48 protein-coding genes (1 of these 48 cut by a window edge) are annotated in these 57,671 nt (G+C 49.4%); 17 read left to right on the forward strand and 31 right to left on the reverse strand.

Features of this window, described 5'->3' with window-relative positions:
• The first annotated feature begins 665 nt into the window (after nucleotides 1–665).
• Both METBU_RS0102515 and METBU_RS0102520 read left to right on the forward strand, forming a co-directional pair.
• Nucleotides 666–911, forward strand: a complete 246-nt coding sequence (locus METBU_RS0102515; RefSeq protein ID WP_017839130.1) for a hypothetical protein — start codon at nucleotides 666–668, stop codon at nucleotides 909–911.
• Between the two features lie 421 nt (nucleotides 912–1,332).
• Nucleotides 1,333–1,539: a hypothetical protein gene (locus tag METBU_RS0102520; RefSeq protein ID WP_017839131.1), complete on the forward strand. Its 207-nt coding sequence runs from the start codon at nucleotides 1,333–1,335 to the stop codon at nucleotides 1,537–1,539.
• A 400-nt stretch (nucleotides 1,540–1,939) separates the two neighbouring features.
• Here the strand turns inward: METBU_RS0102520 and METBU_RS28605 are convergent, their stop codons facing one another.
• The 5 genes from METBU_RS28605 to METBU_RS0102550 form a co-directional block, all read right to left on the reverse strand.
• On the reverse strand, nucleotides 1,940–2,176 hold the full coding sequence (locus METBU_RS28605) for an MlaA family lipoprotein (protein ID WP_235726444.1): 237 nt from the start codon (nucleotides 2,174–2,176) through the stop codon (nucleotides 1,940–1,942).
• Nucleotides 2,157–2,390 carry an MlaA family lipoprotein gene (locus METBU_RS28610; protein ID WP_328285771.1) on the reverse strand — a complete coding sequence of 78 codons (234 nt, stop codon included), beginning with the start codon at nucleotides 2,388–2,390 and terminating at the stop codon, nucleotides 2,157–2,159. The genes METBU_RS28605 and METBU_RS28610 overlap by 20 nt, the downstream gene beginning before the upstream one ends.
• Nucleotides 2,391–2,572: 182 nt before the next feature.
• Nucleotides 2,573–2,677: a hypothetical protein gene (locus METBU_RS29175; RefSeq protein ID WP_412768459.1), complete on the reverse strand. Its 105-nt coding sequence runs from the start codon at nucleotides 2,675–2,677 to the stop codon at nucleotides 2,573–2,575.
• Nucleotides 2,678–3,890: 1,213 nt separating this feature from the next.
• A complete protein-coding gene (locus tag METBU_RS0102545; RefSeq protein WP_017839133.1) occupies nucleotides 3,891–4,631 on the reverse strand; it encodes a ParA family protein in 741 nt (246 codons plus the stop codon).
• A 39-nt stretch (nucleotides 4,632–4,670) separates the two neighbouring features.
• Entirely contained in the window at nucleotides 4,671–6,194 is a 1,524-nt protein-coding gene (locus tag METBU_RS0102550) for a CHAD domain-containing protein (RefSeq protein ID WP_017839134.1), read from the reverse strand.
• Between the two features lie 255 nt (nucleotides 6,195–6,449).
• On the opposite strand from METBU_RS0102550, the gene METBU_RS0102555 reads away from it, so the two are divergent.
• The 6 genes from METBU_RS0102555 to phoU all read left to right on the forward strand — a co-directional run bounded on the left by METBU_RS0102555 (nucleotide 6,450) and on the right by phoU (nucleotide 14,571).
• On the forward strand, nucleotides 6,450–6,956 hold the full coding sequence (locus tag METBU_RS0102555; RefSeq protein ID WP_026129989.1) for a SixA phosphatase family protein: 507 nt from the start codon (nucleotides 6,450–6,452) through the stop codon (nucleotides 6,954–6,956).
• A gap of 473 nt (nucleotides 6,957–7,429) precedes the next feature.
• Nucleotides 7,430–8,422 (forward strand): PstS family phosphate ABC transporter substrate-binding protein, encoded by a 993-nt coding sequence (locus METBU_RS0102565; protein WP_017839137.1) that lies wholly within the window; start codon nucleotides 7,430–7,432, stop codon nucleotides 8,420–8,422.
• A 259-nt stretch (nucleotides 8,423–8,681) separates the two neighbouring features.
• On the forward strand, nucleotides 8,682–10,952 hold the full coding sequence (locus tag METBU_RS0102570; protein WP_017839138.1) for an ABC transporter permease subunit: 2,271 nt from the start codon (nucleotides 8,682–8,684) through the stop codon (nucleotides 10,950–10,952).
• Entirely contained in the window at nucleotides 10,949–12,601 is a 1,653-nt protein-coding gene (gene pstA / locus METBU_RS0102575; RefSeq protein WP_017839139.1) for a phosphate ABC transporter permease PstA, read from the forward strand. Before METBU_RS0102570 ends, pstA begins: the two co-directional genes overlap by 4 nt.
• Before the next feature lie 140 nt (nucleotides 12,602–12,741).
• Nucleotides 12,742–13,551, forward strand: a complete 810-nt coding sequence (gene pstB, locus METBU_RS0102580; protein WP_017839140.1) for a phosphate ABC transporter ATP-binding protein PstB — start codon at nucleotides 12,742–12,744, stop codon at nucleotides 13,549–13,551.
• 300 nt (nucleotides 13,552–13,851) lie between these two features.
• Entirely contained in the window at nucleotides 13,852–14,571 is a 720-nt protein-coding gene (gene phoU, locus METBU_RS0102585) for a phosphate signaling complex protein PhoU (protein WP_017839141.1), read from the forward strand.
• A 294-nt stretch (nucleotides 14,572–14,865) separates the two neighbouring features.
• On the opposite strand, the gene METBU_RS0102590 is transcribed toward phoU, so the two are convergent.
• The 16 genes from METBU_RS0102590 to cutA form a co-directional block, all read right to left on the reverse strand.
• A complete protein-coding gene (locus METBU_RS0102590) occupies nucleotides 14,866–15,423 on the reverse strand; it encodes a Uma2 family endonuclease (RefSeq protein WP_017839142.1) in 558 nt (185 codons plus the stop codon).
• A gap of 228 nt (nucleotides 15,424–15,651) precedes the next feature.
• On the reverse strand, nucleotides 15,652–16,926 hold the full coding sequence (gene purD, locus METBU_RS0102595; RefSeq protein WP_017839143.1) for a phosphoribosylamine--glycine ligase: 1,275 nt from the start codon (nucleotides 16,924–16,926) through the stop codon (nucleotides 15,652–15,654).
• Nucleotides 16,927–17,373: 447 nt separating this feature from the next.
• A complete protein-coding gene (gene purH / locus METBU_RS0102600) occupies nucleotides 17,374–18,933 on the reverse strand; it encodes a bifunctional phosphoribosylaminoimidazolecarboxamide formyltransferase/IMP cyclohydrolase (protein ID WP_017839144.1) in 1,560 nt (519 codons plus the stop codon).
• Nucleotides 18,934–19,152: 219 nt separating this feature from the next.
• Nucleotides 19,153–19,437, reverse strand: coding sequence for a helix-turn-helix domain-containing protein (locus METBU_RS0102605; protein ID WP_017839145.1), 285 nt, complete (start codon nucleotides 19,435–19,437; stop codon nucleotides 19,153–19,155).
• A gap of 1 nt (nucleotide 19,438) precedes the next feature.
• Entirely contained in the window at nucleotides 19,439–20,422 is a 984-nt protein-coding gene (gene dusB, locus METBU_RS0102610) for a tRNA dihydrouridine synthase DusB (protein ID WP_040575269.1), read from the reverse strand.
• 753 nt (nucleotides 20,423–21,175) lie between these two features.
• Entirely contained in the window at nucleotides 21,176–21,715 is a 540-nt protein-coding gene (locus METBU_RS0102615) for a hypothetical protein (protein ID WP_017839147.1), read from the reverse strand.
• 2 nt (nucleotides 21,716–21,717) lie between these two features.
• Entirely contained in the window at nucleotides 21,718–21,924 is a 207-nt protein-coding gene (locus tag METBU_RS25745) for a hypothetical protein (RefSeq protein WP_083877600.1), read from the reverse strand.
• Between the two features lie 12 nt (nucleotides 21,925–21,936).
• Nucleotides 21,937–23,133, reverse strand: a complete 1,197-nt coding sequence (locus tag METBU_RS0102620) for a class I SAM-dependent rRNA methyltransferase (RefSeq protein ID WP_017839148.1) — start codon at nucleotides 23,131–23,133, stop codon at nucleotides 21,937–21,939.
• Nucleotides 23,134–23,136: 3 nt separating this feature from the next.
• Nucleotides 23,137–23,781: a zinc-ribbon and DUF3426 domain-containing protein gene (locus tag METBU_RS0102625; RefSeq protein ID WP_017839149.1), complete on the reverse strand. Its 645-nt coding sequence runs from the start codon at nucleotides 23,779–23,781 to the stop codon at nucleotides 23,137–23,139.
• A 3-nt stretch (nucleotides 23,782–23,784) separates the two neighbouring features.
• Complete coding sequence (gene prmA / locus METBU_RS0102630; protein ID WP_017839150.1) at nucleotides 23,785–24,672, reverse strand: 50S ribosomal protein L11 methyltransferase; 888 nt, start codon at nucleotides 24,670–24,672, stop codon at nucleotides 23,785–23,787.
• A gap of 105 nt (nucleotides 24,673–24,777) precedes the next feature.
• Complete coding sequence (gene accC / locus METBU_RS0102635; RefSeq protein WP_017839151.1) at nucleotides 24,778–26,121, reverse strand: acetyl-CoA carboxylase biotin carboxylase subunit; 1,344 nt, start codon at nucleotides 26,119–26,121, stop codon at nucleotides 24,778–24,780.
• A gap of 20 nt (nucleotides 26,122–26,141) precedes the next feature.
• The gene (accB, locus tag METBU_RS0102640) at nucleotides 26,142–26,591 is read right to left on the reverse strand and encodes an acetyl-CoA carboxylase biotin carboxyl carrier protein (RefSeq protein WP_017839152.1); all 450 of its coding nucleotides are present in this window, start codon (nucleotides 26,589–26,591) and stop codon (nucleotides 26,142–26,144) included.
• Between the two features lie 4 nt (nucleotides 26,592–26,595).
• Nucleotides 26,596–27,042 carry a type II 3-dehydroquinate dehydratase gene (aroQ, locus tag METBU_RS0102645; protein WP_017839153.1) on the reverse strand — a complete coding sequence of 149 codons (447 nt, stop codon included), beginning with the start codon at nucleotides 27,040–27,042 and terminating at the stop codon, nucleotides 26,596–26,598.
• A 149-nt stretch (nucleotides 27,043–27,191) separates the two neighbouring features.
• Entirely contained in the window at nucleotides 27,192–27,707 is a 516-nt protein-coding gene (locus METBU_RS0102650; RefSeq protein ID WP_017839154.1) for a TlpA family protein disulfide reductase, read from the reverse strand.
• On the reverse strand, nucleotides 27,704–29,944 hold the full coding sequence (gene dsbD, locus METBU_RS0102655; protein ID WP_017839155.1) for a protein-disulfide reductase DsbD: 2,241 nt from the start codon (nucleotides 29,942–29,944) through the stop codon (nucleotides 27,704–27,706). The genes METBU_RS0102650 and dsbD overlap by 4 nt, the downstream gene beginning before the upstream one ends.
• The gene (cutA, locus tag METBU_RS0102660; RefSeq protein ID WP_014148755.1) at nucleotides 29,929–30,249 is read right to left on the reverse strand and encodes a divalent-cation tolerance protein CutA; all 321 of its coding nucleotides are present in this window, start codon (nucleotides 30,247–30,249) and stop codon (nucleotides 29,929–29,931) included. The genes dsbD and cutA overlap by 16 nt, the downstream gene beginning before the upstream one ends.
• Nucleotides 30,250–30,528: 279 nt before the next feature.
• On the opposite strand from cutA, the gene METBU_RS0102665 reads away from it, so the two are divergent.
• Nucleotides 30,529–30,966, forward strand: a complete 438-nt coding sequence (locus METBU_RS0102665) for an FxsA family protein (RefSeq protein ID WP_014148754.1) — start codon at nucleotides 30,529–30,531, stop codon at nucleotides 30,964–30,966.
• A 53-nt stretch (nucleotides 30,967–31,019) separates the two neighbouring features.
• Here METBU_RS0102665 and METBU_RS0102670 read toward each other — a convergent pair whose 3' ends face one another.
• Nucleotides 31,020–31,256, reverse strand: coding sequence for a YgaP family membrane protein (locus METBU_RS0102670; protein ID WP_014148753.1), 237 nt, complete (start codon nucleotides 31,254–31,256; stop codon nucleotides 31,020–31,022).
• Between the two features lie 107 nt (nucleotides 31,257–31,363).
• Here METBU_RS0102670 and uvrD point away from each other — a divergent pair, with 107 nt between their 5' ends.
• The gene (uvrD, locus tag METBU_RS0102675; RefSeq protein ID WP_014148752.1) at nucleotides 31,364–33,529 is read left to right on the forward strand and encodes a DNA helicase II; all 2,166 of its coding nucleotides are present in this window, start codon (nucleotides 31,364–31,366) and stop codon (nucleotides 33,527–33,529) included.
• A gap of 532 nt (nucleotides 33,530–34,061) precedes the next feature.
• On the opposite strand, the gene METBU_RS23130 is transcribed toward uvrD, so the two are convergent.
• The 9 genes from METBU_RS23130 to METBU_RS0102720 form a co-directional block, all read right to left on the reverse strand.
• Nucleotides 34,062–34,427, reverse strand: coding sequence for a barstar family protein (locus METBU_RS23130; protein WP_014148751.1), 366 nt, complete (start codon nucleotides 34,425–34,427; stop codon nucleotides 34,062–34,064).
• On the reverse strand, nucleotides 34,424–34,837 hold the full coding sequence (locus tag METBU_RS0102685; RefSeq protein WP_014148750.1) for a guanyl-specific ribonuclease: 414 nt from the start codon (nucleotides 34,835–34,837) through the stop codon (nucleotides 34,424–34,426). The genes METBU_RS23130 and METBU_RS0102685 overlap by 4 nt, the downstream gene beginning before the upstream one ends.
• Nucleotides 34,838–34,951: 114 nt before the next feature.
• The gene (locus tag METBU_RS0102690; protein WP_040575432.1) at nucleotides 34,952–37,621 is read right to left on the reverse strand and encodes a nitrate reductase; all 2,670 of its coding nucleotides are present in this window, start codon (nucleotides 37,619–37,621) and stop codon (nucleotides 34,952–34,954) included.
• An 8-nt stretch (nucleotides 37,622–37,629) separates the two neighbouring features.
• Nucleotides 37,630–38,853 carry an NAD(P)/FAD-dependent oxidoreductase gene (locus METBU_RS23135; protein WP_017839158.1) on the reverse strand — a complete coding sequence of 408 codons (1,224 nt, stop codon included), beginning with the start codon at nucleotides 38,851–38,853 and terminating at the stop codon, nucleotides 37,630–37,632.
• Nucleotides 38,854–38,931: 78 nt separating this feature from the next.
• Nucleotides 38,932–40,203, reverse strand: a complete 1,272-nt coding sequence (locus METBU_RS0102700; protein ID WP_017839159.1) for an alginate export family protein — start codon at nucleotides 40,201–40,203, stop codon at nucleotides 38,932–38,934.
• Nucleotides 40,204–40,317: 114 nt separating this feature from the next.
• Nucleotides 40,318–42,078: an ABC transporter ATP-binding protein gene (locus METBU_RS0102705; RefSeq protein ID WP_017839160.1), complete on the reverse strand. Its 1,761-nt coding sequence runs from the start codon at nucleotides 42,076–42,078 to the stop codon at nucleotides 40,318–40,320.
• Between the two features lie 13 nt (nucleotides 42,079–42,091).
• Complete coding sequence (locus tag METBU_RS0102710) at nucleotides 42,092–43,108, reverse strand: ABC transporter permease (protein WP_017839161.1); 1,017 nt, start codon at nucleotides 43,106–43,108, stop codon at nucleotides 42,092–42,094.
• Between the two features lie 144 nt (nucleotides 43,109–43,252).
• Entirely contained in the window at nucleotides 43,253–44,650 is a 1,398-nt protein-coding gene (locus METBU_RS0102715; RefSeq protein WP_014148744.1) for a CmpA/NrtA family ABC transporter substrate-binding protein, read from the reverse strand.
• Nucleotides 44,651–45,490: 840 nt separating this feature from the next.
• Nucleotides 45,491–46,543 carry a GGDEF domain-containing protein gene (locus METBU_RS0102720; RefSeq protein ID WP_017839162.1) on the reverse strand — a complete coding sequence of 351 codons (1,053 nt, stop codon included), beginning with the start codon at nucleotides 46,541–46,543 and terminating at the stop codon, nucleotides 45,491–45,493.
• Between the two features lie 601 nt (nucleotides 46,544–47,144).
• Here METBU_RS0102720 and METBU_RS0102725 point away from each other — a divergent pair.
• From METBU_RS0102725 to METBU_RS0102755, 7 genes are all read left to right on the forward strand, one after another.
• Entirely contained in the window at nucleotides 47,145–49,613 is a 2,469-nt protein-coding gene (locus tag METBU_RS0102725; RefSeq protein WP_026129991.1) for an EAL domain-containing protein, read from the forward strand.
• A 226-nt stretch (nucleotides 49,614–49,839) separates the two neighbouring features.
• Nucleotides 49,840–52,137 (forward strand): PhnD/SsuA/transferrin family substrate-binding protein, encoded by a 2,298-nt coding sequence (locus tag METBU_RS25095; RefSeq protein WP_017839164.1) that lies wholly within the window; start codon nucleotides 49,840–49,842, stop codon nucleotides 52,135–52,137.
• 385 nt (nucleotides 52,138–52,522) lie between these two features.
• Complete coding sequence (gene cysM / locus METBU_RS0102735; RefSeq protein WP_014148720.1) at nucleotides 52,523–53,413, forward strand: cysteine synthase CysM; 891 nt, start codon at nucleotides 52,523–52,525, stop codon at nucleotides 53,411–53,413.
• Nucleotides 53,373–55,481, forward strand: coding sequence for an intermembrane phospholipid transport YdbH family protein (locus tag METBU_RS0102740; RefSeq protein ID WP_144053570.1), 2,109 nt, complete (start codon nucleotides 53,373–53,375; stop codon nucleotides 55,479–55,481). Before cysM ends, METBU_RS0102740 begins: the two co-directional genes overlap by 41 nt.
• A gap of 12 nt (nucleotides 55,482–55,493) precedes the next feature.
• Complete coding sequence (locus METBU_RS0102745; RefSeq protein ID WP_017839166.1) at nucleotides 55,494–56,078, forward strand: YdbL family probable chaperone protein; 585 nt, start codon at nucleotides 55,494–55,496, stop codon at nucleotides 56,076–56,078.
• Between the two features lie 2 nt (nucleotides 56,079–56,080).
• Nucleotides 56,081–57,424 (forward strand): 23S rRNA (uracil(1939)-C(5))-methyltransferase RlmD, encoded by a 1,344-nt coding sequence (rlmD, locus tag METBU_RS0102750; RefSeq protein WP_017839167.1) that lies wholly within the window; start codon nucleotides 56,081–56,083, stop codon nucleotides 57,422–57,424.
• 111 nt (nucleotides 57,425–57,535) lie between these two features.
• A protein-coding gene (locus METBU_RS0102755; RefSeq protein WP_017839168.1) for a plasmid pRiA4b ORF-3 family protein crosses the window boundary here: on the forward strand, nucleotides 57,536–57,671 show its beginning. The gene runs 410 nt beyond the window's last position; only the first 136 of its 546 coding nucleotides appear in the window; its start codon is at nucleotides 57,536–57,538; its stop codon lies off the right edge, out of view.

Consider the following 57,671-nt stretch of genomic DNA (forward strand, 5'->3'; position numbering starts at 1 on the left):
CTTTAGCCAGAACGGAAACTTTAAGGCCCCCTAAACCTGCTGTTTTCCTTTAGCCCTATTGGTAAGGTCGCAGGTAAGATTTTAGTAACGCAATCGAAACGTTTAGGACGCATATATCTGCTATTTTCCAAGCGGGAGTGCGGGTAGCGTCGGTTGCCTAACTTATAGCATGCTAAACTAAATCCTGGCTCTCACCTCAGCTTTTTTTTTTAACATGTTTTTTATATATTTTTACCCTTTTTTCGTGCATTTTTCTGATAACCCTGGGTATAAGCGCACCGCAAATATCAGAGGGTAATCTCGTTCACCTAAATTTAGACGACTTTGTCAAATACATCTGCAGATCCCCTCCACAATATCCCGAGTTCAACTTCGAGTTCATCTAAAGCTTGAAAAAACCCAACAATAGATATGCCATCCTCCGCCATAATATCCTTTATTAAGAGGCCAGTAAAGAGCACTTGATCAGCTTTTTAAATACCCTGCTGCCCCTCATCATTTACTGCATCCGTTCTTGGAGGAAAGACATTACCGCCGTAGCCGGTATGAGGCACGGGGCTTTATATTCGGAGCATTGGTCGCATGGGAACTGGGATTGCCATTTGTACCGCTTAGAAAGCCGGGCAAATTAACCCTATGACGTACAAAGCGTCTCTTCATGATTTATGAATACGGATCGGCGACACTGGAAGCGCAATAGCGATGCGTTCGAAACCGGGGGACCGCGTTTTATTGATAGACGACTTGCTGGCAACGGCGGCGAAACCGCTAAAAGCCAGTTGGCAGAACTGGTCGAGGAAACTGGGCGCAACCCGTTGAAGCCTGTGCATTTGTTCGTTGAATTGGATTCTTTCTCAAGGCCGGTGAAGAAGCTTGAAGCTTACGAAGTTCATTCGCTGCTTCACTTTTAACGCGATTCTCAGTTTGACTATGCCCAAAAGCAATCCAAAACGATCGGGGCAAAAAATTAGTTTTAGAGTCCTCAAGACTACTTTTTTACTGTAAAAAAAGTCACCCATCCCCCCGCATCGCACCAGCAAGAAAAACGCTCATTCAGTTGCGACTTGCCCAAACGCAAGTCCAGAAACGATCGGGCAAACGCGTTAGTTCTCATGCGTCCAACGACTGGATATCACGGCAAATCCATGGCCGGTGTGACCTATAGGCGCCAAACTTAAGGTGAAAACGAGTCCACTTGCCGCTCCGCGCTAGGACTGCCACATTGCCTTCGGACTACTGCAGGGCATTCGGCGGCTATTGGATACCAGTGTGAATTCTGCGACCTATATTGAATTTTCGTGCCAAATATTACAGAGTGTTGGCAAGTCGTACATGCTAGAGCTGATCGACGGTGCGTTGAGCTCATGCATGAGCGGCATTCGACCCTGGACGTATTCACCCGAGCTCTTATCGCAGTTGCGTCACAATCTGCAGTTACCGGTAATGTTGTACGCCCGATTCTGGCTGACGATATTGTCCGAATTACTGGACATTGCAAGATGGCTGTTTTTTCAAGAAAATGATGCTCTGGCAAATTAGCCGGTCCAGAGAGCGCCCGATCGACAGGCGTCGGGGCAGGGAGCCGCCGTCGAGCCCTACATGGACGTATTCACGGCCGTCCTGTCGGGCGAGTGACCCGCACCTCCGCCACCAGAGAACTTTCAATTTGCCGCGGGCGATGGCTAGGGTTCATGAACGATAGGTTTAATAAAGATAAAAATAGTTGAAAATGACAGCCCTAATTTTTATCCCAGGCGCTTGATCGGTTAATTTTTTCAGCATCATTTTCTTCAAAAAACGCTTCTTCCCAATTCCAGCATTCGTCAATATCGTCATTAGCGTCGGCGTTTACATTACCGTCATTTATCAGATTGTTACGCCACTGAAGATAAGATTCTCGGGGTATACATAGGGTCCAATGCCGCCTCATCAATGAACTTCAACGCACCGTCAGCATTAGCTCTAGCATTGACAACTTCCAACACTTGTAAATACTTGCACGCCGGCATTCCAACATAGGTCCGCAGGATTCGCGCCGCGGTATCCAATACCGCCCCGGAATGGCCCCTGGTGGTCGAAGGCCTAAAAATGGCAGCATTATAAATAAAGAACCCTGAGGAACTCCCCACACCGCGAAGGTCTGATCAAAATCTTCTTCATGATGCTCCAATCCCATATCGGTTGCGATATCGAGCAAAACCACCCAGACCCACCGTAGAATTCACCAAAAAACGCCCGGAATCCTCGGCACTTTGCTGAAACTTACCCTGCAAGACATCGTTGATAACTGTATTAATGGTTTTTAGATTGCCGAAAAAGTTGCTGACTCCAGTCCGAACAACATCCGGCGCTACCGTTTTTATAAGCATTGGCGACAGGTTCGGCGACATAATTCGTCAACCGTCATATTAAAAGCGTACACCTTACGGTTTATGTCTTCGTAAGGATCTACTTCCGATACCGATAAATCTTGATTCGCCGTCGTCGTGCAACCGCTTAACGCATAAGCCTGAGCACAAAGAAAAACGACAACAATTCGCTTAAGCTTGCTACTCATAATTCGCATAAAAGCCTATTGTTTGGAATAAAGATCGATTTTTTCGCTGATTTTTTCGATCAGTACATCATAGCCGTCCCGTTTCAAGATACTGCCGTACTCCGAACGCCTTAAAGCCAAATCGCTGACACCGTTGGCAATGATGTTGATTATTTTTCCAGCTATTGCCTTTTTTCTTCAACATATAATCGAATTTAACATCCTTTATCATCGGGTATGACCAAATAAGTATGCACGATGACACCGCCTCTTCCGGTCTCTTCCTCCGATTCGAATTTAAACGATTCGCCGGAGTATTCCTTGAAATTGTGCGCGTATGACGCAAACACTGGATCGACTAAACACCTTCGACAAAATTTATTTTTGTTGATCCGACGACCATATTCTCCCAATTGCTGCGATGAAACCCTGGCAAAATACCTGGTATTCATAGAATCGAAATGCGTCGGCTTTCAATTACGGTTTTCAAGCTTATCGAAACGGCCTTTATAACCTAGCTCCCTTACCGTTTTTCATAACATCTAATAACTCGTCTTGAAAATTTTCACGATCCCCGAGCCGTCCCTGCATGAGAATATCTCTCCGGCATAGGCATTCTTACCGTCGAGGCCAAGGACCAAAGGCAGCAAAAAAGAACCGATATTTTATTGATTAGACTCTGCTGACATAAAACACTGCCAGAAAGCAATGCCATTAATCCGGCATGCTATTGCCGGCCGGGTAAAGAAGACATACCAACTTTCGATGGCTTCGGGCAGATCAAAAGCTCGCTTGGTTGCAAACTCGTCCGTGCCGAAGGTACCCCGGTCTTTGTTAAACTCGAAATTCTATTTGTTATGCGAAAGGGCACGATGGTTATCCGCTTACCGGGTGATTGGCGGGCTTTGTATACGATGAGGCTCTGCGTGGGAATGTATGAGTACCGCTCCAGGTCTCGCGGCTGGCTTCCACGCTCCAGCGTGGGAATGCAGCCCGAGACGCTGGAGCGGTACTCAAGCATTCCCACGCAGAGCGCTCATCGTTATACACAAGTCCCGCCATACCAGCCGGTAAGCGGATAACCAGCACGTAGCCCGTATGTAGCGTAACGAAATACGGGAATGGCGTGGCTCCGAGGTTCCCGGATGAAGCGCAACGTAATCCGGGGTACGCTTGGCAGGACGAGGTTTGCAACCTCGTCCGAAACGTTTTGATCCTGCCGAAGCCCATTGAAACGTTGGGGACGGGTTAAATAACCCGTCCCGCAGAAGTGGCTACGACTGGTCACTGCTCGGACAATTGGCTTCAGCAAGCTGAAGCATCTTGCTAATCAGGTTAATTTTTAAACAAGTTTCTACAAATTAAGGTTTATTTCTTCCCAGAGATCTTGATAGGCCTTTATCGAACGGCCGCTTTTGACAAAGCCGCCCAGAGGCATGCGTTCCAAGCCCATCCGCTCGATGTCGCTGGCATAAGGGATCGCGGATTTCAGCAATTCAGGATATTGTTTAGGCATCGTTTCAAGGATGTCTAGGTGCATTTTTTTGCGGCGGTCGACCATCGAAAAAAACGGCAAGATTTGTATTTTTTTATTTTTTTCTTTCTTAATAAATTGCTTCAGTTGATCCAGCGTTCGTATCGAAAGCGTCGTTGGAATGACCGGCGACAGCAATATGTCGGCGGCTTTGAAGACGGCTTCCGATAATAATGAAATGCTCGGCGGACAATCCAAGAAAATAAAATCGTACTCCTGAGAGAGCGGTTTCAATAGTTTTTCGAGCTGATGTGTCGGTTTTTTCTTGCTTTCCAGAACTAAGTCAAGGTTTCTAAAAGAAAAATCCGAAGGCAATAAATCAAGGTTATCGAAATCGGTGCCTTTTATCATATCGTCCAATTCACGCTTTCCATCGATCAATTTTTTGCTGCCGCCCTTGATTTTAGGCTTGATTCTGAAATAGTAGCTACTCGCCCCTTGCGGGTCGAGGTCCCATACTAAAGTACGTGAACCACCTCGTGCCGCCAAATAAGCAAGATTGACGGCCGTGGACGTTTTTCCTACACCGCCTTTGATGTTGAACGTTGCAATGATTTTCATAGTGTTTTCTTGTGCCCTATGTTTTGAGGCCGGCCGGCGCTAACAACCGAATAACGAATGAAACGCATCTTGAATATCGGGTTGATCGAATTCTTCGAACTTTGTCTGGAAAGCTTCTCGTGCTTGGCGTCGGCGCTTGTCTATCGTTTGAATCAAAACTCCCATTGCCAGAAACGTGTCGGCCGGGATTCCTTCGTTCATCATCTCTTCGCTAAACTTTTTCAAGGTTATCTCTTGTACTTCAAGATCTTGGAATTCGCCTAAGATATCCTGGAAATGTTTCAGGCTTTTAATCAAGGATTTGATTTCGTTTTCCGGATACAGATTTTGAAAAAACTCCATAAGATATCTCAATTTTTTACAGGTTTTTCGTAAGTCGTGCAGTTCCCCCGGAGGCGATTGATCGGTGATGCGTTGCCCATCTTTGATAATGCGTCGGAAAACTTTTAAGATGCGCTTGTCGGCCAATGTCTTGATCGGTAACAAGGCATTGGCTTGAGTCGGTTTTTTGATCGTCGGCGAGCGTAAAAACTCTTCCCATTCGATTAGCGGCGCGATATAGTCCGGCGATTTTAATTTACTGGCTAGATTCTTTTGCGCTTGCTTTTGTTTTCGGTCGATAAAATCGTAAAGCGGGTTTAAGTCTTCCCTAAGTGCAGGCGGCACGCTTTTCTTATAATGCTCGAAATCGAGTAAATAAACGTCGAGATCGCGTGTCGGAGTCGTAATTTGACCCAGCCAGGCAAAAAAATGGCTGAAACGTGCCGTTTCGGCTTCGGGTAAAACATTTTTTAATTGATTGAGTCCGGCGCGAGTTCTCCGTACAGCGACTCTAAAATCATGCAAGAATTCGCTGTCGGTAGCCGCGATGGTGTCTTGCTCGTTGATTTTGATGGCTTTTAGTAAGTAGCTGAAAATATATTTAACCGCAAGATCCGAGCGCATGTTCGGATCGAGCTTGACGTTGAGCTTAGAGGTATAATCTTTCGGTTTTCGTCCTTGAGTTTTAAGCGCGTCGATTAATGGCGGTTGATTGGACTCGACCAAACCGATGCGAATCAAGGCCTCGATGAACTTAAGCGCGGCTTTATCGTAGCCTTTTATCGGGGTTAATTGAAGCCGGCAAGGGATATATTCGAAGGTATCGATCATTAGTTTCAATACTGTCTTTTCATCTTTATTCAGTACATTGACAAATTTTCGAGTACATTCCAGCGTCGTCAGCGGTAGTAGAGCGCGCATTTCGAGTAATGGAGCGAGTATATTACGAATGTTTTCCGACGGAAATTCTTTCGCGAACTTGGGGACAGAATCGAGGTCGGCCGAAGCAATCAGTTGGCCGGTATGAAGGTTTTTCAGCGTTAAAATAGAAACCGTTTGGGAACGATTTAATTCGCAGATTATACCGCTTCGATAAAGGCGCCAGTCGAAAGTATCATAATAAGATATTAAGGTATAGTGTTCGGAAACCGGGTTTAAATTCGCCTTGTCAGCCAATTGGCTCAAAAATTTGTTAGCGGTCAAATACCCCGGGAATTCAAAGTTCAAAGTTGTTGTGGTCATTGGCGGGATATCATTAATGTGTCAAAAGCAGCTTTACCATAAACTGTCATATTTTTGGAATACTAACAAGTTAATATGAAAAGTAAATTACAAAAAAGGGGAAAGGTCAAAGGTGAAAGAGGAAAGATTCGCTCGTTCCAAAGCTCTTGAGACTGTGAAAGTATTCCTCATTCCCACCGCTTCAGCGTGGGAATGAATAAGATGAAATATGAATGTGGTAGATTTTTGGGTTTTGTTACGGGGATTGGGTGAGCGATGGCTAGAACTTTAATGTTGCTTCGGCATGGTAAATCGGATTGGGAGGTCGATGTCGATGATTTCAATCGCCCTCTGAAAAAACGCGGGAAAAAAGCCGCTGTTCGCATCGGACAATGGATGCGTGAGCAAAAACTAAAACCCGGCTTGATTGTCACTTCGCCTGCCGCACGTGCGCTGATAACCGCCGAGAGAACTGGTGAAGAACTGGGTTTTGCCAGCTCCGAGATTATTCGGGATCAGCGTCTTTACGAAGCCGAGTTAGCCGATTTTAAGGCCGTTTTATCCGATTGTCCGGCCGATATCGGGCGGATTTTATTGGTGGGACACAATCCAGGTCTTGAAACTTTGTTGCACTATTTGGTTGACGGAATCGAAACGCCGGAAGACGGCAAGCTGCTTGCGACCGCTACGCTTGCGGTTTTGACGATGCCGTCCGATTGGGCGGTGCTTGGAGAGCATAGTGCTAAATTAGTTTCGATTACACGCGCTTCATCGTTGTCATAATCTTGTAACATAAAAGTCATATTCTTATGCAATCGTTCCGCAATGGAATAATGGCGTTAGGATTTCGTAATAAATAACGTCCTGGAACTATGCGCTTTGTTGAGGGTTCGGTAACACGCTTGGCAGGACGCCGTGAATACGTTCGTGTAGGCTTGACGGCGGCGACTGATTGCCAAGGATGGCATGAATGCAGATTTTGCATTACGCCATGGATGGCGTGTATTAGGGTACCAACAGTAGGCGCTTTAGGCGATGCAGGGCAGAAAAATGCTCCTGCATTTTCTGCATTCGTTACATCCTTGTAACTCAGCAATTGCCGAGGAGCAAAAATCTGCAAGCGCCATGGATGGCGTGAATGCAGATTTTGCAGGAGCAAAAATCTGCCGCCGAAACCTGCCAATCGAGCAACCGAACCCTCCGAAAATAGGGAAGTTATTTACGACCAAATCCTTACCTTCTTAGAGAGTCGATTCATGACGTTTTCATTTAAAATAAATAAATTAACTCAGATACTGAGTTTTTCTCTGGCTTTTTTGATTGTTGATCCCGCTCTAGCGGTGCAGACGGTCGATCCCGGTCTATCCGACTATCAAAAAGTGAGCGGCGTATCCGGCAACCTATCGAGCGAAGGGTCAGATACACTTGCCAATTTGATGACCTTGTGGGCCGAGGAATTCAAGCGCATTTATCCGAGCGTCAATATTCAGGTCCAGGCTGCGGGTTCCTCGACTGCGCCGCCGGCGTTGACCGAAGGTAAAGCCAATCTCGGGCCGATGAGTCGAAAAATGAAGGATAACGAGTTAGATGCATTCGAAAGTAAATACGGCTATAAACCGACTGCGATTCCTGTTGCTATAGACGCCCTAGCGGTATTCGTCAATAAGGACAATCCGGTTCGAGGTTTGACTTTAGCTCAGGTCGATGCGATTTTGTCGTCGACGCGTAAATGCGGTTATCCAAACGATATCGTTACTTGGGGACAGGCTGGGCTTGACGGCGCTTGGAAAAACCAAAGCATGCAATTATACGGACGAAATTCAGTATCCGGTACCTACGGTTATTTTAAGGATGAGGCCTTGTGCAAAGGCGATTTTAAAAACAATGTCAACGAGCAACCCGGATCGGCATCGGTCGTGCAGTCAGTGACTAGCTCGATTAACGGTATCGGTTATTCCGGTTTAGGATATAAAACTTCCGGAGTCAAAACGGTTGCGCTGGCGTCAAGAGAAGGACAGGCCTATGTCGATGCGACGCCTGAAAACGCAATTGCCGGAACTTATCCGTTGGCGCGTTTCTTATATGTCTACGTCAACAAACATCCGAATAAATCTCTAGCGCCCCTCGAGCAAGAATTCATCAAAATGGTTTTATCCAAAACCGGTCAACAAGTCGTCATTAAAGACGGCTATATCCCGTTGCCAGCCAAGGTCGCCAATAAAGTTCTGGGGTCGATAGAAATGAGGTGAAAGGTGAAAGGTGAAAGGTGAAAGGGGCAAAGGGGCAAAGGGGCAAAGGGGCAAAGGGGCAAAGGGGCAATCAGGACTTGACAAGTAAGTGAAATGCTAAATCATTTCACTATTCACTATTCACTATTCACTATTCACTATTCACTATTCACTATTCACTATTCACTATTCACTATATTCACAGGCACTGTTAAATCGAGCACACTATATCCGGAATTATTGACTATTTCTTAGCGGCATTGATCATTCAATCATCCATATGACAGAACCGAACTCCGGGGCTTCGGCCTCTCTGAATGCCGTGACGGGCTTTTATCCGCGTTGGCGCATCATCAAGGACAATGTGGCTCGTTACGGCGTTATCGTTGGCGGCTTGAGCATTATCGCCGCGATAATGTTGATTTTTTTCTATTTATTGTATGTCGTCTGGCCGCTGTTTATCGAGCCGAGCGCAGAGTCTGTCGCGCATTACCCTGTGCCGGAGCGAGGGCTTGGCGACACCGCTATGTTGGCGGTCGAGGAGCAAAATGAAGTTGGCGTGCGTTTCACCGAAAACGGCCGGATTATTTTCTTTGCCGCGCCGACCGGTAAAACGCTATTGATCCATTCAATCGTTTTGCCGGAAAGCGCCCGAATTAGCAGTTTCGCCGATGGAGGTCCCGAGAAAGGTGTTGCCGTTTACGGCTTATCGGACGGCCGCGCGATCGTGCTCAAACACAAGTACAACGTGTCATATCCGGAAAACCGGCGGGTCATAACGCCTGTTGTCGATTATCCGTTGGGACGAGAACCTCTGGTTTTGGATGACTCAGGCCAAGCACTCGAAAAAATTGCAGTTCGTGTCGATGACGATCAGACCACGGTGGTCGCCAAAACGTCGGATAAACGAATGATATTGACGAGCTTCGAAAAGAAGCGTTCGTTGTTCGATGATGACGAAGATTTCGAACGGACCGACAGCATACTCGATGTACCGGCTCTCGACATTGCGTTTATCTTGATGGATAAGGATCAACGCAATTTATATCTGGCCGATAGCGAAGGTCGTTTGAGTTTTTTCGATATTGCCGATAAGTCGAAACCGGTGATTCGCCAGCATCTGAATGTAATCGAAGCCGGTCGTAAATTGACCTCGATGGTCTTTTTGAACGGTAGTATTTCGTTATTGATCGGCGATTCGGGCGGGTTGGTTTCACAATGGAGCGTGGTCAGGGACGCCCGAAATAATCCGGCGATGCAAAAAATACGATCGTTCAAGGTGTCGGAACAGGCGATTGCCGGCATCAATGCCGAGCAGCGCCGCAAAGGTTTTATCGCGTTAGATACCGCAGGCGTCGCCGGTATTTATAATACGACCGCAGAGCGGGAGTTGATTAAAACGCCGGTGTCGAATGGGATGCCGAAAACGGTTTCGATGTCACCGCGAGCCAATGCGTTTATCGTCGAATCCGAGTCGGGCTTCATGGATTTCTGGTCGGTCGAAAACGATCATCCGGAGGTTTCCGTCAAATCGTTATGGCAAAAAGTCTGGTATGAAAGCTATCCGAAGCCCGACTATATTTGGCAATCGTCTTCTGCGAGCAATGATTTCGAACCGAAATACAGTTTGACGCCGTTGGTGTTCGGCACCTTGAAAGCCGCTTTTTACGCGATGCTTATCGCGGTACCTCTGGCTTTGATGGGTGCGGTTTATACGGCTTATTTCATGGCTCCGCGCATGCGTACTCTTGTTAAACCCGGGATCGAAATCATGGAGGCGTTGCCGACCGTTATTTTGGGCTTTCTCGCCGGTCTTTGGCTCGCGCCGTTCGTCGAAGAGCATTTGGCCGGCATTTTCACGCTTTTGCTGGCGATGCCCCTGGCGGTGCTGGTTTTCGCTTATCTATGGCAATTATTGCCGGACTCGGTGAGGCATAAAATTCCGGATGGTTGGGATGCCGCCTTGTTGATCCCTATCATTCTATTGAGCGGCTGGTTTGCGTTTTTAATCAGCGTGCCTTTGGAATCGTGGCTGTTCGGCGGCAGCCTGCGCCATTGGCTCGATGCCGAATGGGGTATCGGCTACGACCAACGAAATGCCTTGGTGGTGGGCTTGGCAATGGGCTTTGCGATCATTCCTACGATATTTTCAATCGCCGAGGATGCGATTTTTTCGGTTCCGAAACATTTGACGGTCGGCTCTCTCGCCTTGGGCGCGACGCCTTGGCAAACGATGACGCGAGTCGTGCTGTTGACAGCCAGCCCCGGGATTTTTTCGGCGATCATGATCGGACTGGGCCGGGCGGTCGGCGAAACGATGATCGTATTGATGGCGACCGGTAATACGCCGGTGATGGATTTGAGCATATTCCAGGGTATGCGCACCTTATCGGCCAATATCGCGGTCGAGATGCCCGAATCCGAAGTCGATAGCACACATTACCGGGTGCTGTTTTTGGCGGCTTTGGTATTGTTTTTGTTTACTTTTGTCGTCAATACTCTGGCCGAGTTGATCCGCCAGCGCTTACGTGAAAAATACAGTTCCTTATGATCAAGCAATGGTTTAAAAGCGGTTCTCCGTGGATTTGGCTCAATGCCGCGGCAGTCAGCACGTGTCTGATTTTGGTGGTCGGCCTATTGGCATTGATCACGTTTCGCGGGGCTTTGCATTTCTGGCCGTCGGATGTCGCCGAGTTTATCTATATAGAAGACGGGCTCAAGCAAACTATTGTCGGAGAAGTCGTCGATACAAGCTCTACAACGGCCTTGATGGCACGCGCTTCAGGTCATGCGATGGCAGACGATGGGGATTTGCTGGTGCAGCACCTGATCAAAATCGGCAACCGAGATTTGACCGGTATGGATTTTCGCTGGATTCTGGACCGTAACATTCAGAGCCGACAGTATCCGGACGATATTCTCGTTCTCGAGCGGCGAGAATGGGGGAATTTTTACGGTTATCCGGTTGCACTCAAGCAAGAAGGGAAAGTAATCGCCGAAGGCCCGCAAGTATTTTCAGTCGTGTCGGAGCGATTACGTGATGCCTTGTCGGTCTATAAGCAAATTCAACGGCTCGAAAAGAAGGAAATCGGCGCAGTGAATTACGGTTTGGAGCGACTGAGGCTTAAACAAAGACGCTTGGAATTGAACGAGCAATGGGATGAAGCAGCAAAACAATTGCTTGCCGCCGAACGCGGCGAGTATGAGCTGCAATACCGGGAATATCAGACCGAGTTGCAAGCGTTGTACAAGACGATCAACCGCAATTCCTTGGTGGTGAAGGCATCCGATGGGCGAGAAGTCGATATGCCTTTGGCTAAATTGGTCAGAATTTATCGCCCGAATACGATGAGTGTTTGGGCTAAGACCGGGCATTATTTCGAAAAAATCGCCGAATTTTTGCTGGACGACCCGCGCGAGGCGAATACTGAAGGCGGCATATTTCCGGCAATCTTCGGTACCGTGATGATGGTTATCATTATGTCGGTAATCGTGACGCCGCTCGGCGTGATCGCGGCGATTTATATGCGAGAATATGCGAAGCAAGGCTTTACGACACGCTTGATTCGCATTGCAGTCAATAATCTGGCCGGTGTCCCGTCGATCGTCTATGGCGTGTTCGGCTTGGGTTTTTTCGTGTACATTTTGGGCGGCAATATCGATCAGCTGTTTTTTCCGGAAGCCGCTCCTGCTCCGGTTTTCGGAACGCCGGGCTTATTGTGGGCGTCGATTACGTTGGCCTTATTGACCTTGCCGGTTGTGATTGTGTCGACCGAGGAAGGCTTGTCGCGTATTCCGAAATCGATCCGCGAAGGCAGTTTGGCCTTGGGGGCGACGAAGGCTGAAACGTTGTGGCGAACCGTGTTGCCGATGGCGAGCCCGGCGATGATGACCGGTTTGATCTTGGCGGTTGCCAGGGCGGCCGGCGAAGTTGCGCCGCTAATGTTGGTCGGCGTCGTCAAGTTGGCGCCATCGTTGCCGCTGGACGGCAATTTTCCATTTTTGCATTTGGATAGAAAATTTATGCATTTGGGATTTCATATTTACGACGTCGGTTTTCAGAGTCCGAATGTCGAAGCGGCGAGGCCCTTGGTCTATGCCACGTCCTTATTATTGGTCGTCGTGATCGTCGGGTTGAATTTATCGGCGGTCGCTATCAGAAATCATCTGCGTGAAAAATACCGGGCTTTGGAAGGTTAACCCAGCTTTAACAAATGTAGTCACTATGCTATTTATTGTTAGTTTATTATTTAATTATTTATATTAATTACAATGTCTTATGATCATAAAATGTTAAGACTGGGTTGCGTTCTATGACGAATCAATCCTTACGGAAACACATGCTCGATTTGGATGCGTTGACTCAAGAAAAGAAGCTGAAAGGCATAGATCAAGAAGAAGTGTGCATCAAGGTACAAAATCTGAATCTATACTACGGCGATCAACAAGCTTTATATGGCATCGATATGCATATTCCGCGGCAAAAGGTGACTGCCTATATCGGTCCGAGCGGTTGCGGCAAATCGACATTGCTGCGCTGTATTAACCGCATGAACGACCTGGTCGATAATGTCAGAATCGAGGGCAAGATCTTGCTCGATGATGAAGATATTTATGCGAGATCGGTAAATGTCGCGGCTTTGCGCAGACGGGTCGGAATGGTCTTTCAAAAGCCCAATCCGTTTCCGAAGTCGATCTTTGAAAACGTCGCTTACGGCTTGCGGATACAAGGTATCAATGATCGCAGAACACTCGAAGAGACCGTCGAAGAGGCTTTGCGCGGCGCTGCGCTTTGGGATGAGGTCAAAGATAGACTGCATGATAATGCTTTAGGTATGTCGGGCGGTCAGCAGCAAAGGCTCGTGATTGCTCGAGCGATTGCGATCGAGCCCGAGGTCTTGTTGCTGGACGAACCGGCATCGGCTCTGGATCCTATTTCAACTCTGAAAATCGAAGAGCTGATCAACGAATTGAAAGAGAAATACACGATTGTGATTGTCACGCACAACATGCAACAAGCGGCTCGCGTATCCGATTACACTGCGTTCTTGTACATGGGAAAATTGATCGAATTCGACAATACCAGCCATTTGTTCACGAATCCGTCGAAAAAACAAACCGAAGATTACATCACCGGGCGTTACGGCTAACGGAATGTTATACCCATCGTAGATCAAACTTCGGCACCGGGGTGTCCGCCAAAGTACGCCGTGAATACGTCCATGTAGGCTCTATGCCAGCTCCATGCTGGCAAATCCTTTGTCGGATACCCCAGCACCACCTCGGGCACTGCCGAAATTTGAAGTGCGAAAGGTATACTTCGCTTTCCCCTGTCTCTGTGGGAGAACTGCCGTTCTCAGTGGGAACCCATACCTTGACTGCCGAGAGGCAACGTCGGAATCGCTATTTTAGGCTTACTTATTAACTGCGCTTGCATGCGAGGATAAACCATGGATATCAATAAAATCGGACATCATATTTCGAGTCATTACAATGTGGAGCTCGAGGATATCCGTAACAGCGTTTTGAAGATGGGCGGTATTGTCGAAAGGCAAATCGAATTGGCGGCATTGTCGTTTACCAGCAACGACATGGAAATGGCCGAGCAAGTGATTCAGCAAGACGACTACGTTAATCGGCTCGAAAAGCAAATCGATCAGGCCTGTACCGAAATTTTAGCAAAGCGCCAGCCTGCCGCGTTCGATCTTCGTTTGTTATTGTCGGTGATTCGAACGATTAACGATTTGGAACGGATCGGCGATGAGGCGACTAAAATCGCGGAAATGGCGATTCATTTAAGCGATACCGAAGGTAAAACACGAAGCGAGGAATATTACGAGATTCAGCATTTGGCCGAGTTGGTTATGAAAATGCTGCGCGGCGCTTTGGATGCATTTGCGCGCTTAAATGTCGAAAGCGCCGTGTCGATTACCGCCCAGGATGCCATGGTTGATCGCGAATACGGAAGCATCATACGTCAAATGGTGGCGAGGATGATGGAAGACCCACGCAATGTCAGACGAACGCTTGATGTGTTGTGGACGGCGCGAGCATTAGAAAGGATCGGCGATCATGCCTGCAACATCTGCGAACATGTAATATACATGGTTAAAGGCGAGGATGTCAGGCACATGAGCCGCGAAGAACTGGAAAGAAAAATTCAGGGTTGATAGCTAGGTATAGGGTCTGGGCAATTAAGGAATATGCACAAAATAACTTCCTGAAACGTTATGCTTTGTGGCGGTTCGGTGACTCGCTTGACAGGACGCCGTAAATACATCCGTGTAGACTTGACGGCGGCTTTCCCTGCCACCGACACCTGTTAATCGAGCCGCCGAACCCCCTTCCGACCTTTGAAGAAGTTTTTTTACGCTCGTTCCGAATATACTTCGCGCGGTCATGTTTGCTACTTTTATGGGTCTTTTACGGAACGTCTGGAGACTTTTTGTCGATATCGACTCTTCTCAATCCCAAGCCGATTCATAAATCCGCTCGATGGCAATCTCCTGCTCCACCGAATGCAAGGGGATCGTCGCACCGTCTGTGTAAATTGACATTTCCCACACACTGGCGGCACGCCGGAACACGCGCACGTCCATAAAGCTTTGCGCAACCAGCACGTATTCCTGCAGGCTTTCGATTGACTGGTACATCAGGCGTTTATCCTCTCTATCGTATTTGGCGGTAGAATCGGACAAAACCTCGATCACCAGCTTCGGTTTTTCCCGGAAATGACTGTCCGGGGCGGTTTCGCAGGTGACCATCAGATCAGGATAAAAAAAGGCGTCAGATGTATCGACTTTTAATTTCAGGTCGGACATGAACACTCGGCAGGGTGTGCCACGTAAGTGCTCGCGCAATATAAAAGCAAGGTTCAGGGAAATAATGTTATGGCTATCGCTGGTGCCGGTCATCGCGAAAATTTCACCTGCCACGAATTCATGTTTAATTGGACTGGTTAGCTCCATCTCCAGGTAATCCTCGACACTGAGGCGGGTTAATTTGGAAAGTGGTAAAGACATACAGTCTCCTGAAAATAGCGGGCAACTTAACTATCCCCTTTGCTGGTCAAATTTCGGCGCCTGGGTGTCCGGTCGATTTTCGCTCCTGCAAAATCGACATTCACGCCATCCATGGCGCTCATAAAGGCTTTGCCAGCATGGAGCTGGCATAGAGCCTACATGGACGTATTCACGGCGTCCTTTAGCGGACACCCAGGCGCCGAATTTTGATCTACGACGGGTATATGTTTAACGAATGGCCTTAAAGCCGATATCGGTTCGATAATATATGCCATCCCATTTTATCTCGGCGGTTAATGCATAGGCATTGTCTTGAGCATCCTTAATCGTTTCACCCAAAGCGCAAGCGCATAATACACGGCCTCCCGATGTGACGATGTCATTGCCTTGTAACTGAGTTCCGGCATGAAAGACTTTTCGGTCGGTTTGTTCCGATTTAGGTAAGCCCGTGATAACGTCGCCTTTTCGGTAGTCGGCCGGATAACCGCCTGCGGCCAAAACAACGCCAAGTGCGGCGCGTTCGTCCCAATCGGTTTCGACTGTATTCAGGGTCCCATCTAGGGCAGCTTCGCAAAGTTCAATCAAATCGCTTTTTAGGCGCATCATGATCGGTTGGGTCTCGGGGTCGCCGAATCGGCAATTGTATTCGAGTACTTTGAGGGAACCGTTTGGAGCAATCATCAATCCCGCGTATAAAAATCCTGTGTAAGGATTACCGTCTTCAATCATACCTTGCAGCGTCGGTTCGATGACTTCGCGCATGACTCGATCATGGATTTCCGATGTCACGACAGGGGCAGGGGAGTAGGCGCCCATGCCGCCGGTGTTCGGTCCTTTATCGCCGTTGTCGCGTGCTTTGTGGTCTTGCGAGGTAGCCATGGGCAAGGCATGTTTGCCGTCGGCAATGACGATGAAGCTGGCTTCCTCTCCGGCCAAAAATTCTTCGATCACTACGCGGTTGCCGGCCGCTCCGAAGGCATTACCGGATAGCATGTCTTCGACTGCGCTAGTCGCTTCGGCTACGGTTTGCGCGACAATTACCCCTTTACCTGCCGCGAGTCCGTCGGCTTTGACGACGATCGGCGCCCCTTTGGCTTCGATATAGGCTATCGCTTCGGCGGTATCGGTGAAGGTTTGGTATTCGGCAGTCGGTATGTTGTGGCGTGCCATGAAGTCTTTGCAAAAGGCTTTCGATCCTTCCAATTGCGCGGCTTTAGCGGTGGGGCCGAAGCATTTTAAGCCGGCTTCTTGAAAACTGTCGACGATGCCTTTGACCAACGGCGCTTCGGGGCCGATGATGGTTAGGTCGATTTGTTGTTGTTTGGCAAAGGCTAGTAATGCGCTAACGTCGTCAGCCGCAATATCGACATTTTCGAGATTGGATTCTAATGCGGTTCCGGCATTGCCTGGCGCAACGAAGACTTTTTCGGCTCTAGGGGATTGCGCGGCTTTCCAGGCCAGGGCATGTTCGCGGCCGCCGCCGCCGACAATAAGAATTTTCATTCGGTTTCTCAAGGTTGGGTTTTTAATTAATACCTACTCCCTTTATACTCAAAAAATGGCTAACTTTATGAAGGTATGGGGTGTGGCTAGCGAGGATGTCGGCATCAGGGCAGATTTTTGCTTCTGCTAAATCTGCATTTACGCCATCCTTGGCGTTCGATTGCTGCCGTCAAGCCCCCATGGATGGGTTTACGGCGGTCCTCGATAGACATATCTCATACCTTTTTTCTTAGACGGTTTTTCAATCAAAAGGGAGTAGAAAAGCATTGCACCATGAAGATCATGAAAAATAAGAAGTTAATTCAAATACTTAATCTGCCTTGGTCAATCATTTTTGTTTTCCTAAAAAGTTAGTCACTATTTTAGGACAAGTGGTTGAAAGACTTCATGTGCTTCATGGCGAATAAATTTTTGTATGATGTATTCGCCGATCCTTTCACGCTCTCTTTAGTGCCGGAAATGGCGCATGCCGGTAAATACCATTGCGATATCGTGCTCGTCGGCCGCCGCAATGACTTCGTTGTCGCGCATCGAACCTCCGGGTTGAATCACTGCCGTGATTCCGCATTCTGCGGCTGAATCGATGCCGTCGCGAAACGGAAAGAAAGCGTCCGATGCCATCACCGAACCCGGCACGGACAAGCCTTCGTCGGCGGCTTTGATACCAGCGATTTTGGCAGAATAAACGCGGCTCATTTGTCCGGCGCCCACGCCGATTGTTTGGCCGTTTTTGCAATAGACGATCGCATTGGATTTGACGAACTTGGCTACCTTCCAAGCAAACATTAAGTCAGCGAGTTCTTGGGTGGTCGGAGCGCGGCGGCTGACAACTTTTAGTTCGGCTTGCGCCACGGTGCCATGATCGCGGTCTTGTACCAATAATCCTCCGGTGACTTTTTTGTAATCGAAGCCGGGCTCGTTACCGCTGGTCCAGATACCCGTTTCGAGAACCCTGACATTTTGTTTCTGCGATAGAATTTCGCGGGCGGCAGCGCTAACCGTTGGGGCGATAATGACTTCGACGAATTGGCGTTCGATGATGGCTGAGGCGGTTGCTTCATCGAGTTCTCGGTTGAAAGCGATGATGCCGCCGAATGCCGAGGTCGGATCGGTCGTATGGGCTCTTTCGTAAGCCTCTAGGATAGTGTCCGCGATTGCGACGCCGCAAGGATTGGCATGTTTGACGATGACGCAGGCGGCTTGCTCTTCGAAGGACTTGACACATTCAAGCGCGGCGTCGGAGTCGGCGATATTGTTATAGGAAAGTTCTTTACCTTGTACTTGGTTCGCGGCGGCGATGGTTCCTGCGGCCGGGTTACGCTCCCGGTAAAAGGCGGCCGATTGGTGAGGGTTTTCGCCATAACGCATGGTTTGTTTGAGTTTGAACTGCAAATTTAGGACTTCGGGAAACGTTTGTCCATTGACTTGGCCCAGGTAGGCTGAAATCGCGGTATCGTAATTTGCAGTATGCTGAAAACATTTCAAGGCTAGGCTGAAACGTGTTTCTTGGGATAAGCCCATGTTGTTTTCTCTCAATTCCGACAAGATGGCTTCGTAATCCCTTGGGTCCACGACGACAGCGACGTCGTTATGGTTTTTGGCTGCCGCCCGAATCATTGTCGGTCCGCCGATGTCGATATTTTCGATTGCGGTTTCCAGGTCGCAATCCGGTCTGGCGATGGTTTGTTCGAACGGATAAAGATTGACCACGACCATGTCGATTGCGGCGATCCCGTTGGCGGCCATCACTTCATCGTCTATTCCTCGCCGTGCCAATATGCCGCCGTGTATCTTCGGATGAAGGGTTTTGACCCGTCCGTCCATCATTTCCGGAAAACCGGTATAGTCGGAGACTTCAATAACAGGAATGTCTTGTTCAGCCAGGGCTTTTGCCGTACCGCCGGTAGATAAAACTTCAATGCCTAATTCGTTTAGTGCTCGGCAGAATTCAACGATGCCGTATTTGTCGGAAACGCTGACTAGTGCGCGAGTAACTTTTTTATACATGAGTGGAGCCTCGGGTAATAGGTGTTGATCGATATCGAAAAGGGTTTCGGGTATCACTGGGCAGTCAAGCCACAACAAAAAGAAAGTTTATGAAGACCTTAGGGGGTATAGAAAAATTATTCATCGATTTTCGATCAATGTCTTTTTCTTCTTCGTGATTAAATTATTTTAGGTAGCCCGGAAAGATAATATTCTTGAACGAGAGCGGTATTAGTAAAATTAAGAAATACCGTATTGGTCCAGTTTTTTACGTAAGGTGCTACGACTTAGACCGAGTACTTTAGCAGCTTTGGTTTGGTTGTAACCGGCATGCTGTAGCGTGACTTCCAGCAGCGGTTTTTCGACTTCGCCGATGACCATTGCGTGGAGTCCTGCCGCATCATGACCGTTTAGTTGCGAAAAATAGAGCTCAATGGCTTGTTTGACCTGTGCGGACAACGGTATTGCGGTCGGTATTTTACTGTCAATGTTAATCACCTTAGCGGATTGTTGAGTTGCTTCCATATTATGTAGCACGATGGTATGAAAAATGCCGGAATGCCGAGTCGATACGCTGAATTTGTTCGGTCGGCTGTTGAGCTCGGTTGATAGCATTGCGAATTTCAACAGGTAAGATGCCGAGCCTGTCAAGATACCAACCGATATGTTTGCGCGCTATTTTAACACCGCTTAGGTTGCCGTAGAAACTATATAATTGTTGTACATGGTTCAATAAAGTTTCGCGGGTCGAGTCGATAGTTCGCGGTTCTAAGGGCTCCCCGCTACTTAAAGAACTGATTATGTCGCTAAAAATCCAAGGGTTGCCTTGAGCGCCGCGGCCGATCATCAGCGCATCGGCCCCCGTTTTTTTCAAGACATAACGAGCCTTGTCGGCCGAGTCGATGTCTCCGTTCGCGATGACCGGGATAGCGATGTTTTTTTTGATTTGCTTGATGGTTTCGTATTCGGCGTTGCCATTGAATTTGCAGGCGCGCGTTCGGCCATGTATGGTCAGTGCGGCAATGCCGGCGTCTTCGGCTATTTTAGCGATAGTCGGTGCATTACGATTTTGTGGATCCCAGCCAGTGCGGATTTTTAATGTGACCGGAATGGAAACTGCCTCGACGACGGCTTCGAGAATGCGTTTGACTAGATCCTCATCTCTCATTAGGGCGGAACCGGCGGCAATTGCACAGACTTTTTTGGCCGGACATCCCATGTTGATATCGATAATGTCGGCGCCTCGGTCAGCGTTAAGTTTTGCTGCGTCGGCCATTTGCCGAGGATTTGTTCCGACGATCTGCACCGAACGTAGCCCCGTTTCGCCGCTGTGGTCGGCTTTTAATAGAGTACGTTTATTGGTTTGCAATGATGGCAGGGAGCTGACCATTTCAGATACGGTAAGTCCGGCACCGAACTGCTTGCAGAGCGTTCGGAACGGGCGGTCGGTAATTCCGGCCATGGGGGCAAGAATTAGATTGTTTTCGAGAGTATGCGGTCCTATTTGCATGGTTTTAGTTAACAGTGAATAGTGAAAGCTGGCTTGGGACGCTGGGGCGTCACTACCATTAACTTAGAAAAAGCATTTTGTCCATGAAATACACGAAAATATTCAATTAGTTATGCTATCCAAGTTGCTCACCCAATAGGTGGGTCAAGGGATTTCTGTAACCGTATGATTAAGTTCGTATATTTCTTGATTTTCGTGGGCTATACCAGGGTAAACGCATTAAAACTACATATAAAATCAAATGGTTATAATACGTAGTATTTTCAGTAATTTCATAGCGGCAGCCTTTATTGCCACAAAATAAAAAACTAACAAATAAAATATTCTGCAAGCTTAGGTTGAATAGTCATAACATATTGATATGGCATTTATTTTAATGCGTTTGCCCTGTGGGCTATACCTTTCGCACTTCAAAATTCGGCACCGGGGTGTCCGTCAAAGGACGCCGTGAATACATCCCTGTAGGCTCTATGCCAGCTCCATGCTGGCAAAGCCTTTGCCGCACACCCCGGTGCCTCCTCAGGCACTGCCGAAATTTGAAGTACGAAAGGTATAAGTTAAACCGTCACAGAATAATAATTCTGGCATTCAGGTTTGAATGTGCTTCAAAAGCCTGTCATCCATGGCGGAATGACGTGTTTCCCTTCACTTAATGACAGTGACGTTGGGGCGTCCCATGGTACGAGGGTATGACTTTTAATATCTTGCTAAATCACCTGCAAAACGTTTAGCTGCGAATCCATAATCCATTTACTACTCACTTTTCTCTTTTTCAACTTCGTCATTCCAGATGGGGTTAACGCGGTCTTCCGGATTAAGCTTATCTTCATCACTTTGATAAATATGCCAGAACGATTTATCGATGGCGCCGTCTTTGTAGTTTTCTTTTTTCTCGTGACCGAATGGGCACCACCAATTTTCAACGATTTTTACCATGTAAGTATGCCACTCGAACAGGCCGACGCTGAGCGGACAATACCAAGTACAGTTGAATATCCAATAAAGTTTCGATTGTGAAGGACTCAGCTTGAATGTCGGGTCCATCGTAACTTGGTTTTTTAGGTTATAGCGGTGGGTCGAGCGGGCCGGCAAGAAATCGGATAAGGTTTTGAGGTCTTTGGCCCCGATCAAGCGTAAATGTAGATAGGTTAAATAAGCGCTAGCAAATACGAATGGTAACGTCAGTATCGGTAAATAAATCAACGGTACCCCGATCGCTCTTTTCCAAACAGGAACGTTTCGGTAATTGCGTCCGATGGCAACGCGGTGAGCGCAGGAATTGCAGGCTTTCATGGTTAATAGACCTCTTTATTAGGTGGTGTGATTGGGTCGTCGGGTTGATTGGCGTCGGCGCTTTGATTTTCGTTGAGCAGTTGATAAATACTCAAACAACCGGCACAGCAGAAGAGTAACTGTTTTGTGGGTGTGTCGAGTGTAAATCCTTTTATTTCAACCGATTGGCCGCATAATGCGCATGGCGGCTTTTTTGCTTCAGTAGACATGTAACGAAACGATCATAAGCTTGGAGAAACGGCGCAAAAAAACGTCTTTAGATAATCCGTTTCGGGTATTGCCGGGTGTATCGGGTGATCGGGACCCTGTCCTCCAGCGGCAAAAAAAATTAAATGTCGATCTATATGGCGCGCGGAAGATCTTAGGATCTCGTGGAGCGCATCGCGTCCTAGATGGTGTGAACAGGATGCTGAAACCAGTATGCCGTTCGGAGATAATATTTGCAAGGCTAAATGATTGAGTCGCCGGTAGGCTTCGTAGCCCTGCTTAAAATCTTTTTTGCGTTTAATCAATGCGGGCGGGTCAAGGACGATAATATCGTAATGTCGGTTTTCTTGACGGGCTGTCTTCAGAAAATCGAAAACATCGCTATGCACGAACTTCATCTTAGTTTCCACGCCGTTTAATTGCGCATTGTTCGATGCGAGTTTCAGTGCATTTTCGGAGGCATCGACGCAAGTGACTTCGGAGGCTCCGGATACGGCGGCAGGAATACTCCAGGCCCCGGTATAGCAGAACAGATCCAATACGCTTCGTTCTTTACATAGTTGCATAAGACGATTGCGGCTGTCGCGATGGTCGTAAAACCAGCCGGTTTTTTGGCCTTCTTGAATATCGACTCTAAATAAGCAGCCGTTTTCCTCAATGACCATTGTTTCCGGCAAACTGCCGTAGATGATTTCGTTGTCTAAAGGCAAGCCTTCCAAAGCTCGTTGACCATTGTCGTTTTTCAATACGATGGCTTGCGGGGCAAGCAGGTCGATCAGAGCGGTCAGTAAGTCGTCTTTGTGGCGTTCAATGCCGGCGGTCGTGATTTGCACCGATAAGACATCGCCGAAACGATCCACAACCAAGCCGGGTAGGCCGTCGCTTTCTCCGAACACAAGACGATAATAAGGTTTGCCGAAGAGTTGTTCGCGCAGTTGCAATGCGGTATTGAGTCGTTTTTTAAAAAATTTGACGCTACAGCTCAGATCGGGTTTTCTGGAGAGTAAACGCGCGCAAATCAGGGTGTGTGGATTGATATAGGCGCTTCCCAATGCTTTGTCGTCAGCCGCAAGTATATTAACCAGTTGCCCTGGTTCAAAATCGTTGAGCACGCTTCGTTTGGTGTCGATTTCATTACTGAAAATCCATAAATGGCCTTGGCGCAAGCGTCGGTCTTCGTTTTTCTTTAAATAAATTTCAGGATGCGGCATGAATTAAATGAGTTCGAAAGTATAGCCGCCGACCGAAGTGCCGGGTGCGGCGATGGCGAGACCAATTTCGATGGTTTCGTGAGGTGCGATTTTGTCGGTGCGAAAAGTTAAGTTTTTCCGTGAAAACGCGCGTTGCGCGAACGGTTCTCCGGAAAGCTTCAATAAAGTCAGTTTAATGCCCGGATACGGCTGGGCGAATTCGGCCTGATTGTTGATGATGGCCTTAAAATAGTAATTTTGATCTGCGGTCAAGATCAGCGAGCTCGCTAAGACCGAAAAGTCGGCCAGGTTTCTGTAATCGGGTAATGAACAGCCTAAATAAGAACACGCTTCAATGAGCCAGGGTCTGAGTTTTTCGTGTTGTAATGCTGAAGGTCCCAGGAAATAGATGATTTGTACGCATAGCAGTATGATGCCGGCGGCTACGGATAAATTCCATAAAAGCGGATTCGTCGGCTTGCGGTCTTGTACCCAAGGCAGCTGCTCTTCAGGTGGGGCTATTGCAACATTCGCCGGTGTGTCGCTAAGTCGCTGCAGTGCATCGAATTGCGTCGAGCAGTGGGGGCAGCGGATTATGCCCCGAGTTTCGCGTAATTGATCTATTGTCAACGTTTGCGGGTGGTGGCATTCGGGGCATTGTGTGAACATCGCTTATGTATCCTTTCGGCCGTCAAGGCGGCACCAGTCTTCTTGGATTGTCGGCGGATTGATTGAAATAAACGGCCGGTACGCTGCGCTAACGGCTTCGGCTTGTTCTTTCAAAATGCCGGATAAAACCAAGGAGCCGGCAGGAGCGAGTAATGAGGCAATTTTACCGGATAATTCAATTAGCGGTTGAGCCAATATATTTGCTATGACGACGTCGGCTGTGCAGCTGCAAGCCGCGAATTGTTCCGGTAAATAGCATCGAATTTTATCGGCAATGCCGTTTTTCATCGCATTGTCGTGTGTCGCTGTTAGTGCCTGCGGATCGATATCGATAGCATGAGCTTCACGAGCGCCGAGCAACACAGCGGCAACCGCCAGGATTCCCGATCCGCAGCCGTAGTCTATGACGGTTTTGTCGCTCAGGTCATGTTCGGCAAGCCATTCCAGGCACAATGCGGTAGTCGGATGCGTGCCGGTACCGAAGGCAAGCCCCGGATCGAGAGTCAGGCAAACCGTGCCGGGCTCTTGTTGTTCTTGTCCGGTCGGACAAACCCAAAGACGATCGGCAAACTTCATCGGGTGATAATGTTCCATCCAGGCGCGTTCCCAGGCTTGGTCTTCCAGAACCTCTGCCGACCACTCCTTGAGCGGATGCCGATTAAAAACGTCGAAGACTCGTGCTTTAATGTCTTCCGGCTGCGCATCGAGTTCGAACAACGCGATGACTTTTGTATTTGGCCAGATCTTGGTTTCGCCGGGCAGCGGTTCGTAAACCGGTTGGTCCTCTGCATCCATATACGTGACCGAAACCGCGCCCAGATCGCTGAAATAATCCGAAAGTTCGGGCGCCGAGACTTCGTCGGTAATTACGCTTAATTGATGCCAAGACATAAAGCCATTGTTGTTGAGTAAAGGAGGGTATTTATTGGAAGTGCTAACGCGGATAGGATTTTGCGGTCGGGTCAACGATGGCGTAACCCGACCCGACCATGCGCGCTAGGTTAAGCCCAGTAGCTTTTCAAGATAATGAATATTGCGTTGTCCGGCGATGAATCCGGAGTCGGTCATAATGTCTTTTTGGAGCGGTATATTAGTTTTTATACCATCGATTACCATTTCGTTCAATGCGGTCGTCATTCTTGCAATCGCACTATTGCGGTTTTCGCCGTGCGCGATTAGCTTGCCGATCATCGAGTCGTAATAGGGCGGTACTTTGTAACCGTTATAGATGTGCGTTTCGCATCGTATGCCGGGGCCTCCCGGCATATGGAATTGATGGATTGTGCCGGGGCAGGGCATGAAGGTTTTAGGGTCCTCGGCATTGAGTCGGCACTCGATCGCATGACCCTGAATTTTGACTTGCTCTTGAGTAATCGATAAGGGTAAGCCGTAGGCGATACGTAATTGTTCCTTAACGATATCGAAGCCGGTGACCATTTCGGTAACCGGATGCTCGACTTGAACCCGCGTATTCATTTCTATGAAGAAAAACTCGCCTTTTTCATACAAGAATTCGAAGGTCCCGGCGCCCAGGTAGCCGATGTCGCGGCAGGCTTTCGCGCACAATTCGCCCATGCGATTACGTTCTTCGTCGGTAATGCCGGGAGCGGGCGCTTCCTCGACGACTTTTTGGTGCCTGCGCTGCATCGAGCAATCACGCTCGCCCAGATGTATTGCATTGCCGTGCGAGTCGGCCATCACCTGGAATTCGATATGGCGGGGATCTTCCAGGAATTTTTCCATGTACACAGTATCGTTGCCGAATGCGGCAGCCGCTTCCGCTTTCGTCATGGTAATGGCATTGATCAATGCGGCTTCGGTATGTACGGTACGCATACCGCGTCCGCCACCGCCGCCGGCGGCTTTAATGATAACCGGGTAGCCGATTTCCTGAGCCATTTGCAGGTTCTGTTTGTTATTGTCGGTTAACGGATTGCCGTTGCCCGGCACACATGGAATGCCGGCTGCTATCATTGCCTTTTTTGCGGCGATTTTGTCGCCCATTATGCGGATCGTATCTGCATTCGGACCGATAAAAACAAAGCCGCTTTGCTTCACTTTTTCCGAAAAATCGGCATTTTCGGACAGAAATCCGTATCCCGGATGAATGGCTTCGGCGTCGGTGACTTCGGCAGCGCTGATGATGGCCGGAATATTCAGATAGCTTTCGGAGGACGGTGCGGGACCAATGCAAACCGATTCGTCGGCCAGCCTGACATGCTTTAGATCCCGGTCGGCCACGGAATGGACCGCAACGACCTTGATTCCTAATTCACGGCAAGCGCGTAGAATGCGCAACGCTATTTCGCCTCGATTGGCGATAACTATTTTATCGAACATAATTAATTACCTTTGGTCTGTTATTCAATGACGAACAAAGGTTGGTCATATTCGACGGGTTGGCTGTTTTCAACCAATATTTGCGTCACCGTACCGGTTTTATCCGCTTCGATTTGATTGAGGATTTTCATCGCTTCAATGATACAGAGCGTGTCGCCCGCTTGTACTGCTTGTCCGATATCGACAAATGGTTTTGCGCCGGGAGTAGCGGACCGGTAAAAAGTACCGACCATCGGCGACTTGACGATGTGACCGGATATTTTTTTCTCGGCTGGTTCTGCCGGGCTTGGTGCCGGCATCGAAGGCGAGGCGGTCGGGGCAAGCGCAAGTTGGCTCGGTGCATAGCTAACCGGCGCATTATTCGAATATCGGCTGATGCGGACGGATTCTTCCCCTTCACTGATTTCTAATTCGGCAATGTCCGATTCTTCGATGAGTTCGATCAGTTTTTTTATTTTTCTAATATCCATTGTGTTATGTTCTCTTGGCTAATATCTCGTGAGCGGCCGTCAAGGCCAATTCGTAACCGATGGCACCCAGTCCGCAAACAACTCCCACGGCAATATCCGAAAAATAGGAATGTTTTCTAAAAGCTTCCCGGGCGTGTACGTTCGATAGGTGTACTTCAATAAAGGGAATCTTGGTCGCCAGCAATGCGTCGCGTATCGCTACGCTGGTATGAGTAAAAGCCGCTGGATTGATAATGATAAAATCGACATCGTCGGAAAATGATCGATGAATCAGTTCAACGATTTGGTGTTCGGCGTTATATTGGTGAAAACGAAGCGCGTGGCCAAGAGCCGAGGCGGATTTTTCCATTGCCGTCTGTATATCGGCTAGGGTTTTGCTACCGTAATGGGTAGGTTCTCTAAGGCCCAGCAGATTCAAGTTCGGACCATTGATAACGCAAAGATTCGCCATGCAATTGAAGTGCTAATTTAGGTTCGGAGGCGATAATTCTCCCTAATTTAAGCGCATTTGTCCATATTTATGTCATTTAACACAAATAGGGCGTAATCACTGGATCTTTTAAGATATTTGCCCGGTTTATCGAATGATTTAATGTTTTTTCAGTCGATCAAAGGCTCGATGATTTCGACAATTTTGGCGCGGGATAATTGCCCGGCTTGTTTATGAATCATCCGGCCTTGTTGATTGAAGATAAGACTGAAAGGAAGAATTCCGGCAGAATTGCCCCATTGTTGAGTCAGGATGATGCCTTGGTCGCCGGCGATCAGCATCGGATAATTGATGTCGACAAAGTCGAGATATTTTTCGACCGATTCTTTAGTTTCGATAGCGATGCCGACAAATTGCAAGCCGCGGCCCTGGTATTCTTGCTGCAAGGCAATAAATTCGGGGATTTCTTCGCGGCAGGGCGGACACCAAGTTGCCCAAAAGTTGACGATGACGATTTTACCGCGCCATTCGGATGAGCTGCGTTCGTTGCCGGTCAAATCGGGTAGTCGGTAATCCGGCAGTTCCATGGCCTCGGTTTGCGTTTCCGGTTGATTTTTGCTTTGCAGCCAAATGCCGCTGGCTAAAGCGACTGCAGCAGCGATGATAAGTACCGTGGTTTGTTTCATAAGTCGTCAACTTGCCGCAGTATGTTTAAAAAAGTGTTGGCATCCTGATAGCCTATCACGCGTAAGTGTTGTTTTTCGGCTAGATCGACTCCGAAAAATAAAGTGGCCGGGGGGCCGACTAAGTTAAATTTTCTCAGCAAGGCTTGATGCTCGGGATTGTTAGCTGTGACGTCCGCCTTCAATAAAACGAAGCGATTCAGTTCTTGTTTGACTTCTGGATGAGCGAAAGTATACGCATCCATTTCCTTGCACGAGACGCACCAGTCGGCATAAAAGTCGAGCATGACCGGTTGATTGTTGCGCGCTGCCGTTTCTATCCGATTTTCGAGCTCCTGTAGCGAGGCGACTTTGACAAAGGGTAGAGGGCTGTCGGCCTCGGCTGTACTTGCTAAGCTCAGTCCCTGTAAAGGTTTTAGCGGGTTATGGTTGCCCATGCCCAAGCCGATCAATAACAGGACGCCATAAGTCAGCATTACGACTCCCGCGCCTTTCCAAAGCTTTTTCCAGCCGCCGGCATTTTCACTTAACGGGTCGATAGCTTTCAGGTAAATGGCCGGAATGATCAGCAATAAGGCCCATAGAAACATCGTCATATCGGGAGGCAGAATACGGTCGAGCATCCATAACGCGACAGCCAGCATGATTACGCCGAAGACCGCTTTGGTCGTATTCAACCATTGTCCTGCTTTCGGTAATAATTTTCCTGCCGACGCGCCGATTATCAAAAGTGGCACGCCCATGCCGAAGCCCATCGCGAATAATGCGATGCCTCCGAGTATCGCATCGCCTGTTTGGCCGATATAGATCAATGCGCCGGCTAGGGGGGCGGCGACGCACGGTCCTACGATCAGCGACGATAACGAGCCCATGATCGCCGCGCCCCAAAACGAGCCGTCACGATGTTTATCGCTGGATTTATGCAGTCGGGTTTGAATCGATGCAGGCAATTCCAAATTGTAAAAGCCGAACATCGATAGCGACAATAGCACGAAAACCCCGCTGAATAGCGCGATGATCCAAGATTGCTGGAATACTGTTTGCAAGTTGCTGCCGAATAACGCAGCCAGTACTCCGAAGACCGTGTAGGTCAATGCGGAGGCGGTGACGTAACTTAGTGATAAAAGAAAGGCGCGGCCAGTGGTTACCCGGTTGCGTTGGCCGACGATGATGCCGGATAAAATCGGAATCATCGGGAAAATACAGGGCGTGAAAGACAGTAACAATCCAAAGCCGAAAAAGGACAGCAGCGTGAGCCAGAGCGTGCTTTGATGCAGCGATTGTACGATGCGGTCTTGTTCGGATTGTGGTTCATCGACCCGAGTGCTTATCGAAGAAATATTTTGCGTCGATACCGATGCGGTCGTCGGTAGAATCAATGGCGTGCTTTGCGACATCGGGGGATAGCATACGCCCCGATCCGCGCAGCCTTGAAATCGTGCTTGAAGGATAATGTTTTGTTGATCCGCTTGATAGCGGTTAATCGGCAGGTCGAAGCTTAGGTCGTTGCGAAAGATTTCAACGTTGCCGAATTCCTCGTCGTGGTAGGGTGTGCCTTTGGGCAAATTGAGGTTGCCGATTTTTACTTTATCGGAATCTAGGATATCGAATTGAAATTTGTCGCGATACAGATAATAGCCTTCCGCAATTTGCCAATTGACGGTCAACGTATTCGGGTCTTTGACCGAAGCGAAAAAGCGGAAGGCTTGTTCTGCCGGAAGCAATTCATCCTGGAACAGATTTAGCTTTAAGTCGCTCAGGCCCTGAACTAAGCCGAAAATCGAGCCGGTTTTCGCGGAAGGATCTTGATCTGGTAGGTCTACCGTCAGTCCGGTCTTTTGAGGAGGATAACAAATGCCGATATCGGCGCAACCCTGATGTTTAACCGCCAATTGCAAGGTATTAAGCGCATTGTCTAGCTTGATGAACGGTACTTCAACGATGAGTTCGTTTCGATAAATGACCATATCGCCGAAAAACTCGTCATGCTTGGTTTTTCCTGGAGGATAAGTGACATCGTCGAGTGTAATCCGTTCTGACCGGCTTTCAACGCCCAATTTATCGCGGTACAAATAGTAGCCGTCTGCGATCTGCCAGGTTAGAACGATTTTATTCTGTGTATTGGTCTTGGCAGTAAGTTTGAATGCTTGCTCTTGCGGCAGTAATTCGCTTTCGCTGATGGCAAAGGCGGCTTGATGAAAAGATGCAATGAGGCAAAGCAATATTATTTTGATAGGCATGAATCGATCCATTTCAGATACTCAGGCAAAGCGTGTTCGACAGAGACCGCGACGATCTCGGGAAGTTCATAAGGATGAGCCTCTTGTATGCACCGTTCCACTTGCGGGTAAATGTCGCGTCGTGTCTTAACTAGCAGCAGGTATTCCTGCGCCGTTTCGATTCGATCTTGCCAGCGATAAACGGAAGTCAATCCTGGAAGAATATTCACGCAAGCGGCAAAATTCTCTCCGATTAACGTATGTGCGATTGAGCTTGCCGTATTCTGGTCCGGACAGGTGCAAAAGAGGATAATGTGATTCGACATAACGAGAGACTCGGTCAATTTGTACTGGAGTTTCGGTTTTAAAATCCCTATATTGTACCGTTTAATCCGGGATAAGGCAGCGGGGCAATTTTTCGCCGACCTTGGTTCATTGATCTTGAGCGGGTGAAAATGGGTTTATAACTTTCGTACTTCAAGTTTCGGTAGTGCCCGAGGACACCCCGGTGCCGGATTTTGATCTACGATGGGTATAATTGATTTCAAATGGGAAACTTTCCGGGGTTATCTGTTTCCAATGTGAAATTTGTTTAGGAATTTTAAATGAAAGTTTTTCAAGTTGTATTTTTGTGTTTTTTGATCATTCCTTTTCTAGAGATTTATTTGTTGCTGACCATCGGCGGCTTGATCGGTGTATTTCCGACGGTTTTTTTGGTGGTATTTACTGCTGTATTGGGCGCTGCTTTGTTAAGACAGCAAGGTTTTGCGACCTTAAGGCGTTTTCAAGCGAATTTGAATCAGGGCGTGGTTCCCGCTTACGAAATGATAGAGGGGCCGATTTTGCTGGTTGGTGGCGCATTGTTGTTGACTCCGGGTTTTTTTACCGATGTGCTTGGCTTTGCATGTCTAATTCCTCAATTGCGCGGCAAAATTGCCCGTTATGTGATTGAGAATCATCTGATACAGGCTGGTGGCGCGGTTCATCCCGGTCGACCTAAAGATAATAATGTTCTGGAAGGCGAATATAAAAAAGAGGATTGACAGAACTTTATTTTATAAGCTGCTTGATCTACGTCCCTGTAGAATTTAAGCGCTTATTGGCTGCTTTCCGATTCGCCGCTTGTGCAAGTGTTCTTGTTGAGTCCGGAATAAACCGGACACCAACCGAAAAAAGAGGTGCCGATTAAAACGGTTCCTAACAGCAATAAAATAATTTTTGCGGTGAATAAGGATATCAATACTAATGCCGCGCCTCCGAACATGCGGTATTTTTTATCCTTATCGCCAAGATTGTGTTCGAATTTTATCATGCGTTTAAAATCGAAGCTCATTGTAAGTCCCCTCTGCTAATTAATGTTGGTTATTAAAGCCTGGTCCGGCCGTCATTGTTGCTTTCCTTAAACGCGCATAGCTTATAGAAATGTTTCAACGATAACAAATGGATATTACTTCAATTATTAATCCTCTCAATGATGCCCAGCGCGAGGCGGTATCGGCACCTTCTCGCGCAATGTTGGTTTTAGCCGGCGCCGGCAGCGGCAAGACCCGGGTCTTGGTGCATCGCATCGCCTGGCAGATTCAAGTCGAAGGCCATTCGCCGCATAGCATCTTAGCCGTCACCTTTACTAATAAAGCCGCAACGGAAATGCGCACTCGCATAGAAGACCTGCTCAATATTTCTGCACGCTCGATGTGGATAGGTACCTTTCATGGGCTTGCGCATCGTTTGCTCAGGCGTCACGCAAAAGATGCGCAACTGCCAGAAACCTTTCAAGTCATGGACTCGGACGATCAGTTGCGCCTGATCAAGCGCCTCTACAAAAACCTGAATCTGGACGAGGCCAAGTGGCCGCCCAAGCAAGCGCAATGGTATATCAACGGGCAAAAAGACGAGGGTATTCGAGCCAAGCACATGCCGGAAACCGGGGATTTTTTCCAGCGGCAAATGCTGGCGATTTATAAGGCTTATGAAGAGGTCTGTCAGCGCTCCGGTCTGGTCGATTTTGCCGAACTGCTGCTACGCGCGCATGAATTGCTGCGCGATAATCCCGAAACCTTGAGCTTTTATCAACAACGGTTCCGGCATGTGCATGTCGACGAATTTCAAGATACCAATACGATCCAATATGCTTGGTTACGGTTGTTGACGCAAGACCGCGATAATCTGTTCGTGGTCGGCGACGACGATCAATCCATTTACGGATGGCGCGGCGCAAAAATTGAAAATATCTACCGTTTTCAGAAGCATTTTCCGAATCATAAAGTCGTCAAACTGGAACGAAACTACCGTTCGACCGGCCATATTCTGAAAGCGGCCAACCGGGTGATCGAACATAACGAAGGACGGATGGGCAAGGAGCTTTGGACCGAAAGCGGCGACGGCGAGCCGATTTCGGTCTATGCCGCATTCAACGAGCAAGACGAGGCTTATTATGTCGTCGAGCGTATTCGGAAATGGGTCCATGAAGGCGGTTCGCGAAGCGATATCGCGATTCTTTACCGCTCCAATGCGCAGTCGCGCCAGTTCGAGGAAAAGCTGATCGCGACCAGTATTCCTTATCGTGTCTATGGCGGCTTGCGCTTTTTCGATCGGGCCGAAATCAAGAATGCCTTGGCTTATTTGCGCCTAATGGCCAATCCCGATGACGATGCATCTTTCGAACGCGTAATCAATACGCCGACGCGCGGTATAGGGGCTAAATCATTGGACGACATTCGGGTATTGGCGCGGGATAAGAATTTATCGCTTCGGCAGGCGGTTGAGTTCGCGATTGCACAAAAATTGACGACGCCAAGGGCTGGGAATGCCATGTCCGGATTCATTGCTTTAGTTCGGAGTTTGGCCGAACAGACGCAAGGTTTACCGTTGTTCGAGCAAGTTAAGATCGTCGTCGAAAAGTCCGGGTTGATCGAGTTTTATAAAAAAGAAAAAGGCGATAAGGGCGAGGCCCGCGTCGAAAACTTAGAAGAATTGGTCAATGCCGCTCGACTGTACGAGTACGACCAGGATAACGAAGAAAACCTGAGCGAACTTGACATGTTTTTGACGCATGCGGCGCTCGAAGCCGGTGAAATGCAAAGCAATGCCGAACAAGATTGCGTGCAGCTGATGACCTTGCATGCCGCTAAGGGCTTGGAATTCAAGCGGGTGTTCATGGTCGGCTTCGAGGAAGGTTTGTTTCCGTCGCAACAATCGGTCGAGGATCCGGGGCGCTTGGAAGAAGAGCGTAGGCTATGTTATGTCGGCATGACCCGCGCGATGGAAAACTTGTGTTTGACCTATGCCGAATCCCGGCGCTTGTGGGGGCGCGAAACCTATCCGAAGGCTTCGCGGTTTTTGCGAGAAATTCCGGCCGAAACGCTTCAGGAAGTCAGGATGCGCGCCCAGGTCAGCCGTCCGGTTTCATTCACCGGAAACATGGATAGTCATGAGCCGGGGACATACAAATTAGGGCAGCGCGTTCGTCACGAAAAATTCGGCGAAGGGGTGGTGCTGCAAAGAGAAGGTAGCGGCGCACAGGAGCGCATTCAGATCAATTTTCAAGCAGTAGGCATCAAATGGCTGATGTTATCTTATGCCAAGTTGGAAGGGGTGGGGGCGTAACATATCGACTATGGTTTGAGTCAATCAAAACGTTTGGGCAGCAATTCCCAGTTTGAACATGTTCTCGCAGTTTAGGGTGGAGAGCATGCCTGTCGAGGAACGCCGTGAACCGGTCCGTGGTGGCTTGACGGCAGTTCGAAGGCCAAGGAAGGCGTGAATGCAGATTTTGTATTACGCCATGGATGGCGTCTATTATGGCACTAACAGTAGGCGTTTTAGGCGCGTTGTAGCCCATATGCAGTGTAGCCTAATACGGGAGAAATCGCGACGAAGGCGTCGCTCCCACAGCCCGCTGTTAACCCTTTGTGGGAGCGATCCCCTGATCGTGATTTCGAGGTCGAAAGTATTAGGCAACAATAAATGGTATCGAAGACTCATTGGCTAAGATAGCAAAAGGGTAATACATTACTTGTGTATAACGGCGATGAGGTCTCCGCCGTGGGAGCCCATACCTTGGCTGCCAAGAGAGATAGGTATGCATTTCCACGCTGGAGCGATGGAAACGAGGAAAGATGATCTGTGATGCGTATTCTTAACCGCACGAATCGAAAAGATAAGTCGTCACCTTATTGGGGCCGTATTCTGCCGACCATTCCTCGAGAATCGTACGCAATATTTCATAGTCCTCGGGAGTGTTTCGGCGTAGCAAGTCTGCACCGAGAACCATCAGGATGAGGTTTTGCTCATTATTATCAACTTGCAGGTCCCTTAGTACATCGAGCAGCGCATCCCAATTGCGGCCGAATGACGCCGGCAGCGACAACGTATCGGATAGCCGTTGCATGGCGGATTTTTTGTCACGGCAGCCCGTAAGATCGATTTCCACCAGATGTAGCGAATTACGACGGGCCTCGTTTCGGATTTCCCGCGGAGTGGATAACGGCGTTAATGTCATCATTGCGGCACCGGAAAGGCACGGAAACTGTTGTAATGATCGTCGGTGTAATACCACACTTGAGGCGGCTGTCCGCCTGTAACGATGCGCCGTGCTCCCCGATGACTCAGTCCGGGCGTATCGACCGTGTACTCGCGGTAGTATCCTCGAGGTTTCTGCGGCAAGTGTCTTTCTCGGTTGAAAAATGTTTTATCGTCCTGAGGATACGGATGAGGACCGCCTTGCTGTATACGCCGGATCGTGAGGTAGGCTTCTTTCGGTAAAAAAGCCGTTTCGGTATCATGCTTAGTGCTTCCTTCGGTCGAGCCGATGATTGTTTTGGCTTCATCGATTATTGACGTATCGAAGTTCCACCACTGGGCCAAGCCCACAATCAATGCGACTAAAATTAGCCAACGAGGAAATCCCCTCATATGTACTCCCTTCTCGGTCCAGGTTTATCGATAAAATTGCGTTTTTCGATCGTGATTTCAATGGATTTGGGAGTGTCTGTCAATGATCAACAGCATTGAGCCGCAGGCGGATGCTCATTGCCTCGGCAAAAATCGTTTCAGCTCCGGCAGACAAGAGCCGCAGCCCGTTCCTGCGCTGAGTCGCTGCCCGATTTGTTCGACGTTCGCTAAATTGAATTCCCTGATCGCTTTGGCGATCGATTTTTCGCCGACATTGAAACAGGAACAAACCAAGCGACCGCAATCCTCTTGTCCTTCCGGCGGCAGAGCGCTCAGTAGTCGCAGGCGCTCCTCTTTGTTGATCTGCGGTTGGGCGAATAGCGTTTCAAGCCAGCCTGTTTCCGGCAATGGCGGTGTTGAGGACACGAATAAGCAAACTTCCAATCGTCCGTCGATGATTAGCGCGCTGCGATAAACTCCCCGTTCCGGATCGCTGTATTCTAAACAATGAGGGTTGTTCGACTCGCCGGATAGCGATTTTAGCCAATCGCGCCAGGAAGGGAAGGGGGTTCGGTCGGCTAGCTCGTACCGGATGAAGTCGTTGCCTTTGACTGTAACGCGATATTCTATATCGTCTAGCATCAATGGCGAACGCGACAATACCATTGCGTACCAGATCGCTCGATAAGGCGTGATGGCTGCCGGGGTTTGCTTGCTTTCCGGTTGACCGGAATGCGGATCGACGACCGGGTTGACCAATACGCCGACGCGTCCTCTGCTAGTGAGTTGCGCCGTCCAGTGCATCGGCACGAACAGACTGCCGGGTTGCTGGTTTTCGGTGACGACGACTCGGGCGATCATATTGCCCCACAGACTAGAGATCGTCGCTAGGTCATGCGTTTGTAAATGATAACGTGCCGCATCGAGCGGATGGATCTCGACGAAGGGCTCCGGTTTATGAGCATTGAGTTTCGCCGACAAGCCGGTTCGGGTCATCGTATGCCATTGATCACGCAGGCGTCCGGTATTCAATGTGAAAGGATAATTCGGATCGGGCTTATTAACCGGCGGGCGCGGACGTATCGCAATGAACCGGGCTTTTCGGGACGGAGTATAAAACTTGCCGTCGGCGAAAAGGCGCGCTGTGCCGTTAGGATCCATTTTAGTGACTGGCCATTGCACAGGTTGTAAACGGTCATAGGCGCCTTCGGTCAGATCCGCGAAGGCTGAAATATCGAAATCGCGCGGTTGGCCTTCCCTGTTATTTTCAAATCCGGAAAGCGCGGCGTGTTCACGGAAAATGTCGGCGCTGGACCGGTAATCGAAGGCATGCTTGAAGCCCATGCGGGCGGCAACTTGGCTTATAATCCACCAGTCCGGCTTAGCCAAACCGGAAAACGGAAATAGCGGGCGCTGTCTGGAAATGCGCCGTTCCATATTCGTAACGGTACCGTCTTTTTCGCTCCAGCCGGCCGCCGGTAGGCGGATATGCGCCAAATCGACCGTGTCGGTGTTCTTGATGCAATCCGATACGATGACGAGATTGCAGCGTTTGAGCGCATTTTTGACTTTATCGGCGTCCGGCAGCGTGACCACAGGGTTCGTTGCGATAATCCAGACGGCCTTGATGGTGCCCGCATCGATTGCATCGAAGAGTTCGACCGCTTTCAGGCCGGGGCGGGGCGCGATCCGGTCGGTTTGCCAAAAGCGGGCGACGCGGTCGATATGCTCGGGGTTATCTAGCTCCATGTGCGCTGCCAAAGTATTGGCCAAGCCGCCGACTTCGCGTCCGCCCATCGCATTTGGCTGACCGGTGAACGAAAAAGGCCCCATGCCCGGCTTGCCGATTCTACCGGTCGCTAAATGACAGTTGATGATGGCATTGCATTTATCGGAGCCGGAGGCCGATTGATTGATGCCTTGGGAATAGACCGTGACGGTTTTACCGGTGTTCGCAAACCAGTCGAAAAATTTTTCGACATCGGCCACGGACAAACCGCAGTCTTGCGCGACACGTTCAATGCTTCCTGCAGAGCTTCGGGCGGACTGCAAAGCCCATTCGAAATCCTCGGTATGCGCGGCGATGTAGTTTTTATCGAGCGCATCGTTTTGCGCCAAATAGGCCAACAAACCGTTGAATAGTAAGCCGTCCATGCCCGGTTTGATCGCCAAATGCAAATCCGCGCTGTCGCATGTCGCGGTTCGGCGCGGATCGATGACGACGATTTTCAGCGCCGGATTATTTTCTTTGGTTCTGAGGATGCGTTGAAACACGACCGGGTGACACCATGCGGTGTTCGACCCGGTCAGCACGATCAATTCGGCGGCTTCCAAGTCTTCATAGCTGCACGGGACGGCATCGGCGCCGAAGGCCCTTTTATAGCCGGTGACGGCCGAGGACATGCACAGCCTTGAATTGGTGTCGATATTGGCCGAACCGATAAAGCCTTTCATGAATTTATTGACGACATAATAGTCTTCGGTCAATAACTGGCCCGAGACATAGAACGCGATCGCATCGGGCCCGTATTGCCGGATGACTGAGGTCAAACCGTCGGCAACGGTGTCGAGCGCGGTATTCCAGTCGCATGGTATGCCATGGACTTCGGGGTATAGCAGACGGTTTTCCACCGACACGGTATCGCCCAATGCCGAGCCTTTCGAACATAGTTTTCCGAAATTGGAAGGGTGATCCGGGTCGCCTTGTATCGTCACTTGGTGGCCGATAGCATCGTCGACGGTTGCAACGATACCGCAGCCGACTCCGCAATAGGGACAAGTGGTTTTGATTGTCTTTTCGTTCATGGCGGCGGTCATGCGGCAATCGGTAAGGGTGGGCGCCCGAAAATCAAACAATCGCGGTACGGCGAAATATCGGTTCGGCTCTTCAAGCAATCGAGATACCAAGCCGAATCGCCGGTATCGCCGTAGAGCACGATACCGGCGATACGCCGATTCTTGATGACCAATTTTTTATAGATATGCAGGGCCGGATCCTTGAAAACGATCTGCTCGCATTGTTCTCCGCCATTGAAATCGCCTGCCGAAAACAGATCGATGCCGGTGACCTTGAGCCGGGTTGCCGGCAACAGGCTTTGATAACGCGAATCGGTTCGATGGGTCAGTTGCCGGGCGCAGACTTTGGCTTGCTCGTACACCGGCGCGACCAGTCCGAATAATTCGCCGCGATGCTGCACGCATTCGCCGACCGAATAGATATCAGAGTCGCTGGTTTGCATCGCGTCGTCGACGACGATGCCTTGTTCGCAGTCGAGTCCGATGGCTTTTGCGAGCGCGATATTCGGCTGGATACCGGTTGCCATGATCAGTAGATCGGCGGGTAGAGAACTTCCGTTGTTCAATTCGACTTCGGAGATATGGCCGTTTCGGCTGATGATGTTTTCGATCGTGCAACCCAGCTCGAAGCGAAGCCCCTTGGCTTCGAGCTGGGATTTCAAGAGATCGCCAGCCTCGTTATCGAGTTGGCGATTTAATAAATGGTCCGCGCGGTTGATGACGGTGACGTTCATGCCGCGCTGCTTAAGACCGTTGGCGGCTTCCAAACCCAACAAGCCGCCGCCGAGTACGATGGCGTGCCGTTTGCTTAGGCTTTTTGCGATCATCGCTTCGACGTCGGAGATTTCGCGAAAACTCATCACACCCTCGGTATCGCGGCCCGGAATCGGAAGGATCAACGGCAGCGAACCCGTTGCGATCAATAACCGGTCGTAAGTGGCCTCCGTACCGTCCTTTGCGATCACGCGGCGGCGGTTGCGGTCGACATCGACGACGGTTTTACCCGGGCCGCAATGCAACGTGATATGGTGTTTTCGGTACCAGGCAAAGTCGTGAATCATGATGTCATCGATCCGTTTTTCGCCGTACAAGATCGGTGTTAACAAGATACGATTGTAATTCCCGTAAGGTTCGGCGCCGAATACGGTGATGTCGTATAAGTCGGGTGCCGATTCGATCAAGGCTTCGACGGTACGCATGCCCGCCATGCCGTTACCGATGACGACCAGTTTTTGTTTCATGACCATTCTCCTCAAAGAAGATGCGGGCGCGTTGACTTTACCGGGTGAATGAATAGCCGAGTCGCGCCGGCAAACCGGTTAAAACGAAATGTTGCCTTGTACCCAAACCTTTTGCGTGTCGTTTTGGGCAAAGGCGGGGGCGTTGGCGTCGGCGACGTAATAGGCGTACTTCAACAAGACGGAATAATGCTTGCCGAACGCCTTGGTGACTTGAAAATCGTATTCATTGCCGTAATCGACACTACCGCTGTCATCGGTGAAGTTGTGATAAACGAACATCAAATTGGCGCCGAGCACGCTGCTGCCTAATGTGAAATTGACGTCACGAATACCGTCGGCCGGCGTTGCCAGAAAACGGTCGGCCCAGCCTTGAAATGCATGATTAGTCCCGAGCGGCGTTTGAAATGCATTGCGTCCATTGCCGTTAAGTTGTTCCATCGCCGCTTTTCCGGTAATACCGAATAACGTTAAACCGCCCATCAAGTTGTAACGGTCCAATGCGAAGCTGTTCGGATTGTTTTGATAATCGGCTTGATAGCTGTATTCGGCCGTGTAATGCAGCGCCAAGTCTTCGTTGATTTGCGGCGAGCCGATCAGTCTTATGCCGTAGGTCTGGCTAGAGCGGCCGAACAACGCCTTATCTTCGGTATATTTCAACCAGTAACCGTAAGCAACGGCGCTGCCCAAATTGCCGAAGTTGTAATTGACGTTGAGTAACGGCAGTTCGGTGTTGTCGGTCAACGAAAGAATGGTTCGGACCCTGCCGATATAACCGGCCCGAATCGTCAAATCCGCAATCGAAGTATTGGTTACCAACACCGAATCGTAGGTCATTTCCATTTGCCGCCACCCGACGTTACCGATGAAACGATCGTCGTCCAGCTTGATGCGTTGCCGGCCGCCCTTGATCAAGGTATCCGGAATACCGTTAAAGGTGAGCCAGAGTTGATTCAACTCGTGTTGGTCGGCCGGGTCGGCGACGACATGATAACGGCTGTTGCCGGTGGATACGCCATTGTAATCGCGCTGCGCGGCAAAGACGTTTTCGTACTCGGCGAAACCTTGCCAACCGAATACATTCGGGCTTAAATAGCCCAGGCGTAAACGGAAGGTGTTGGCATTGGCCGGTTCCGGCGGGGTACCTTCGGTGTTGGCGTGTTCGTAACGGTAGTTCAGATCGAAAGTGACTTGACCGTATTTCCCGTCGCTTTGCCCGAACTTGAGCGCGTTTTCAATCGTTTCGTCGAAGCCGCCGGCCTGGGCTGACGATGTAATCGCGATTAATGTCGCTGAACAGGCGGTATGCCAAGACCTTCGGGTTTTAAGCGTTGAAGCGTTAGCTAACAGCATCGTAATCTCCTTAATGAACATGAAATCTTATTGATCGCACATGCGATCCATTAGAACGGGCTTAGGCAACACGCGGTAACATCAAGTACACATCGCGTACCGTCTACAAGCGTCTCAATGCGTATGGTCGCATTCGGCCAGAAAGGTCAGTAGGCTTTCCCGGTACTGGTAATAATCCGGGTGATCGAGCAAGGCTTGTCGTGTGCGCGGCCTCGGTAGGTCGATCGTTTCGATCTTGCCGATCTTCGCGTGCGGACCGTTGGTCATCATCACGACCCGATCGGCGAGCAGGATGGCCTCGTCGACATCATGGGTCACGACGATCGCGGTCACATGGGTCCGTTCCCAAACTTCCATCAGGACTTCCTGCAATTCCCAACGGGTCAGCGAATCGAGCATGCCGAACGGTTCGTCGAGCAATAACAGTTTCGGCGACAGCGCGAAAGCGCGGGCGATGCCGACCCGTTGCCGCATCCCGTTGGAGAGGTCCGCCGCTTTTTTCTCCATCGCATCGGCAAGTCCGACGCGGGTTAGATAATATTCGACGATATCGTCGCGCTCGGATTGCGATGCATGCGGGTAAACGTTATCGACGCCGATCATGACGTTCTCGAATGCGGTCAACCAGGGAAACAAGCTGGGCGATTGGAACACGACGCCTTTATCCGGGCCGGCGCTGTCGATTTCTTTGTTGTCGAGCACAATGCCGCCTTCGGATACGTCGGTTAAACCGGCGGTCATCGACAGCACGGTCGATTTGCCGCAGCCCGAATGGCCGATGATCGAGATGAATTCCCCTTTTTTGACTAACATATCAAATCCGTCTACAACCTTGACCGTACTCTTGCCGTCGGGCGTCGGATAGATTTTCGAGAGTTGCGAGAATTCCAAATAACGCGGTTTGCCAAGGTCATTTTGTCTGGGTTTTAAAGCCGAGTTATCCAATTTCCAATCGTTGCTAGTGTTGGGTCGCACGTCCGGCAAGACGACCGCATCGCTGCCGGATTCGGCTTTTTGCATACCGACGCCCATTAAGTAACGGGTGATTTCGGCACGGAGTTTCTTGAAGGCTTCGTCGTGGTTCAGTGCGGCCCGGTCGCGCGGCCTTGCCAGCGGAATCTTGAAGTTTGGGCCGAATGTCGCGCCGGGTCCAGGATTCAGCGCGATGACGCGATCGGCCATATAAATGGCTTCGTCGACATCGTTCGTGATTAAAATCACGGTTTTCTTTTCCGCTTGCCAAATCGCGATGATTTCATCCTGAAGTTTGCCGCGCGTCAGTGCATCTAATGCGCTCAACGGTTCGTCCAGCAACAAGATATCGGGATCGGCGGCCAAGGCCCTCGCCACATTGACGCGCTGGCGCATGCCGCCCGATAATTCGGCCGGTTTTTTGGTCATTGCTGCGCCCAAATTGACCATGCGCACATATTTTTCGGTATGCGCTTTACGCCGGTCGGCCGGCCAATCCTTGAAGCGTTGATCGACGGCCAGAGCGACATTGTCGAATACGGTCAGCCAAGGTAGCAGCGAATAATTTTGAAAGACCACGCAGCGGTCAGGCCCCGGTCCTTTGATCGGCCGGCCTTGTTTAAGTACCTCGCCGCTGTCGGCCTCGATCAATCCGGCGATCGTTGAAATCAGCGTGGTCTTGCCGCTGCCGGAAAAGCCGACGATCGCGATAAATTCGCCTGCCTCGATGTCCAGATTGATGTTTTTCAATACCGACGTTTTAGCTTTTCCCTCGCCGTACGATTTGCAAACGTTTTTGAGTTGTAAAAAAGGTTTCAATGAATGGACCTTGGCTAACGGTGCAGAGGGTGCCGGCGTGTCGATTGATTCGTCATCGCTACGTAAGAGTTGGGATGTTTTCATGTCGGTCTCCGGGTCAGAGCGTTTTGCCGAATGAGAAGGCTTGTTGCAGCGAATGCATGACGCGGTCCAGCATGAAACCGATGATACCAATCGTGAATACCGCGACCATGATACGGCCCAGCGAATTCGAGCTGCCGTTTTGAAACTCGTCCCAGATAAACTTTCCGAGGCCGGGGTTTTGTGCGAGCATTTCGGCTGCGATCAGCACCATCCAGCCGACCCCAAGCGACATGCGCATGCCGGTGAAGATATAAGGCAAGGCCGAAGGCAGTACGATTTTCTTGATCTGCGTACTCCAGTTGAGGCGAAGGACTTTGCCGACATTGACCAAATCCTTGTCGATCGACGAGACGCCGACCGCGGTGTTGATCAGAGTCGGCCATAGAGAACAGAGCGTGACGGTAATCGCCGAAGTCAAAAACGCTTTTTCGAACCATGAATCGTCGGTCGTGATGTAGACCGCGCTAACAACCAGCGTCACAATCGGCAACCAAGCGAGCGGTGAAACCGGTTTGAAAATCTGAATCATCGGATTGATCGCGGTATTGATGACCGGGCTCATGCCGCAAAGAATACCGAGCGGTACTGCAATCAATGTTGCAATGATAAAGCCGGTGAATACGGTATAAAGACTGGTCAAAATTTGATCGAAGTAAGTCGGTTTTCCGGTATAAGGCCGAGTTTTGATTTCGGCTTTCGGGTCGTTTGCCAACCTTTGTTGATTGCGGATTTTTTGGCGCTCGTAGAATGCGGCCTTTTTTTCTCTTTCGGCATAATGGGCGCCGATCAGGCCCTGCGCTTCTTGCCATACGGCTTCAGGCCCCGGAATCGCCCCCAAACTGGTTTGGATTTTTACGGCCGAGGCATTCCAAAGACCTAGGAATACGACAAAAGCCAGTATCGGCACGATGATCGTCAAACCGATTTGCCGCATTTGCTGCTGCGGATTTTCGCCTGCGCAGAGCTTGACGAACGGTACGAACCAGGTCAGCCCGGTTACGTTGAAAAATTTGATTAATGTAGTCGACATGGCGAACCTCTTTGTCTAACCAACGGTCATGTTTAGGCATGAATGTCTAAAAAAATGGCGCATCCCTGCACCTAGGCGACATTCGATGTCACTATCGGAAGGGGTTGTTCTTTATTTGCTTGTTTTATTCGGAGCGATGCGCCGTCATTGGCTGATTTTCCCGTCTTTCAATATTTCTTTGCCTTTCAGGCCGATCGTGAATTTCGTCAAGTATTCGTTCGGTTTGCTGCCGTCGTAAACGATGCCGTCGATAAAATCGGCTTGCGGCGGTTTGAATCCGCTTTCGCTTTCAGGCGGAAAATCGCTTGCCTTGGCTTTACCTTCGGCAATCAATTCTTTTGCGGCAGCCATGTAGATATCGGGGCGATAGACTTTTTTAGCCGTTTCGATGAACCATTCGTCGGATTTGGATTCGTTGATCTGTCCCCAGCGGCGCATTTGCGTCAAAAACCAGATTGCATCGCTGTAATAGGGATACGTGGCGTGATAACGGAAAAAGACGTTGAAGTCGGGCAGCGAACGAGTGTCGCCTTTTTCGTATTCGAAAGACCCGGTCATGCTGTTGGCGATCACTTCGTAGTCGGCACCGACATAACGGCTGTCGGAAATAATCTTGGCCGCTTCTTTGCGGTTCTTATTGTTATCGGCGTCGAGCCAAATTGCTGCGCGGATCAGCGCCTTGACGACGGCCAAGTGCGTGTTTGGGTTTTTGTCGGCCCAGTCTTTACTGACGCCGAGTACTTTTTCCGGATTGTTCTTCCAGATTTCATAATTGGTCACGACCGGTACGCCGATGCCTTTGAACACCGCTTGCTGGTTCCACGGCTCGCCGACGCAATAACCGTAAATCGTGCCGGCTTCGAGCGTGGCGGGCATTTGCGGCGGCGGAGTGACCGACAGCAGTACATCGGCATTGAGTTGTCCGGTCGTTTCTCCCGGCGGCGCATAATAACCGGGTTGAATACCGCCAGCGGCTAGCCAATAACGTAGTTCATAGTTATGCGTCGAAACCGGAAACACCATGCCCATATTGAACGGTTTGCCTTCGGCCTTGAATTTGTCGATCACCGGTTTCAAAGATTCGGCTTTGATCGGATGCACGGGCTTACCGTCTTGCATTGGCACATGCGGTTTCATTTGTTGCCAGATGTCGTTCGAAACGGTCACGGCATTGCCGTTTAGGTCCATACTGAAAGCAGTGATTACATCGGCTTTCGTGCCGAAACCGATTGTCGCTCCCAGGGGTTGTCCCGCCAGCATATGCGCGCCGTCCAACTCGCCGTTGATGACGCGGTCGAGCAGTACTTTCCAATTGGCTTGAGCTTCCAGTTGTACATACAGGCCTTCGTCTTCGAAATAACCTTTTTCATAGGCGATGGCTAATGGCGCCATATCGGTTAGCTTAATGAAACCCAATTTCAGGTCTTCCTTTTCGATGTTTTCTACCGATGCAGCATTCGTGCTTGCGATAAGCAAAAAGGCTGCAGTAGCCGCTAGTACGGTCGGTCGTTGTTTAGCGTTGAATGCTAGGTCAGTGTTCATGGTCGGTTCCGAAAATTTAAAATTCAGGCAAATAAAAAGGCGTCTGCCATGCGATAAGAGGGTTATCGCATGAGAGACGCCTTTGTCCGGTGTGCTCGACAGTGAGCTTGTCAGTTACTCCATCGTCGGAGATTTATTAGTATTTAAGCAATTGCAATGCCAATAGTGAGATAGTTTTCGAATAGTAATTAATAGTTCAATGATAACAATAGGCTATGGTGAGAAGGGTTTTGAGAAGGGAGGGAGGGCTGTTTTCCACTGGGGAAGCGATGACATGATTTAGTGCAGAGAGAGTCATTGCCAGGGTAGTACGGCACCAAATGTGTGCGTTACGCTAAACTTCGGGAAGTATACTCATCGTAGATCAAAATTCGGCAACGGGGGCTCGTCAAAGGACGCCGTGAATACGTCCCTGTAGGCTCTGTGACAGCATCCCTGCTGTCAAAGCCTTTGCCGAACACCCGGGCGCCTCCATGCGTCAATGCCGAAATTTGAAGTGCGATGGGTATATACCTATTGTGCAAAAAGTAGCGACCGAACGCTAAATTGTTGTGTTGTCCGGAAAGACTATTGGTGTTTGAGTGTTACTGGCTTCGATAGTCGCGACGAAGGCGTCGCTCCCACAGAGGGCGGCGGACGCTCTGTGGAAGCGATCCCCTGATCGCGATCTCGAGGCCGAGAGTGTTAAGTAACAATAAATGGTATCGAGGTCTCATTGGTTAAGTTTGCAAAAGGGTAATTTTTTTCTTATGTGTAACGATGAGCGCTGGGGCATGGGAAAGAGCGGAATGCGGGTTGGCCGTTTTTAGCTTGATGCGTATGGGATTCGGGACGTTCTCGTTAACAATGGCTGATTGCGTCCATGGCCCATTCGCAAATAACTTTGTTTCGCCCGGTTTCTTTGGCTTTATATAGGGCTTGATCGGCGCGTAAGATAAGGCTTTCCATTGTGTCGTTCTGTTTTCGAGCCGCGATACCGATCGATAACGTAATGGTGCCGATCGATTCGTTGCTATTTTTACGTTTTAGCCTGCTGTTTTGTAATGAGGTTCTTATTTTTTCGGCAATATCCTGCGCTGCGGATAATGATGTGTCGGGCATGATGATGGCCAGTTCCTCTCCCCCGTAACGAGCAACATAATGATGTTTTTCGCAATACTTTTTCAGTAGCGATGCGGTGAATTTCAACACATTGTCGCCGATTAAATGTCCGAATTTATCATTGACCTGCTTAAAGTGGTCCAGATCCAATAGTGTGAGGCAAATGTCTTTGTCGCTCGATTCCTCGAGGAGATTGGTTAGCGTCTCATCAAATGTTCCGCGATTCAATAGTCCGGTCAGAGCGTCGACAGTCGCCGCTTCCTTAACTTTTGAAAGTTCCTTGCGCAGCTGTTCCATTTCTTTATTAGCGGCTTCCAGTTGTGACTTAAAATGATCGCTAGTGTCAATCAAGTCCTTTGTTTCGCCGGCAATTTCGCTCAGCACGGTTTTCAATTCTTCCAAATTCGTTATGCTTTCTAGGCGTATCGATTTTTCCTCAAAACTATCGCTGGCTTCGGATGCTTTTTGCTGAGTTTCATTAACCGATTTTCCGGTTTGATCGATGATTCTTTGGATATCTTGATTGATTTTGTCGAACGATACCAATGCCGCGTGACAGATATGTTTTTTATATAAAGCCAGGCCGGTCTCCATATCGAAAGGATTATTTTCGGCAATTAGTTGGTCGACAGCGGCCTTGAGGTTGTCATTGTAACTCGCTGTGTATTCGTAAAATACGGCATAATTGATTGGGGTCGGAGTGATTTTATGCTGCATCATGAGTTTAACGATGCGATGCATAAATTGAATGTTTTCTTCGGTGGAGTAGTCGTAATCGGTTCTAAACGGCATGGGGATAGGTGTCCGGGTAGTCAAGTATCAATAGACAAGATCGACGATCATCCGTGAGTCATACTGTAATTTCTAAGCAGGTGTTCGGCTGGTGTCTCGGATTGCAAGGGTAGTTTGTAAAGAATGCGTCGGAGCGTTACGAGATCGATTTTTCTTATGGTTTTTTTTATACAGAAGAGCTTAGTTTATTCATTTCATTTTACAAGTGTCTTATCTCGTTATATACATCGCACATCTCTTGCTCTTTAGGAACGAGCATGAAATAACTTCGATAACTTCTGGGAGGGGGTTCGGTGGCTCGATTGACAGGTGTCGGCGGCAGGGCAGATTTTTGCTCCTGCAAAATCTGCATTCATGCCATCCATGGCAATCAGATTCCGCCGTCAAGCCTACATGGAAGTATTCACGGCGTCCTGTCAAGCGAGTCACCGAATCGCCGCAAAGCCTACTACTTGTAGCAGTTATTTTGTGCATATTCCTTAGACGGTTTTTTCGATCGAAAAGAAGTAGCAAAAGCGATAAATAAAAACCAATGAGTAAAAAATTTTCGGATACCTTTATAATTAATCCTAATGATGATTACCCTTCAAACGTTTAACAAATGATGCCAAACACCGGATCTTACCGGATATTAATGGTGGAAGACGATCCCGGCGATGCTAATTTGGTGCGTCAGGCTTTGCGTGCGTCTCGGGACGTCCATTTCGAAATTATTTGGTCGACGACCTTGACCGAAGCTAAACGCCAGTTGCAGGACGGTTCGCTCGATGTAGTTTTGCTCGATTTGACTCTGCCCGACTCGAGTGGGCTCGATACCGTAGATGCGGTTCGTCAAGCCGCCGGAATTTTGCCGTTGATTGTCTTGACCGGTAATGACGATAGTCAATTCGCATTGCGGACATTGGATTGCGGAGCCCAGGATTATTTAGTCAAAGGTCGTTTCGAAACCGATGGATTGGTGCGTGCGATTCGTTATGCGGTTAGCCGAGGACGCCTTGAGCAACGTTTGGCCGAAACTGGCATGCATTTGCGGACGTTAATCAATGCGCTGCCGGATATCGTTTGCTTTAAGGATGGAGAAGGGCGTTGGCTCGAAGCGAACGATTTCGATTTGAAATTATTCGGTTTGGAGCATGTCGATTATCGAGGTAAAAAAGATTCCGAGCTAGCGGTTTACCAAGACTTTTATAAAGAGTCTTTTTTAGCCTGTGAGGCCAGCGACGAAAAAGCTTGGCAAGCCGGAGTCATTACCCGGGTTGAAGAAGACATCCCACGCCCCGACGGATCTTCTCGAACGTTTGAGATTATTAAAATTCCGTTGTTTCATGATGATGGTCGCCGTAAAGGCTTGGTTGTGGTTGGGCGCGATATTGACGAGCGTAAACAAGCCGAGGCGCGCCATAGACTTTCCACCCGAGTCTTTGAGACGGCCGGCGAAGCGATCATGGTGACTGATGCCGATGCGAACATTATTGCCGTTAATCCTGCTTTTACGCGCATTACCGGTTATACCGAAGCCGAAGTGCAAGGAAAAAACCCACGCCTGTTAAACTCCGGGCGATACAGTAAGTCGTTTTGGGCGGCGATGTGGCGAGCGCTGCAGAATAAAGGAGAATGGGCCGGCGAAATCTGGAATCGGCGCAAGAACGGGGAGATGTTTCTGGAATGGGAAACGATCAGCGCGGTTAGGGACGAGCGCGGGAACGTGACGCAATATATCGCCGTATTTGCCGATCTAAGCGAAATCAGACGCGCACAAGAGGCGGCCGAAAAATTGGCGTGGCGCGACCCGCTGACCGGTTTAGGCAACCGGGCTCTGTTCTTGAAGGAATTGGAGCAAACCTTGATTGCCGCTTCTCGGGAAGGTCGATTTGCCGGTGTGCTCTTATTAAATCTTGACCGTTTTAAGGACATCAATGAAGCTCGCGGACTGGCAATCGGCGATGAATTACTGAAAACCGTCGCTACTCGTTTGCTTGATGCATTGAGTGATGATGATCTATTGGCAAGATTGGATTCCGACGAGTTTGCCGTTTTGCTGACACGTCAAGCGCCTACGCAAGAAGCGTTCGGACGAGAAGCGTTAGCGCTGGCGGAAAAATTGCGGGCTGAATTGCGCCGCGGTTTCGAGGTCGAGGGTGAGCTAATGCATCTCGATGCTGCGGTCGGAATCGCACTGTGTTCGGAAGGAAACGGTGAAACAGCAATCGATATATTACGTCAGGCCGATATGGCCATGCATCGCGCCAAAACCGAAGGCGGAGGACGTGTTGTGTTCTTCGAAACTACGATGGGGGATGCGGTCAAGGAGCGTTTCAAGCTCGAAGGTGAATTGCGTACGGCGATCGCAGAAGGACAACTCAAACTTTATTTGCAGCCACAGGTCGATAGCGACGGTGTCCAGGTAGGAGCGGAGTCTCTGGTGCGTTGGCAGCATCCTGAACGAGGCTTGATCATGCCCGGAGTATTTATTCCGCTGGCCGAAGCGACCGATTTGATCGTAGCGCTCGATCGCTGGATGCTCGGTTCGGTTTGCAGGATATTGGCCGAGCTCGATGGCGAAGGCCGCTCGATTCGGCTTTCGGTAAATATTAGTCCGAGGCATTTCGAACGTTCGGATTTCGTTGGGGAAATAAAGCGGCAATTGATGTTGAGCGGTGCCGATCCGACGCATTTGGTTTTGGAAGTGACCGAAGGGTTAATGATCGGTAATCTTGAAGATGTCGTGGCTAAGATGACTATATTGTCGACGATGGGCATTCATTTTTCGATGGATGATTTCGGCACCGGCTATTCGAGCTTGGCTTATTTGAAACGCTTGCCGATACATGAAATAAAAATCGATAAAAGTTTCATACAAGATGCGCCGACCGATCCGAACGATGCCGCACTGGTCGAAACTATTTTAGCGGTTGCGCAACATTTGAGCTTGCAAGTGGTGGCTGAAGGGGTGGAAACTCGAGCGCAGAGCGATTTTTTGAAAGCTCGCGGCCGAGTGATTTATCAAGGGTATTTATACGGTAAACCCGAGCCGGCGGAAAGTTGGCTGCAACGCTTGAGAGATCAGTAAGAAGCCTTACTCCCTTTATACTCAACAAATGGTTAACTTTATGAAGGTATGGGGTGTGGCTAGCGAGGATGTCGGCAGCAGGGATCGCTGCCGTCAAGCCTCCATGGATGGATTCACGGCGGTCCTCGATAGACACACCCCATACCTTTTATTCTTAGACTGGTTTTCGATCAAAAGGGCGTATGAATTTCCGGGGACTGATGTGTGTTGGATGCAGGATGGTCCGATGAAAAAATATGCCGGGATTTGCAAAAACGCTTCTTGTTGTGTCGGGTTAGCTTTTTTGTGCGTTCTTTTTGAGTCAACTGTTTTAGCCGAACCTCTGAAAATCGGTGTCTTGGCTTATCGTTCTAAAGACTATATTCAGAAGCAATATCAACCGCTGGCCGATATTTTGAATCAAGCGATTCCGGATTGCGAATTTAGTGTCGAGGCCATGAATTATGAGGAGTTGGAGCAGGCAGTCGCGACGCGTCAAATCGATTTTATTTTGACGAATCCATCGCATTATTGGTTAATGGCTTACCGAAGCGGTTTGTCGGCGCCTTTGGCAACGTTGGTTAAAAGCGAGGGCGGTCAAGCGCTTTCGGCATTTGGCGGCGTTATTTTTACACTGACTGATCGTAAAGAGCTTCAGCATTTGTCCGATTTGCGCGGAAAAACGGTTGCCGTCGCCACGACCCGGTCGCTGGGTGGCTATCAAATGCAGGCTCATGAATTAATGAAAAATAATTTATATGCCGGTCAGGATTTTAAGCCATTCGTAACAGGGATGCCTCATGACCGGGTCATAGAAGCCGTATTTAACGGCGATGCCGAGGTCGGTTTTGTGCGTAGCGGTGTGCTCGAGTCGATGGCTCTGCAAGGAAAACTCGACCTGGCCCGAGTGCAGGTACTAAATCGTCAAGATTTACCCGATTTTCCTGCTGCGATATCGACGCGTTTGTTTCCCGAATGGCCTATTGCATCTTTGCCGCATATTAACGAAACGCTGGCTCGTCGCGTTGTCGCCGCTTTATTCTTATTAACCGACAATCCCGAGGTTACGCGCCAATTAGCAATTCGTGGTTTTACCATTCCGGCCGATTACACCGCCGTGGCGGATTTGTTGCGAGACTTGCGTTTACCACCTTTCGATTCGCCGCCTCGTTTTACGCTTGAGGATGTTTGGCGGCGTTATTCGCTGCTAATTATTTCCGCTGTAGTCATTGCCGCTTTGATCTCGTTATTGAGTTTGAGTCTATGGAGGGTCAATAAGAAATTACAGGCGGAACGCCGGCTTGTGTTACAAAAGTCCGAGCTTTTGACACAAACGCGTAATACGCTGGAGGCGATTATTAAAGGAACGTCGTCCGTTGTCGGGGAAACTTTTTTTGCGTCGTTGGTTGAATGCTTGGCGAACGTATTGAACATGCGTTTTGCTTTCGTTGCCGAAATAGATAGTGGCGATATTCGAAAAGCGCGAACTATTGCGTTTTGGAACGGTGAAATGGTCGGCGAAAATTTTAGTTACGATATTTGCGGCACGCCTTGCGAGAATGTTATTAAAAAGCGGATTAGCGTCTTTTCGGAAAAAGTCGCCGAATATTTTCCGGATGATGTTTGGCTAAAACAAAACGCCGTGGAAAGTTATGTAGGAATACCGTTGTCGGATAGTCAGGGCCAATTTTTGGGGCATATGGGGTTGATGGATGTCAAACCGATCGATAATCCCGAATTCTTGTTGTCTTTATTGAAGGTATTTGCAACGCGTGCCGCGAGTGAAATGGAGCGGCGGCGTGCGACCGAACAACTCGAGCGGAAAACTGAAGCCTTGCAGCAGTCGAATGCCGATCTCGAACAATTCGCTTACAGCGTTTCTCATGATATGCGTCAGCCTTTGCGAAGCATCATTGGGCATTTGCAATTCTTAGCGAACGATTTGAAAGGTAAATTAGACGAAGACGGACAGCTTAATTTTAATTTCGTGCTTGAAGGGGCTAAACGCATGGATGCGATGATTATGTCATTACTCGAGTTTTCCCGTGTCGGCCGTAAAACCGAGGCAATGCGCCGGGTAGACAGTCTCGAAGTGCTCAACGAGTCGCTCGTTGTATTGGCTGCCATCATCAACGAGTCGAAGGCGATCATCGATATCGACGGCGAGTGGCCTCAAGTGTATGCGAGTCCGGATGAAATGATTCGTTTGTTTCAGAATTTGATCGGCAATGCGGTTAAATATTGCGAAGGACATAAACCGCATTTGGAAATAGCTTCAAAGCGAGACAATAGCATTTGGCAAGTGCGTATCAAGGATAATGGTATTGGCATCGATCCGGCGCAGATTGATCGTTTGTTCGCTTTTTTCAGCCGCTTGCAACCGCGAACGCGGTTCGAGGGTACCGGAATGGGTTTGGCCTTATGCCGGCGCATTGTCGAGCACCATGGCGGGCGAATTTGGGCCGAATCGAAAGGCGAAGGTTATGGCAGTCTGTTCGCATTCGAAATACCGCTAGAGCCGCCTTCGATCGACAGCAAGGCTTAGCCGGAAAATCTTTTCAAGAGCTGGAAAATAGACACTATTGGCACGGATAGACATTGATCGCACGAAGTATGTCCGTTCAATTTATACTCATCGTAGATGAAAATTCGGCCTCGGGGTGCCCGTTAAAGGACGCCGTAAATACGTCCATGTAGGCTCTATGCCAGCTCCATGCTGGCAAAGCCTTTATGAACGCTATGGATGGCGTGAATGTCGATTTTGCATTACGCCACGGATGGCGTGTATTAGGGCAATGCAGGAGCAATTGCCGAGGAGCAAAAATCGACCTAGCACCCCGAGGCCTCCTCCGGCACTGCCGAAATTTGAAGTGCGAAAGGTATAGCTTTATTTTCCTCACAGCAATAACTTTACTTTAGACAATTCAGACATGACTTTTAAAACGATAGAATCCTGTGTCGGCAATACTCCCCTGGTTAAATTACAACGCTTGCCCGGAGATTCGTCGAATATTATTTTAGCCAAACTGGAAGGTAATAACCCGGCCGGTTCGGTAAAGGACCGGCCCGCGCTGAGTATGATCAAACATGCCGAAACGCGCGGGGAAATCAAGCCGGGCGATCGTTTGATCGAGGCGACCAGCGGTAATACCGGTATCGCATTGGCCATGGCAGCCGCGATCAAAGGCTATAAAATGACCTTGATCATGCCGGACAACATGAGCGAGGAACGTAGGGCATCGATGAAGGCTTACGGCGCCGAGATCATCTTGACGCCGTCCGCATCAAGCATGGAGGGCGCGATCGATTTGGCCCGGCAAATGGAGCGCGAAGGCAAAGGCCGAATTCTCGACCAGTTTGCCAATCCGGACAATCCCCGCGCGCATTATGAAGGTACCGGCCCTGAAATCTGGCGCGATACCGAAGGCCGTATCACGCATTTCGTCAGCTCGATGGGCACGACCGGGACGATCATGGGGACATCGAGCTTTCTAAAAGAACAAGATCCCGCGATTCAAATCGTGGGCGTTCAGCCGGAAGGCGATTCGAAAATCCCCGGCATTCGGCGTTGGCCGAAGGAATATTTACCGAAAATCTATGATCGTAGCCGCGTCGATAGAATTATCGATATCGATCAAGCAACCGCCGAAATCACGATGCGGGCGCTGGCGACCGAGGAAGGTATTTTTGCCGGGGTATCGTCGGGCGGAGCCGTTGCCGCTGCATTGAGGTTGTCTGCAGAAGTTGAAAATTCGGTGATTGTCGTGATTATCTGCGATCGTGGCGACCGTTATTTATCGACTGGTGTTTTTCCCGGTTGATCGCTACGGCTATTGGCTACTATGTGCCATGAAAACGCTTGGAATTTCCTCGTGTTTGTTGATGTCTTCAACGGTAATGGCATTGGATTCGGTCGGCTTGAGAATATCTACGATCGAAGCGGAAGGCTGGCAGCTTGAAGGTATAGAGATTCGGTTGTCCGAATTTGCGGCGCCGTCTCAAAATATCGTTTTATCGGTGCAATCTCTCGGGCTTCCCGCGCCCTTCGATGAAATAACATTCGTCAGCATCGAATGTTCGGATTTCAGTTGGCGCGACGAGGAAATCCATTGTTTCAAAGGCAGGGCGGAAATTAAAAGCGCCTGGTTACAATCGCCGGCTTTCGATTTTCGTTTCAGTATCGGTCCCCGGCGTAGTGAAGTACGCATCGAACGGCTCAAAGCCGGCGGCGGCGAAGTTGCCGTGCATGCCTCGGTCGAAGACGAACGTTGGGCGCTTCAAGTAAATTCGCGCGGCTTGCAAAGCGACGCTATCAAGCCTTTTATCGATTCCGATGACTTTCAAATAGGTGCGGGGCGTGCGGATATCGATGTCTTAGCAGAAGGACCCGGAATCGAATTGGACAAGCTTTCCGTCTATGCCAGTCTTAAGGGTTTATCCGCACAAGCTACGGACGGTAGTCTTGCCGGAGAAGATATCGATGCCATATGGTCTTTACGGGCGGGTTCGGCGACAGGCAATTGGCAATGGTTGAGCCGCGCCGAATTTTCCAAAGGAGGATTGTATATCGAGCCCTGGTTTGTCGAACTGTCGCCTGAAACAGTCTCGATCAATAGCGCGGGTACTTGGTATGTCGATTCGCGGCGAGTGGACATCGCGCATGTCGATTTTCGCCACCCCGGCGTATTCGAGGTATCCGGAAGCGGCCAGGTTAAAACGATTCCTTCTTTGAGTCTCGAGCAGGGACGGTTTTTTGTCCAAGCGGAAAATTTGCAGTCTGTATCCGGCATTTATCTCGATTCGCTGCTCTTGGGTACTCCGGCAGAAGGCATGAGTCTGTCCGGGCGTTTAAGCGCCGACGCTTCGATATATAATAATGCACTGCTCGACCTGGCTTTGAATGTCAGTAGTTTGAACGTAAGCGACAGCCAATCCCGCTTGGCTTTAATCGATGGAATCGGGGTGTTGCATTGGTCTGGTCGAGAAGGCCCTGCTAGACCTTCAGTCTTTTCTTGGCAACGGCTGCAATTGGGTAATGTGCCGGTTGACTCGGCTCAAGTTTCGTTTTTGACTGAAGCGACCTCGTTTCGCCTATTAAATAAATCGCGCTTACCGTTACTTGGCGGTGCTCTAACCATCGAACGTTTCGACTGGACTGCACGCGAAAACGACGAGCACGATTTGTTTTTTATCGGCGAATTGGAAAATATTTCATTAGAAAAGTTGACGCAGGCATTGGATTGGACGCCGATGAGCGGAACGATTAGCGGCAGGATTCCCGGCGTCGATTACCGGGATAATAAACTTGCCTTGGATGGCGAGTTGACGATCGATGTGTTCGACGGCCGAGTTACGATAAGCCAACTAGCATCCTCCGGCTTATTCAGTGAATTTTCTCAATTCTATGGTTCGGTCGAAATAGAGAATTTAGATCTGGCGCTATTGACGAGCAAATTTAAATTCGGCGGTATCGAAGGGCGCTTGTCCGGTTTTGTTCGCGATCTCTATCTGGAAAATTGGCAGCCGGCGACTTTTTTTGCATGGTTAGGCACGCCGGATGATGACGATTCGAGGCATCGAATCAGCCAAACCGCAGTCGAAAATTTAGCTAGTATCGGCGGAGGCGGGGCCAACGACCTAATTTCAAGAACCTTTTTAGGTTTTTTCGAGACTTTCGGTTACGAGCGTCTCGGCATCGGCTGTTATTTGCATAATGGCGTGTGCCAGTTGACAGGTGTAGAGCCGGCCGAGCAAGGGTATTACATCGTCAAAGGCGGCGGTCTGCCGAGAATCGATGTGATGGGGTATAATCCCCGAGTTGATTGGAATGTTTTATTGGAGCGTCTGAAGCGCATTACGATGGCCTCAGACGACATGGTCATTGAGTAACCGGAGTTAAACATGAAAAAAATATCATTCATCGGCGCCTTGCTGCTAACGGCTTGTGTGACGATTAATATCTATTTTCCCGCCGCTGCCGCGGAAAAAGCGGCGGATCAAATCATTAAAGATATACAGCAAACGACCGATTCGCCCGTGAGTCCCAGTAGCAGTTTGTGGGATTGGCGGATCGCTTTCTATCAAGCGATAGACGGGGTATTGAATGTCGTCATTGCGCCGGCTCATGCCCAGCAAGCCGATCTGTCGATCGACTCGCCCGAAATCAGACGCCTGACCGCATCAATGCAAAGCCGTTTTTCGTCGCTGAAACCGTTTTACGATGCAGGCTACGTTGGCATCGGTTCGGATGGCCTGTTAGTCGTCAGGAATGCCTCTGCCGTGCCTTTGCGCGATAGAACACAGGTGAATCGTTTGGTGGCCGCCGAGAACGCCGATCGTAATCAGTTATACCAGGCTATTGCCAATGCCAACGGCCAACCCAATTGGTTCGCTCAGATCAAATCGACGTTTGCCGCGCGTTGGGTCAGTAATGCGCAGTCCGGCTGGTGGTATCAAATGCCGAACGGCAGTTGGAGACAAAAATAAGCATGGCGCGGAGAAAAAGGGAACGTAAAAAATTACCGGACACCCCCGTTAAAACCATCATCGATTCGCTGACGCATGACGGGCGAGGGGTTGCCCATGTAGACGGCAAGGCGGTATTTATCGATGCGGCCTTGCCGGGTGAGGAACTCGAATTTGTCTATACCGACATTCGCCGCGATTTCGCCGAAGGCCGGGTCGTCAAGCTATTGAATAAGGCCGAGTGCCGCGTCGAGGCCGAATGCCCGCATTATGACGTATGCGGGGGCTGCAGTTTTCAGCATGTCGCTTCAAGCGAGCAAATCCATATTAAAGAGGAATTGCTGAAAGAGCAGTTTAAACGCATCGGTAAGCTCGATATTCCCGAAATTTGGCCGTCATTGGACGGGCCGCATTGGGGTTATCGGCGCAAGGCGCGCATGGGTGTCAAATATGTCGCGAAAAAAGGCAGAGTGCTCGTCGGTTTTCGCGAAAAGCGCCAACCGTTTTTGGCCGAGATCGAAAGCTGTAAGGTCATGCATCCGGTTATCGGAACGCGCTTAATGGCTTTATCGGAGATGATCGGCGGCTTGACGATCAGAGAGAAAATTCCGCAAATCGAAGTTGCGATCGGCGATGAGGATTGCGTGCTTGCGGTACGCGTACTGGAGCCGCCGACCGACGAGGATAAGGAGCGAATGCGGTCTTTTGCACATAAGCATAATGTGACCTTGTGTCTACAGTCGAAAGGCCCCGATACGATTGCGCCGATTGATGGCGAACCGGTAGTAACCCCGACCTATGCTTTGCCGGAGCACGATATTGTATTCCGGTTCAGACCGGCGATGTTTACGCAAGTCAATTATGAAATCAACCGGCTAATGGTCAACCGGGTCATTGAAGCGTTGGATTTAACTAAGGACGATGTCGTGCTGGATTTGTTCTGCGGGCTTGGAAACTTTACCTTGCCGATGGCTCGTTATGCAGGGAAAGTGGTCGGTATCGAAGGCGATTTGCCGTTGGTCAATCATGCACGGGCGAATGCCCGCTTAAACAATCTGGATAATGTCGAGTTTCACGCAGCCGACTTGAGCAAGGCGATTGTCGATTTACCGTGGGCGAAACAGCGCTATAACAAAATTTTGCTCGATCCGTCGCGAGCCGGCGCATCGGAGGTATTGCATCATTTCAAGCAATGGCAGCCCGAAAGTATCGTCTATGTCTCGTGTAATCCGTCGACCTTGGCCCGCGATGCAGGCATTCTGGTGAACGATTTAGGTTTTAAACTGGTAAAAGCCGGCGTCATGAATATGTTCCCGCAAACCGCGCATGTGGAATCGATTGCGCTGTTTAATGCCGCTGATCGGTGAATGAAAAGGGCAATAAACATCAATTCGGAATCGACGCGCCTATCGAAGGGGGCGGGCCTATGATGAAATCAAATCGATAAATAATACGTTTAATAATTCAAAGGTTAAAAAATGGTAAATAAAGTATATCAAATCAAAGTTTCGTTGGATGGTTCTACTCCACCTATTTGGCGCCGTTTATTGGTATCGGAAGACGCGAATTTGCAGCAATTGCACGATATTATTCAAGTTTCGATGGGATGGTTTG

It is taken from the genome of Methylotuvimicrobium buryatense 5G (assembly GCF_000341735.1).
Lineage (GTDB): Bacteria > Pseudomonadota > Gammaproteobacteria > Methylococcales > Methylomonadaceae > Methylotuvimicrobium > Methylotuvimicrobium buryatense.

Bases quoted from the DNA above. Each gene is read 5' to 3' on its own strand.
- METBU_RS0102515 (WP_017839130.1), top strand. From the start codon at position 666: ATGAATACGGATCGGCGACACTGGAAGCGCAATAGCGATGCGTTCGAA.
- METBU_RS0102520 (WP_017839131.1), top strand. From the start codon at position 1,333: ATGCTAGAGCTGATCGACGGTGCGTTGAGCTCATGCATGAGCGGCATT.
- METBU_RS28605 (WP_235726444.1), bottom strand. From the start codon at position 2,176: ATGGGATTGGAGCATCATGAAGAAGATTTTGATCAGACCTTCGCGGTG.
- METBU_RS28610 (WP_328285771.1), bottom strand. From the start codon at position 2,390: ATGTCGCCGAACCTGTCGCCAATGCTTATAAAAACGGTAGCGCCGGAT.
- METBU_RS0102545 (WP_017839133.1), bottom strand. From the start codon at position 4,631: ATGAAAATCATTGCAACGTTCAACATCAAAGGCGGTGTAGGAAAAACG.
- METBU_RS0102550 (WP_017839134.1), bottom strand. From the start codon at position 6,194: ATGACCACAACAACTTTGAACTTTGAATTCCCGGGGTATTTGACCGCT.
- METBU_RS0102555 (WP_026129989.1), top strand. From the start codon at position 6,450: ATGGCTAGAACTTTAATGTTGCTTCGGCATGGTAAATCGGATTGGGAG.
- METBU_RS0102565 (WP_017839137.1), top strand. From the start codon at position 7,430: ATGACGTTTTCATTTAAAATAAATAAATTAACTCAGATACTGAGTTTT.
- METBU_RS0102570 (WP_017839138.1), top strand. From the start codon at position 8,682: ATGACAGAACCGAACTCCGGGGCTTCGGCCTCTCTGAATGCCGTGACG.
- pstA (WP_017839139.1), top strand. From the start codon at position 10,949: ATGATCAAGCAATGGTTTAAAAGCGGTTCTCCGTGGATTTGGCTCAAT.
- pstB (WP_017839140.1), top strand. From the start codon at position 12,742: ATGCTCGATTTGGATGCGTTGACTCAAGAAAAGAAGCTGAAAGGCATA.
- phoU (WP_017839141.1), top strand. From the start codon at position 13,852: ATGGATATCAATAAAATCGGACATCATATTTCGAGTCATTACAATGTG.
- METBU_RS0102590 (WP_017839142.1), bottom strand. From the start codon at position 15,423: ATGTCTTTACCACTTTCCAAATTAACCCGCCTCAGTGTCGAGGATTAC.
- purD (WP_017839143.1), bottom strand. From the start codon at position 16,926: ATGAAAATTCTTATTGTCGGCGGCGGCGGCCGCGAACATGCCCTGGCC.
- purH (WP_017839144.1), bottom strand. From the start codon at position 18,933: ATGTATAAAAAAGTTACTCGCGCACTAGTCAGCGTTTCCGACAAATAC.
- METBU_RS0102605 (WP_017839145.1), bottom strand. From the start codon at position 19,437: ATGGAAGCAACTCAACAATCCGCTAAGGTGATTAACATTGACAGTAAA.
- dusB (WP_040575269.1), bottom strand. From the start codon at position 20,422: ATGCAAATAGGACCGCATACTCTCGAAAACAATCTAATTCTTGCCCCC.
- METBU_RS0102615 (WP_017839147.1), bottom strand. From the start codon at position 21,715: ATGAAAGCCTGCAATTCCTGCGCTCACCGCGTTGCCATCGGACGCAAT.
- METBU_RS25745 (WP_083877600.1), bottom strand. From the start codon at position 21,924: ATGTCTACTGAAGCAAAAAAGCCGCCATGCGCATTATGCGGCCAATCG.
- METBU_RS0102620 (WP_017839148.1), bottom strand. From the start codon at position 23,133: ATGCCGCATCCTGAAATTTATTTAAAGAAAAACGAAGACCGACGCTTG.
- METBU_RS0102625 (WP_017839149.1), bottom strand. From the start codon at position 23,781: ATGTTCACACAATGCCCCGAATGCCACCACCCGCAAACGTTGACAATA.
- prmA (WP_017839150.1), bottom strand. From the start codon at position 24,672: ATGTCTTGGCATCAATTAAGCGTAATTACCGACGAAGTCTCGGCGCCC.
- accC (WP_017839151.1), bottom strand. From the start codon at position 26,121: ATGTTCGATAAAATAGTTATCGCCAATCGAGGCGAAATAGCGTTGCGC.
- accB (WP_017839152.1), bottom strand. From the start codon at position 26,591: ATGGATATTAGAAAAATAAAAAAACTGATCGAACTCATCGAAGAATCG.
- aroQ (WP_017839153.1), bottom strand. From the start codon at position 27,042: ATGGCGAATCTTTGCGTTATCAATGGTCCGAACTTGAATCTGCTGGGC.
- METBU_RS0102650 (WP_017839154.1), bottom strand. From the start codon at position 27,707: ATGAAACAAACCACGGTACTTATCATCGCTGCTGCAGTCGCTTTAGCC.
- dsbD (WP_017839155.1), bottom strand. From the start codon at position 29,944: ATGCCTATCAAAATAATATTGCTTTGCCTCATTGCATCTTTTCATCAA.
- cutA (WP_014148755.1), bottom strand. From the start codon at position 30,249: ATGTCGAATCACATTATCCTCTTTTGCACCTGTCCGGACCAGAATACG.
- METBU_RS0102665 (WP_014148754.1), top strand. From the start codon at position 30,529: ATGAAAGTTTTTCAAGTTGTATTTTTGTGTTTTTTGATCATTCCTTTT.
- METBU_RS0102670 (WP_014148753.1), bottom strand. From the start codon at position 31,256: ATGAGCTTCGATTTTAAACGCATGATAAAATTCGAACACAATCTTGGC.
- uvrD (WP_014148752.1), top strand. From the start codon at position 31,364: ATGGATATTACTTCAATTATTAATCCTCTCAATGATGCCCAGCGCGAG.
- METBU_RS23130 (WP_014148751.1), bottom strand. From the start codon at position 34,427: ATGATGACATTAACGCCGTTATCCACTCCGCGGGAAATCCGAAACGAG.
- METBU_RS0102685 (WP_014148750.1), bottom strand. From the start codon at position 34,837: ATGAGGGGATTTCCTCGTTGGCTAATTTTAGTCGCATTGATTGTGGGC.
- METBU_RS0102690 (WP_040575432.1), bottom strand. From the start codon at position 37,621: ATGAACGAAAAGACAATCAAAACCACTTGTCCCTATTGCGGAGTCGGC.
- METBU_RS23135 (WP_017839158.1), bottom strand. From the start codon at position 38,853: ATGAAACAAAAACTGGTCGTCATCGGTAACGGCATGGCGGGCATGCGT.
- METBU_RS0102700 (WP_017839159.1), bottom strand. From the start codon at position 40,203: ATGCTGTTAGCTAACGCTTCAACGCTTAAAACCCGAAGGTCTTGGCAT.
- METBU_RS0102705 (WP_017839160.1), bottom strand. From the start codon at position 42,078: ATGAAAACATCCCAACTCTTACGTAGCGATGACGAATCAATCGACACG.
- METBU_RS0102710 (WP_017839161.1), bottom strand. From the start codon at position 43,108: ATGTCGACTACATTAATCAAATTTTTCAACGTAACCGGGCTGACCTGG.
- METBU_RS0102715 (WP_014148744.1), bottom strand. From the start codon at position 44,650: ATGAACACTGACCTAGCATTCAACGCTAAACAACGACCGACCGTACTA.
- METBU_RS0102720 (WP_017839162.1), bottom strand. From the start codon at position 46,543: ATGCCGTTTAGAACCGATTACGACTACTCCACCGAAGAAAACATTCAA.
- METBU_RS0102725 (WP_026129991.1), top strand. From the start codon at position 47,145: ATGATGCCAAACACCGGATCTTACCGGATATTAATGGTGGAAGACGAT.
- METBU_RS25095 (WP_017839164.1), top strand. From the start codon at position 49,840: ATGAAAAAATATGCCGGGATTTGCAAAAACGCTTCTTGTTGTGTCGGG.
- cysM (WP_014148720.1), top strand. From the start codon at position 52,523: ATGACTTTTAAAACGATAGAATCCTGTGTCGGCAATACTCCCCTGGTT.
- METBU_RS0102745 (WP_017839166.1), top strand. From the start codon at position 55,494: ATGAAAAAAATATCATTCATCGGCGCCTTGCTGCTAACGGCTTGTGTG.
- rlmD (WP_017839167.1), top strand. From the start codon at position 56,081: ATGGCGCGGAGAAAAAGGGAACGTAAAAAATTACCGGACACCCCCGTT.